A 51482-nucleotide genomic window follows, 5' to 3' on the forward strand; every position below is an offset into this window, starting at 1 on the left:
CCGGTGTGCAGCTCGCGGCGGGTGACCGGGGTGACGGGGCGGCTGAACAACTCGGCGTGGGCCCAGGTGAGGTGGTCGAGCCCGGCGCCGGCGAGGCGGTCCACGGCGACGTACGAGCAGTGCAGCTTGGCGGCGAGCGGCACCTCGCGGTGGAGCCTGCGGTGCAGCGCCTTCAGCCGCCCGCGGACGGCGGGGTCGGCGGCGGCGTCCTCGCGGACGACGGCGATGAGGTCGAGGTCGCTGCGGTACGGGCGGTAGTCGCCGAGGGCGAGCGAGCCGTGCGCCCACAGCGCCTCCAGCGGCGCCGCGGCGCGCAGGGCGGCGAGAAACCGGTCGAGGAGCGGCCGGGCGGCGTCGCGTGCGGTCACGTCAGGCGGCCAGCAGCTCGTCGAGGCCGTCGCGGGCCAGCTCCGCCAGCTCGTCGAGCGCCGCGCGGGCGCGGGCGGCCGTCGCGGGGTCCCGCTCGGGCAGGCCGCTGGCGACGAACTCGTCCTCGTCGAGCCTGAGGACCGTCTGCCGGTCGCCGGAGAGCCAGAGGTCCAGCTCCAGGTCGTGCACGGTGACCCGGTCCTGCTCGACGCGGGCGGGCCGGGCCACGTCGCAGTACCAGCCCTTGAGGCGGCCGTCGGCGGCGTGGATCTCCTTGACCGAATACCAGCGGTCGCGCCAGAAGTGCTCGGTCCACACGTCGCCCCGCTCGAACCGCACGTAGCCGGCGTCGCGCTCCTTCGGGCCGGCCCAGGGGGCGCGCACCACCGCGTGGTCGCCGTCGTCGCGGAGGACGACCGCCGCGTAGCTCAGGCCCGGTCGGTGCTGCTTGACCAGCGTGACCTCGACCTCGTGGCCCGGTGTCAGCATGCCCTTCCTCCCGTACGCCTCCCCCGGGACGGCGCCGGGGCGGGCCGGGCGCCGCGGCAATTGGTGAGGCCCCGCGACGGGGGAGCGCGGGGCCTCATACCGTCAAACGGCAGACGTGGGCTCCGGGTTCCCCGCAGGACGAAAAAGTTTCTGCTACGAGGCATGGTGGGCTCAGGCGATCCCCCGCATCGCCCGAGCCCACCTGTGTACCTCGAATGGAGCACCACTCCCCCACCATTCACCAGGCAAAAGACCGGGTTGCTACGGAGGTTCGCCGGATTCCGCGGGATTCCCCAGTCAAGATCATCCCCCAACTGCCCCCCCAATCGCGCCCACACGAAGGCCCCGCCTGCCAGTGGATCTGCGGCGCGGCAGGCGGGGCCAGTCGAGAGCCCCGCTCGCCACCGGGGGTGCGGACGAGCGGGGCCGTCCGGGGGTCAGCGGCGGGGTGTCTCTTCGGGGGCGCGGAGGAGGTCGGGCTGGAGGGCGACCCATTCGCCCTTGGGGTGGCCGCCGCCGCGGATGGTGTAGTCGCCGGCCCGGGAGATGTCAGTGAGGATGCCGGTGCGGTTCTCGACGGGGTCATGGACCTCGTCACCGATGCTCCACGCTGCCGCTGCCGCCGGCCTGTCGTTAGCCTGTGTCATGGCTCCTGCTCCGCTCAGAGAGTCCACGCCCCCGGGCCGTTACCGCGGCCGCGGGGGTTCTTGCTGCTCAGACGGTACCGCTACATGCCGCCCCATGTCGCCCCATGGGGCCATCTGCGGATGCTGGGTGTGACATGCCGCTCTAGCGTGCGGATCATGGATGACGAGATCGGCTACGTGTACATGCAGGTGGCCGACACGATCGAAGCGGAGATCCGGTCGGGCCGGCTGCCGGTGGGTGCGCGGCTGCCGAACGAGCGGGACATGGCCCGCGAGCGTGGGATCGCGCCGGGCACGGTCCGCCGGGTGGTGCGCGAGCTGCGGGACCGCGGGCTGGTGAGGACGCTGCCGAACAAGGGGACCTACGTCGTCACGCCCCCGCCGGCTGACACTGCCTCGCCGTAGCCTGTCTGTCATGCTTTCGCCACCCGCCCCGCCGCGCCCTGCTGCCCATGTGCAGGCGGACATCGCCGCCTGGCTGAAGCTGCCGGTGGCGTTTCGGGTGCGGTTGGATCCGCGGCGTGAGGTGCTGCCGGGGCTGTGGGCGGAGTGGCTGGCGGCGGACCGCGCCGAGGTCGTGAAGGCGGCGTGAGTCGCGACGCCGTCGAAGTCCCGCCCTGGCGCCCCGAGATGGGCCCGCGGCCGCGGGTCACCGTCTACCCGGCCCGCAATCCGCCCCGGCTGCGGGTGCGCGTGGACGGCGATTGGCGCGACGCCGAGGTGATGGCGCGGCATGACTGGCCGTCCGGGGTGATCGCGGTGCAGGTGACGATCCGGCTGCCTGCGGAGGATCTCGGCGGCGGGCTTCAGACGTTCGGGCGGACGTACCTGTGGGACTCGGGCGCGATGCACGTGCTCGACGAGCAGTGGGGCGGCCCGGCGACGAACCCCTAGGCCGGTACAGCTTGACGCTGTACAGCGTGAGGCTGTATTTTGGTGGTGTCGAGAGGGGCACCCATGAACACCACCGACGCAGCCGCCCAGGCCGGAGTCACCACCCCCACCATCCGCCTGTGGTGCCGCATCGGCGCCCTCGCCGCCGTCAAGCACGCCGGCCGCTGGATCATCAACACCGCCTCCCTCGCCGCACGAATCGCCATCGGGCACATAAAGGGGAAGGCCATGACCACCACCGGGACGCTCGTCGAGATCCCCGGCCAGTACTACGGAGTCCGCGGCGACACCGACACGCTCGCCGCCGCCTACCAGAACGGGGCCGCGGTCACCGTGGACAGCGGCCCCTACGCCGGTGACCGGGTCTACCTCGGCCTCACCCGCTGGACCCTCGGCGGCTACGGCCGAACCCAGGAGATCCTCGGCCTCGCCTACACCAAGGACGACGGTCAGGCCGTCTACTACCTGGACACCAACCGCCTCGCCGAAGCGCCCGCCATCGCCGCCGCGTTCCAGCGCTTCGACGACGAGGTCGCCGCGGCCGACGCGAAGACGCGCGCCCAGGATGACGCCTACCTCAACGACCCCTACGAGTGAGGACACCCCTGATGCCGACCATCAAGCTGTGGCTGCGCACCGACGCCGTCCGAGTCGACGACGAGACGGGCGAGGACGTGCCCATCCCCCGCTACGCCGACGCCATCGACCTTGACAGCCTCAGCCCCCGCGCCCGCGCGCTCGCCGAGGCCGTCGCCCAGATGCGGGTCACCCCGACGAGGGACGGAGACAAGAGAAACGGCCTCGTGCTGTGCCAGCACACCACCCGCACCGTAGGCGACGTCACCCCCGGCGCGGAGGGATGGATGTCCCCCGAGAGGGCCGCCCAGCCCGACACGATGACGTGGAAGGACTGGGACCGCTTCCCCGCCGACCGGGAGATGCCCGGGGAGGAGTACCTGGAACGGCAGGCCCGCAAGATCCCGCACGACTACGCCATCGTTGGCGGCGTGCGCTCCTCCCTGGACTGGGCGCGACAGCGGCCCGACCCGGTGCCGTCCAGCGCCGCAAGCGGCGAGGACCGCCACCTCACCCGGGACCAGGTGCTTAACTACATGCGTGAGCGGGGCCGGGCCATCAGCGCCTCGACGTGGAGCAGCTACACCGCCCGCGGTCAGGCCCCTCGGCCGGACCGCCACATCAGCCGTACCCCGCTGTGGGCCGTCGAGACCATCGACGCCTACCTCGACGGAAGCTGGAAGGCGCCCGCCTGACCCCCGCACAGCACGACACCCCCGCCCTGGCGTGTTATCGAGGGTGCAGGCCACAGGCGACACCATGCGGAGGAAGGTATGGCACCCCTCACATTGACATCCTATGGTGGGGGTGCCATAGTGAAGGTGTCGGCGGGGAACGGCCCCCCGCCCCACCAGAGGGGGAACCCCAATGCGACCCATCACCGCCACCGACATCATCGAGTTCCACAACTCCGGCGCGGAGCTGCTGGTTCTCGACTCCACCACAGGGGAGTTCGAGTTCATCGAGGCGCCGTGGCCGCTTTCCCGCCCCGAGGCCAGCGCCTACGACTTCATCACCCTAAAGGACGTGTTCGGGACCTCGGAGGGCGACCTCATCACCGAGAACGAGCGGGAGGTCCAGATCCTCATCGCCACGCCCGACGGCGGCGAGTGGCACGAGAACATCGTCGACGACGCCCTCGACGAGTCGGGCAACCTCCGCGCCTCCGTCGCCGACGAGATGGCCGACATCATCAACGCCGACGGCATCCTCCCCAGCCGCGTCCTTGGCGCCCGCCACGCCGAGGAGCAGTGGAAGGCTGCCGCCGCCGAAGCCGACCGGAAGGCCGGAGCCCGCGCCCACCGGGTCGCCACCGTCGTGGCGTTCTGCGGCGGCAACCAGTCCGAGGCCGCCCGCCAACTCGGAGTCGACCAGTCCACGGTCAACAAGCTGGTCAAGAAGTCCGCCATGCGCACCGTCGCACTCGTCTCCGCCGCCCCCGGCGACCGGGTCCCCGGGCGTGAGCTGGGCGACCCCGAGTGCCCCGAGATCCCCGGCCTGATGGAGCGCCCCGAGGTGAAGTCGTTCTTCGCCGAGCACGACTACGACGCGGACCACGACGACGAGTTGATGTACCTCGTGACCGCTGGCGAGATCGACATGATCCCCGACGACTTCCCGTACCTGATCGTCCGGTACTGACCCCCGCACAGCACGACGCCCCCTCCCGCGAGCGGCAGGGGCGTTGCGCGTCTCCGGGGGCCTCTGCCCCGCCACCACGGCGGGAGGGATGCGGTCACCCGCGCCCAGCTTGTCCCGGCAGACGAGACCGCCCGCCTTGAGCCGGAAGACCGGGTGTCACGGCGTCCCGTGACAGGCGGGCGGATTCGGTGCGACGTGGTGGGGATTCGAACCCCACATCTCTGCGTCACCGCTGCCTCTGCCGTTGGGCCACACGCCGCACCACCAGCGTAGCCGCCGCCACCGACAGCGGGCACACGAAAACCCCGCCGCCCGGGAAGGGCGGCGGGGCTCAGCTACTAGGTTGGGAACAACTGGTAGATCATTGGGAGTTCGTGCCCGCCCCCTACGAGTACTGCCGTCGTTGCGGGTCGAGTGCCGCGGCGAGCGGGCCGTTCCCGTTCCCTGGGTTGTCGTCGGGGGGTGGCCCGTCGGCCGCGCACGCGTACTGCGTCGACCCGTCCGCGGTCGGCGTGCAGGTGTAGGTGACGCCGCCGTACACGAACTTCCACGACGAGGGCGGCGGTCCGGCGGGCCCGCGCTCGCCCTGCGGTCCCTGCTCGCCCTGGGGTCCGGCCGGCCCGGGTTCACCCTGCGGCCCCACGGGTCCGGCTTCTCCAGCCGCGCCGGGCTGGCCGTCGGCGCCGGGGCTGCCTGGTGCTCCTTCGGCGCCGGGGGTTCCTGGCGGGCCCGACGGTCCGGGGCTGCCGTCGTCACCCGACTGGCCCTTCTCGCCGTTCCCCCCGCGGGGCCCACGGTCGCCGCTCTCCCCGGGCTGCCCGGTGGGTCCCGGACTGCCGGGCACACCGCGCGCCCCCGCCTTACCGGGGTCTCCGGCGACGGGATCGCCACCGAGGCGCTGCACCTGCGCGGCGAGCGCGTCGCGGGCTTCGTTGGACTCCCGCAGGTCGCGGTTGAGGCCCTGGAGCGCGAGGACAACCCACGCGACTGCGCTGCCGAGGGCGACGGCGAGGAGCACGGTCCACAGGTCGCCGCGCCTCCAGCGGCGGGCATCGTCTCTCATCTGCGACCGCGTCACGTACCCGCCCCCCGAGTCAGCAGGATGATCACCGGCAGGAGGATCCCGATCAACGGCACGATCACCGCACCGACCAGCCACCGGCGGGTCGCGACGATCCGCTCCGCGTCCTTCTCCCTCAGCGTCTCCAGCGCCTGCACCCGTGCCGTCAGCGCGTCGTGCCGCAGCGTGTACACGTCCGTCGACACCTTGGAGTCGAGCCGGTGGCCGATCTGCTGGATGTCGTCCCGCACGTCGGCGAACCGGTCCTCGAAGCGCCTCGCGAGTTCGCCCAGCGTCGGTTCATCGGCCACAGATCACCGCCCAGGTCAGACGCCGCGAACGGGGGTCTTGTCTACCGGCGACACCTGGCCGCGGGTCAGCAACCCCAGCACGGCGAGGACGGCGGCGTTCAGCGCGCCCACCGTCTCCGCGGACACCGCCAGCCCGTAGGCCGCCAGCAGCGCCACCGCGGCGGCGACGACACCGGTGAACGCGGCCGGTGCGATCGGCCGGGTGACGGCGGCGGTCGCCGCAGCGAACGCGGCGGAGATGACGGCGACGATCGCCGCGGCCTGCTCTGCGTCCAGCCCGAACTGGAAGCTGACGAGGAGGGACAGGCCGGCCGATACAGCGGCGAGAACGAGCGCGGGCTCATAGCCGAAGATCTTCATGGGTGACGCCTTTCACTTGCCGCGCAGGAGCGCGAGCACCTGATCGAGCTTGGAGTCCGCGGACTCGGAGGCCCTGCGGGCGCCGCGTGCGGCGCGGGTCTGGGTGGCCACGTGGCTCTTCCACGTCCAGAAGCGGTTCGTCTTGTACGACTCGGCGTCCTCCGGCGCCTCGAACACGCCGTCGGTGCTGATCAGCTTCTTGAACACCGCGTCGGCGATGCGCTCGATGTCGTCGTTCGTCACTTCGTCCTCCTCGGGTCGCGGGGCGCCCTTCTGCACCCACGCGTAGAGCACCGGTCCCGGGCACGAGGTGGCGTAGCCGTCGCGGTGGCCCTTGATTTCGGAGCCCGCCGGCCCCTCGCTGCGGCAGTACTCGATGGCGTCCCGCAGCCCGTGCAGCTGCGCGTCCGGGGGTGTCGTCACGCCCGAGGTGCCGACCAGCCCGAGCACCGCGTAGTGCGCCTCGTTCAGGCTGGTGGTGCCGTTCGCGCTGTTGCGGCGCCTCAGCCCGCGGCCCTCGTACACGTAGCCGTGGGTGCACACGACGTAGCTGTAGCCGATGTCGGACCAGCCGTTGGTGTCCATGTGCAGGCTCTGCACGGAGCGGACGTAGTCGTCGCAGCGGGAGTGCTCCCGGTCCGTGTAGGCGCCACCCAGGTAGTGGATCTTCACGCCGCGACGCGGGCCCGCATACTGGATCGCGCCGGACGGCAGTCGGTAGGCGCGGGCACCCCACGCCGAGCGGGAGACGAGCTTCATCGGGACTCCTGCCGCAGGTAGTAGTTCCGCGCCATCTGCTCCAGGCCCGGCTCATCGAACTCGGCGGTGTACCTGCCGCTGTTGGCAGCGGTGAGGTAGCCGCCCGACGGCGCGCACATCACCGGCCGCCGGCCCGCGCTGTTCCGCACGCACTCCCCGTCCTCGATGCGCCCGTCGCCGTCGCGGTCGTAGTTGACGTGCGCCAGGCCCATGATGTGGCCAAGTTCGTGCAGCACCCCGTTGGCCTGCTTCGCGGCGTTCGTCGTGTCGTTGCTGGAGAACCAGTTGTCGACCGTCCAGTACTGGCTATTCATGTACACGTTGCCGCCCCAGGCGCTGCCGTTGGCCGCTGCGTGGCACGGGTAGGAGATCGACGCCCACGACCCCTCCACCGGCCGGTGCTTGTAGTGGAAGCGAATCTCGTGCCGCGGCTGATCCGAGCACGACGACCGCGGACCCGGCACGATCGTCGAGGACACCGTGACCTGCACGCCCGTCACGTCGGTGATCTGAGCCGCGACCTTCTTCAGGTAGGGCGACAGCCGGTCCCGGCCCGCTTCGGACGCGAACACGATCGTGTACGGGTCGGGGCTGATCGAGTAGATGCCCTTGGCGGTGTACGCCTTCCAGCCGCGCCCGGAGTACACCGGGGATTCCGCGGCGGACGCGGGCGGGGCGGCCAGCGCCATGGCCGCCGCCACGGCGACAGCGGCAACGATCAGCATCCGGACGCGTTGGAACATCACGAGACTCCCAGGGGGTTGAAGAGGGTCAGGCTTCGGCGGGCGGCGGCTGCGGCGGCTCCGGAGACGGGACCGGCGGTTCGTCCATCACGCCGAGGTCCACCAGCGTCGGCACGTCGGCGTCCGTCATCCCAGGGCGCGGCGTCACCTGCACGGGTACCGGATCGGTCACGGCAGGCTCCTCACAGGCTGTAGAAGACGCCGTTGAACCCGATCCAGCCCGGCCTGTTAGTGGAGGCGTTGGTGCCGTAGATCTCCAGGTGGCCATCCGTCTTCGCGTCGAGCTTCAGCGTGATCCGGTCGGAGTTGACGTCGGAGCAGGGGATGACGACGGTCCGCAGACTCGCGGGCCGGGCGGCAGTCGGCAGCGGCGACGAGGTGAAGATCCCCGAGTTGGGGATGCTGCCGCCGCCGTAGGTGACCGACAGGGCGCCCTGCAGCTGCACGGAGATCTCCCCGAAGAGGTTGATCCGCCGGTACTGCACGGTGCCGTTCGAGTTGCCGTTGTGCGAGAAGCCGCTGACCAGGCTGATGGTGGTCCAGCTGGAGATGCTGGCACCCATCGTCACCCACGTGCCGGCGACCCGCGCGTCCAGCCGCTGTTCGGCCGCCAGGTAGGTGACCATCCCATCGGCCGGGGAGGTGAGCGTCGCGTTGCGGGCGGAGGCGGTCGCGAACCGCATCACCGACCGTTCGGTGATCGCGTTGGCGATGTCCTGGGCCAGCGTCGCCGCGTTCGGCGCGTCGGTCAGGGCGGCGATGCTCACGCCCTGCCCGTAGTCGTCGGTCGTCGGCATCAGATTTCCGTCTCGACCACACCGTGGTGGGTCGCGGACACGGATGCCACCTCAGGCGATGCCAGCATCGCCTGCCTGATCGCATCGGCGATGACCTGGTTGGTCACCCCGCCAGGCACACCGGACCCGCCGAGAATGGTGTACTCCACGGTGATGCGGTTCTCCGGGTCGACGCCGACTGCTCTGACGGCGGTGAACGGCAGGTCTCCGGTGGTGAGCGCCATGGGCTCCTCCTCAGGTGGCGGATTCGTAGGTGGCGGTGATTCGGAGCACGTCGCCGCTGCCGACGGCTTCCGGGGCGTTGATGGCCGGGTTCATCTGTGTCAGCCGGACGTCGGCGGCTCCGGAAGGGAAGAAGGGGGTGCCAGTCGTGCCCGCCGGGGCGATGACGAACTGACCGGCCCATCTGCTATTGCCGGCCCAGTGCGCGTGACCGATGTACGTGCAGCCCGCGTTGGCTGCCTGTACCGGCAGCGACAGGAAGCTGTTGCCCGTCCCGCCGGTGGTGGTCGTGCCGATCGACAGGTTGATCGTCATGTGCACTGTCCGGCCGACCTTGTGGTAGCGGCCGACGAGCACGCCGTTGCCCAGCGCCGGGGCGGTGCCGCTGGACGTCCAAGCTGCCGGGTAGCTGGGCCATGCGGTGTCGGCGGCGGTCGCGGTGCGGCCGTGGGCGACCCAGTTGCCCTGCCCTGAGCGGGAGATGACGGCGGTGTCGCCGACGGTGGGGTTGAGGTAGGAGTCCAGGCGGCGGGCGCGGATGTCGCCGCAGTCGACGGTTCCGGTGCCGACGGCGGTGACGGTGGCGGTCTGCCAGTCGGCACCGCGCACCGCCGGTGTGGTCCGGCCTTGCCGGACGGCTTCGCCTGCGATGGCGTCTGCGAGCGCCCGCGTGCTGGAGCCCATCAGCCGTCCTCCTTGCCGCCGATGAGCGCGAGGGCGAACGTGCCGCTGGGGCTGAGGTCGATCGAGAAGGACTGCACCTGGTGCAGGTCGCGGCGGCCGTTGCCGTACACCGCCCGGATCACGTCGCCGGGCTCCAGGCAGGGGTTCGGCAGGCTGGTGATGTCGGCGCTCGCCGCGGGCTTCACGCTGTCGCGCAGCAGCTTGTTCGCCGCGCCCGTCGCGATGCCGACGCTGGTCAGCGTCGGCGAGGAGTAGAAGCGCACCACCCGGCCGAACGGCCCCAGGTAGTACGTCGGGCTGGTCACGTCGTCGTCCATGGCCGTGCCGGTGGCTGACGTGTTGTCCTCGGAGTTCTCACCGCTCGCGACGACGATGTTGTACATGCCCTGCCGGGAGAACTCGCGGTTCGCCTCGATGAGCACGCCGCCGTCACCGGCCGCGACCTCCCATACGGGCTCGGTGGCGAGGATGTCCGGCAGTTCGGCGATGGTGAACACGCCGTCGGCGTTGCAGTACGCCTCCGCTCCGACGGCGGTAGCGATCTCCTGCACCGCGGCCCAGCGGTCGCCCTCCCGGTCCCAGGTGCGGGTGCCCAGCGCCGTGTTGTCGGCAGTGGAGGCGATGATCGCGTCCGGCAGCGTGTTCTGGATCAGCGCGGTGATGGAGGTGACCGCGGCGGTCGCCCCGCGGGTGGAGTAGGGGGCGGTGAACTTGTCGTCTGCGATGGTCGCTTCGAGCCCGGACGCGGTGATCGTGACCGGGCCTGTGTCGGGGTCGCCCGAGAGAGCATCGAGACGGCCGAAGAAGATCGGCACGGACTCGACCAGGCCGCCGGGGTAGACGATGCCGCGGCGGATCCGGATCCGCGCCCCGGAGATCGCCAGGTAGTCGGCGGCCGTCCACGGCAGCAGCGACAGGTCCGGGACCTCGACGGTTGCCGTGCGGCGCACGGCGGCGCCGCGGTCCACCGTCACCGACCCGCCGGTGTGCGGCAGTTCGTCGACATGCCCGTCCGGCCAGTGCAGCTCGACGGCGGACGCGAGGACATGGCTACCAGCGAGCGCGGACAGGAACCGGTCGGACGGCGGTGGATACACCACTCACCCCCCGATGGGACGGTTGAACAGCACGTCCTCCCAGGTGGCGAACCGGTCCAGTACGTCCTGCCAGGTGGTGTTCTCCGACAGGATGTCCTGCCAGGTGCGGCCGGCGGAGCCGCCCACCCCGACTGCCGTGGGCATGTCCGTCTGCGTCAGCGGCAGCGACCACGCCCGCCAGCCCTCCGGCGCATACGTCGTGATCCGCGCCTCGGTGGCCTCCCCGACGGACACGTACATGTCGTCGACGCCCATGCCGGGTGCGGCCTGCCACAGCAGCGTGTTGCCCGAGTCGAGCAGCCAGTGCAGCGCCGTCCGCTCGGCGTCATCCCGCGTCCACACCGCAAGTTCGCCCTCAAGGCCGCCACGCACATCCGAGATCGTCACGGTGTTGCGGCGCCCGCGGATCCGGTGCCCGGTCTGCTCGATCGGCCGCGTCCAGTCCGGGGCCCGCTCCACCAGCAGCCGCAGGTTGCGCTGCGGCAGCCCGGGGTCCTTCAGCCACGCGAGATTCGGGTCGCCGGGATCGACGGTGACCGTGTCGCTCTGCCTGAAGGACTCCAGTGCGTTATCGGAGGCGTCGTAGCACTCCGCGGCATACGACACCGGCACCCCGAGCGGCGCCTCGTAGTCCTCGAACACCATCAGGTCAGAAGTGATCGGAATGCGGTCGACGAGGCCGTCGGGGCCACGGACCAGCGTGCGGATGCCGTCGCTGCCGACACGCCACAGGGACAGCAGCTCGCCCGGCTCCAGTTCCCGCAGCGTGATCGTGACACTCCCCGTCCCGGGCTGCGCCGTAACGAGGAAGAACGGCAGGACTTGCCACAGCGCGACCCGGTCGATCGCGACCGCCGACGACACGGCGGTCGCCGTCAGTTCGAGTTCGATCTCCGCCCGCGCCGCCCCGGTCGGTGGGGTGAAGTCGTTCTGCAGCCACCACCAGTTCGGGGTCGGCACGGCTGTCGGCGACGAGGCGGTCGAGCTGATGAAACTGCTGCCGGCGTCGTACCAGCGCACCCTGAGGATGCTGTTCCACGATCCGGCGGTGACGTTCGTATACACCTCGATGCGGTGCGACAGGCCGCTGACGTCGCCGCCCAGGCTCCAGCGCGGGGAGCGGATCACCGAGGTGGTCGCCGTCGCACTGGAGACGATGAGGCTGTAGGAGCCCTCGTAGGCCACCGCGCCCCACGGTGTCGACCGGGGGGCGGTCGCCACCCCCGACGTCACGCTCCAGCCGGAGACGCCCTGCTCGAACGAGGCGTCGCTGTAGCGGACCACGCTGTCCGGCCGGAACTCCAGGTCGGTGCCGATGACGGCCTGCTCCACCCGCAGCACCTGGCCGAGGCTCGCCGAGTCGATCCCGACGGCCAGCGCGCACGTCACCGCGCCGGCCGGGGCGACCGCCGAGGCCCGCTGCCGGTACCAGCCCGTGCCCGGCGCGGCGAGTTCGCCGCGTGTCGCCTGCAGCTGGGTGTCCGCGGCGTCGTAGAAGCGGACCTCGACCCACGTGTCGGCGGCCGACGTCGGCGGGTTGAGGTAGCAGAACGCCAGATACTCCTGCCCCTCGGTGCAGGGCACCCGGGCCGTGCGCATCGCCTGGTCTCCGGCCGCGGTGGCGGTCATCGACACGACGTGCCCGCCGGTCGGGTAGTAGTCCACCGGCCACTGCACCACCGGCACAGTGCGGGCGATCGTGACGGAGCCGATTCCCGTCCACGACGTGGTGTCGATCTCCGGGGACTCCGCGTTCCACGGCAGCAGGTTGCCCATGATGTGCTGCGGCAGGCCGAGGTAGACGTTCTCGAAGAAGCTGATCACCGCAGCCGCGGCTGGCGTCGATGACAGCAGCACCTGCGCCCGTGCCGCGTCCGGCGGCGCCACCCCGCCGACGCTGATGCGGTGCCACGTCGCGGACGCCGCCGCCGTCGTCAGCGACCACGTCACGGAAATCTCTGTGTTCGCCGCCGTCAGCCAGCGGATACCGATGCGCTCCGGCACCGTCGCGCCCGAGGCGTCCGCGAACGCGTGGTACGTCTCGCCCGCCGCGATGGGGTAGGAGGAGACGGTGCGGGCCTGCATCTCTCCCGCGGCCACGCTCTTGACGATCAACGTTCCGGCGCCGTTCCGGCCGCCGGAACCCAGGCTGATCGTGCAGTTGAGCTTCTTCACCCAGCCCGACGTGTTCGGATCCACTGACTCCGTCGTGACGCTCAGCAGGTTCCCCGGGATCGCCACCGCTCACCTCCCCGTCCGGCCGGAGCGCAGCGCCGACGCCAGCTCTCGGTTCTCGTGCTGCACCACGCCACGGACCTGGCCCAGGAACTCACCGCTGTCGAGGTACAGATCGCCGGTGAAGTCGCCGCCGCCAGAGGCGGTGACGCCCGTCGACGCGGCGCCCTCCATCGCCTTGAACTGCTGCGGGGTGAGCACCGCCTCCGGCCGGCTGAGCCCGTTGAAGCCCAGGCCGCCGGGCGGCAACCAGCCGCCGTCGTCATACCAGCCGACGCGCTGGCTGTGTGCCCATGCCCCGGCCGGGTTGCCGTAGCGGCCGTCGATGTAGCCCAGGCCCCACTTGATCTGTGTGGCGGGGTTGGTGCGCCAGTCGGCGCCGGCCGACGCCATCTTCCAGGCGGGCAAGCTCTGCGGGATGCCGAAGGCCCCTGAGCTGGGGTTTCTTGCGTTCCAACGCCACCCGGACTCGCGGGTCCACAGCTTGTCCAGCGGGGGCCACTGGCGGTCGCCCCAGCCGAACTGCCCGAGCATCTCCCGCGCTGCCGACTTCGCCCCCGCGATGCCGGTGATGCTGCCGCCGCCGATCGACGGCGCGAAGCCATACACCGAACTGAACATGGGGTGGTTCGCGCCGCGGGCCCGGCCGCCGACGAGCACGCCGTCGCCGCCGCGGGACTCGACGTTGACACCGCCGAGGGTGCCCGCGGTGTGGCCGACTCCGCTGTGCGTAACGCCGATCTGGTACGGCGCCCTCAGGCCCCGCTTCCACCCGGGGGGTGCGGCGCCGCCCGCGAAAGCGTGCGTCGACCACCGGCGGTGCGGCTTCTGCCCGCGGATCACCGATTCGATCGCAGAGACGAAGCCGCTGCAGTCCCAGCTCGGGTTGCCGTTGCCGCCCCACTGGTAGGGCTTCCCGGCCTGTGTGCGGGCCCAGCGCAGCGCATCGGCGACCTTCGCGCCGCCGCCCGCCGCACCACTCACGAGCCCCTTCAGTCCGCTGATGATGGTCTTCGGCAGGGCGAGGACCATCTGACCCCAGCCCGTATCTCCGATCTTCCGCAACGGCTTCAGCAACGGGTCAAGCAGGCGGCCCAGATTCCCGACCGGGTCGGAGAGGAACTTCGCGCCCTTGGCGGTGCCGCTGGTCCCGATGCCGACGAGGCGGCCGAGCTTGCCGACGATGCCGCCGTCCTCCATCAGCTGACCGCCAGCCTGCTGCCACAAGCCCAGAGCACGCGAACGGTACTTCGGGTCCGTCGGGATGACGTACTCAGGGTGAGAACCCCGCCCCTCGCCGACGATCGCGGTGGGCCTGTTGAACACACCAGGCTGGGCGGGGATCGCACCGCCGCGCTCCAGCAGCGGCACAGTCTTCAGGTCGGGAAGACCGGGGATCCAGCCGCCGATCTTCTTCCAGACCTTGACGATGCCCTTGTTCCAGACGGTGTTCAGGACGAAGTTGATCGGCTTCTTCGTCAGACCCTTGATCTTGTCCCAGGCGCGGCCGATGGCGTCCTTCGCGGTCCGGAAGGCGTCGGCGACGCGGCCGATGGCGGTCTTCAGTGCGTTGAACGCCGGCCGGATGCCCTTCTCCCACACGCCCTTGATCACGGAGCGGATGCCGTTGAAGACGGGCGTGACGACCTTCCGCCACAGCCAGCGGAACACGTCGGCCAGGACGCGGATCGCGGCCCGGACCAGGCCGAAGTAGCGCTTCACGACCTGGGTCCACCACAGGCGGATGATCGTCGATATGGCCTTGAAGGCGAGCTGGAAGACCTTCCGCCAGAACCAGATGACGATCGCGCCGATGGTCTGGAAGTAGAACTTGACCAGCGAGAAGAACCGCTTGATGACCTGCTGGTACCAGAACTTGACGATCTTCCCGATGGCCTTGAAGACGGGCTCGAAGATCGTCTGCCACAGCCACAGCGCGATCCGGCCGAGGAGCCGGTAGTACGCGAAGACGAAGTCGAAGTACGGCTTAATGATCTTCGTCCACAGCCACATCACGATCGTGCCGATGGCCTCGAACACGGGCTTCAATGCCGCATTCCAGGCCGCCAGAGCAGCCGTCTTGATGCCCTCCCAGGCGGCCTGCACCCCGGCGCGGAACCAGCCGAACCTCTTGTACGCATAGACGACCGCGGCGACGAGGGCGACGATCGCGATGATGATCAGCGTGATGCCGCTGGCCGCGAACGCCGCGTTCAGCAGCCACTGCACGAGCGTCCACGCCTTCGTGGCGATGATCACCAGGTAGATGCCCTGGACCAGCCACGGCAGCGTCTCCGCGATAGAGGCGACGCCGCGTGCCAGCGCGCCGAGGGTCTCCAGCGCCGGCCCCGACAGCGGGGCCAGGCTCTTCGAGACCTCGTAGAACGCGCGGCCGATGTCACCCAGCCCGGCTGCGAGCACGGGCGCCATCCGCGACGAGTAGTCGAGGAACCCCTCGAACTCCGGACTGCCCTTCAGGCTGGTGCCCCAGTTCGCGAACCGCTCCGTGATCCCGACCATCCGATCGGAGATCGAGTCCATGTGAGGCAGGAACGCGGCGACGATGCCGCCCAGGCCCTTCGCGATGTTCCCGAGCGCGACGCCCAGCCCGACGATCGCCGGACGGACGGAGCCCGTGAGGTCCTTCTTGAACGTCTTCCAGCCCTTCGACTGGAAACCGCGGGCCGCCCGGTTCTGCAGTTCCCCGACCGCCTTCGCGGCCTCGATCACGAACGGCGTCAGTCCGGGCAGGGCCCGCCGCAGCCCGTTGATGCCGCGCGTGAACAGCGGCATGATCGTGGGCTGCAACTCCCTCGACCAGCCCTTGAACGCGGTCCGCAGCCGCACGAAGGCGTTGAAGGTGCCGCGCGCCGCGGGCGACATAGCCGCCAGCGCGGCCTGGTACTTCGCCTGCGCAACCGCCGCCTGATCCGCACCACCGGCCGCCGACAGTTGCGCCGAGCGGATCTGCCGCTGAGCACCCGCGATAGAGTCCGCCGCCGACTGCTGCGCTACTACGAGCTGCTCCTGCGCGCGGGCCACGGACCGGGCGCCGTCCTCCTGGACCCGCACAACGTTGCGCTGCGCCTCCGCGACCCGCTGCTGGGCGGCGGCGATGTCCTGCTGGGACTGCACCTGCTGCCGGGCGGCCTCCCGCTGCGCGTCCGCCAGATCCCTGGCGCGGTCGCGCACCGACTCCTGGGAGTCCGCCAGCCGCTGCTGCGCGGTGCGCACCTGCTCCGAGCCGACGACGCCCGCCCGGTCCGCAGCCTTCTTCTCCGCCGCGAGCCGGGTCGTCTCCAGCTTCTGTTCCTTGAGCCGCTGCACCGCCTGGTCGTAGGCGAGCTGCGCGCGCTGCTGCTCCAGCAGCGTCGCGTTGCTCCCGGCGGCCTTGACGGCGTTGAGACGGGCCATCGCCTCCTGCGCATCCAGGACGGCGTCCCGCTCGCTGAGTTGTGCGCCCGCGAGGCGGTTGCCGAGGTCGACCAACTCCTCGGCGGCCTCCCGCCGGGCGGCGGTGAGGTCGCGCTGCGCCTGCCGGGCGGTGCGCTGGGCGTCGGCGAGGGAGTCCTCGGCGTTCTCGACCTGTTCCGCCGCGGCACGCTGTCGGTCCGCGGCCTGCTCGACCGCGGATGCGAGGGAGGACTTGGCGTCTTGGACCTGCTGTGCGGCCTGCTCGCTGTTCTCCGCCGCCTGCCGCACCGCGTCGGACACGCCCTGCTCGGCCTGCCCGATCTGCCTCGCCGCGTTGCGGTGCGCCGTGGCCAGCGCCTGCTGCGCGCCTTCAAGCTGCGTCGCCTTCTGGGCGGCCTGTGCGGCGGTCTGGCCGCCCTTTGCCGTTGCGGTGGCCGCGGCATCGGACGCCGCCTTCTGCGCTTTCAGGGCGTTCGCGATGTCCATGACCGCCGGGACCGCCGCGGCGGCGAGCGCACCGACGCCGGCGCCCGCGGCGAGCGCAGCCGCCGTGATCGACCCGATGCCCGCGGCCAGTACCGGCACCGCGGGGATGGCGACGAGGCTGCCGATCGCGGCGGCCAGCACGAGCACCGCCATGCGAGCCTGGCGGGTGCTCACGTTGATGTCGATGTCGCGGCGGTCCAGTGCCGACATCATGGCCCCGACGGCGGCGAGTTCCGCCATCGCCTGCCCGGCGTCGACACGGACCTGCACGTCGGCATCGGACGCGGACAGGGCCTGCAGACGGGCACGGATGCGCTCGATCTCCGCCATCGCCGCACCCGAGCTGATGTCGACACCGATCTCCTGATCGGCCAGGCGTGCCAACTGTGCGCGAAGCCGCAGGATCTCGGCCTGCGCCGGAGTGGTGTCAGCGCCGATCTCGACGTCCGGCAGGTTCCGCATCGCGGCCTCGATACGAGCCCGGGCGGCGCGCGCGAACGCGCCGCCCGACTCGGAGCCCTGCCGGGTAGCGGCGGGCCGTCCGGCCCGGCCGCCGTTGTTGATGCCGTCGCGGATGCTGTCGCTGATCTCGGCGACGATGCGCTGCCCGATCTGGCGGCCGATGCGCTGTCCGATGACAGATGCCGACCCGCCCGCGGCGTCGGCCATCGCAGGGCCGAAGCGCCTGCCCGCGGCCTCACCGGCATCCTGGCCCGCGCGGCTCGCCTCGGGGACGAGTTGAGACCGCAGCCGCTGGTAGATGCCTCGCGTGTTCGGGACGACATCGACCTCGACGGAGCCAACGGTGATCGCCACAGGAGGACTCCCTCCTGCGTCAGGCGGCCCCGCCGTTGATCAGCCGGAACAGACGGTCGGCCCGCTCCTCGGTGAGGGGCGTGGTCTTCTTCCGCGGCGGACGTGAGCCGGGTCGGCGCACCGGCTCCGGAGGCTCGATGCCGCGCCGCGCCTTCTTGTCGCTGTTGGCGACATGGAAGGCGTACAGGGCTTGCCGCTGCACGTCGATGAGGATCGCGAGGAGCTGCTCCATCTGCGACCAGCGGCCCTTCTCCGGCTCCGCGGCCGCCGAGGCACGCTCAAGCTCTGCTTCGGGGGTGGCGTTGCGGATCGCGGTCATCGTCGCGGACTCCGGCGGCAGGTGCTGGATCAGCACCCGCAGCCGGCGCCACGACAACTCGCCGCGGTAGATGCCGAGGAGGTCGGTGCCCGGGTAGTAGCGGGCGAAGTCGGCCTCTATCGCCTCCGCGTGCGCCTGGAGCGTCCGGCGCGTCCACGCGATTTCCCCAGGCTCTCACCGGCCTGCCCTGCCGCGTCGGCGACGAACGCCTCGAACTCGTCGTTCGTGGGGTCGATATCGAAGTACGTGTCGAGGTCGTCGGGGTGCACCACGTGCTCGGCGAAGACGTTGAACTTGCCCTCGGCGAGGGCCGTCTGCCACGACTGCCGCCACGCGCCGGGCGGCACGATGCGGATCTCCTCGCCTGCCAGCAGCGCTGTGACGTAGTGGCCCTCGGCTTCGATCTCCTGCGCCTCGGCGGCGTCCGGGTAGTCGTCGTCGGTGTCCTCGGCAGGCTCGCTGCGGGGTATGGCCCGGGGGGCGGACGGCTTGCGGCTGGTGGCCTGTCGTGTGGTGGGCGGCATGCGCGGGCCCTTTCTCTCGTGGCGCGGGCAGGGGGTTGGAGGTGGCGGGCCGGGCCCGCGCCAGGTCGGCCCGCCACCCGTCAGGGGGTCAGGAACCCGTGTACGCCGGCGTCTCCGGCACCCGGTCCGCGTGATAGACCGTGTTGCCGGCAGCGTCCGGATAGGCGGTGATCGTCCACTGGAAGCCCGCAACTTCGTCCTGCTTGTGCGTAACGTCCGAGCGTTCGGTGATCTCCCCCTCGGGGACGTAGAAGCCGCGGTCGATCTCGCCGTCCAGGACGACGAACCAGAACACCCGTCGGTCCGGCAGCGGGCTCGCGGTCTCCGCGAACGTCGTCAGCCCGCTCACCGGGGCGAGGTCGGCGATGTCCTTGCGGTACTGCAACGACTGCACGACGACCCGACCGGTTTCCCACGCGGTGATCGAGAACGTCCGCAGGCTCTGGGTGATGCTGGTGCGGATCGGCGACGTGTAGCCCCAGGGGGTATGGCTCTGACTGTCCTCGTCGAAGCCTTGCACGAGGCCGTCCTCGCTCAACGCGCCGATCGGCAGATACGGGTCTTCCGGCTGTACCTCCGGGTCGCCGGGCGAGGCGGTGCCCAGCGGCGCCACCCACCCTCCGCCGTCTGCGCCGACCTCGATCAGGTCCGCCGCACGGGTGATCTCAACCATGGGGTCTCCCAACATGCGAAATCCCCGCGCGGCGGCGGGGGTCGGTGATTCAGGTCCGGCGCGGGCCCGAACCGGTCAGGAGACCGGGTGAAAGTAGATCGAATAGGTGGCGCCGATGCGGCGCAGGGCGGTGTTCTCATACGGCCGCCGGGCAGGCGCGGCCTCGGTGACGATCCGGCCGAAGACGGCGTTCTCGGTGACCGAGCCGCGCAGCTGCGTGTGCAGCAGGCCGCGGATCAGGTTGGCTAGGTCGGCGGCCTCGCTCTTCGTCGCCGCGTACACGTCGACGTCGACCAGGGCATGATCGAGGCGGATACCGTCATCGGCGCCTGCGGGCAGGCGTTCCACCTGCACTGTCGGCAGCTCGTTGAGGAGGGTGTTGTCGAGTTCGTCGCGGACCACGACATCCGGATCGAGGCGCGCGACCAGCCAGGCGATCAGCTCCACCTCGATGTCGACGGAGCCGACGGCGGCCATCAGTTCCGGCCCCCGATCTGCGCCGCGCGCAGCAGGATGTGCCGGCCGGGGTGGTTCTCGGTGCCGTACTCGACGAACTTCGCGTGCGGTGCAGTGTTGTAGACCGTGGCGGTCGCCCGGTCCTTCTTCCAGCCGCCGCGCCGCGACGACTTGACGTGCCACGACGCCTTGTACAGGCCGGGATGTGGATCCCGGGCGGCATCCCCCGTCGGGGAGGTCGCCACCGCCACACCCTTGATGGTGTGGCCGCGGCGCAGCATCTCCGTCTCGACCATCGGTGAGCGCAGGAGTTGCCCGACGCCCTTGCTGGACATGCGGAACTTCGCAGGCATGGCCGCCCCCTATCCCGTGACCCGGTCGGCGGCGAATTCGAGCGGGGCGCCAGTCCCGGTGAACGGGTTGCGGGCCCAGTCGCCCGGCTGGCCGGTGATCCCGCAGACCTCGCCGCGGATACGCACCTGGTCGGTCGTCTGCCAGTCCCTGCGCTGCGGGTCGTAGACGATGTAGCCGACGATGACCGTATCCCGGGCCTGCTGCAGCGTTCCGCCCGCGGACGGGGCCTCCGACCAGCCGGTCCGGGGAGCGACTACGCATCCCGGCATTTCCGTCTCGGTCAGCGGCCCCGGGATCGGCTGCCCCCGCGGATCCCGGCCCGGCGACGGCCCGCGGCGCAGCCGCACCACCGTCTCCCCGCGCCCGATCACAGCGCCCGCACCTGCGTGGTGCCGGCGGTGCGCCGGTGGCCGCCCGCAGTGAGAAGCGCGCGGTCATCGCCCGTCATCGTCACCCCGATGCCCGACCCGGAGCCGTCCGTGCGGTACGAGTACGGGCCCATCGTCTCGCTGGTGACGCCACCCGCGGCGGTCGGCGCCGTCAGGGTCCGCGTCACCATGCGGCACACGACCGCCACCACATCCGCCGGCGGGGTCGCAGTCCCGTGGGAGTACGTCACCTGGTAGGTGTCCGGGCCGTGCGCCCTCCACCATGTGGGGGTGTCGTCGCCGGCCGGGGTTGCGCACATGAGGTCGACCTTGTCGCGTCCGTCCCACATCCAGCCCGACAGGGCGATGTCCGGCTCGCCATCGCGGCCGACGGCATGCACGCTCGCGACGGCCGTGACCGGGCGCTGCGGCAGCCGCACCACGGTACCGACAGGGTGCAACACGATCGCGTCGTCCGTCACGACGGAGAACTGCTGCCTCGTCCAGGCCCGCACCAGCGCGCTGGCGTCGTCGACGAGAGCGACCGCCCGCGCGGCCTCATCGGACGTCAGCGACCGCCCGAGGCGCGCTTCCAGGGAGGCGACTGTCGCGAGAGGCTCCATGACCCACCTCCATTTCGCCGACCAGCGCCGCCATGGCGTCAGGGGTGCGGGCCGCACGGCGGTACCGCTCGTACAGTGCCCGCCCGGCTACCGAGCCCCAGCGGGAGGAGTCCCTCGGCTGCGTCGGGTGCCACAGGTGCCACAGCGGCCAGGTGCCGCGCCACGGCAGGCCCGCGAGGGTGCGCAGCGCCAGCGCCCACGCTTCGTCCTCCTGGCCCCAGCCGGTGAACCGCGGATCCAGCGGCACCCGTTCATAGAGCGCGCGGGGCAGGACCGTGATGCCGCCGCCGGCGTACCCGGTGTACGGGGGGCGGGTCAGCGGACCCTCGGGGGCGCCGCCGGCCAACATGATGGCGGTGGCCGTTTTGCTCAGGCGCCGCACCTGCCCGTGCGGGACCGCCCACGGCGCACCGCCCCGGACTGCGGCGACCGCGGCCTCGACGCCGTCCGTCCACACGTCCGCGTCCGCGATGACCAGCAGTTCGCCCGAGACGCCGGGCAACGCAGCGGCGACCGCAGCGGCTTTGCACCACGGCCCGGCCGGAGGCTCGCCCAGCGCGGGCGCGTATCCGGCGGCCTGCCACTGCTGCAGCACCCAGGTGAGCGCCGCCTCCCGGTGCGGGCAGCCGGCCCGCCATGGGACGACCACGGACACGGTCATGGCCGGCACTTCGTGACCGCCCGGCGGCTCCCGGCGCCGGTGTGCACGAACACCCCGGGCACCAGCTGTGCGACCCCGCGCAGGCCAGCTCCGTGCGCACGTCCCTGCGCCTCCCCCTCCCCGCCTGCCGGCCACACAGCCGCAATGTCCGCGGCCCGGGTCAAGTTGGGGTTGGTCGTCAGGTGCGCTTCCGGCGCGAACCGCCAGCCGTCCCGGGCCTTCCAGCGCAGCCGGGCCTTGGTGCGCATGTGCCAGGCCAGCACCTGCTCGCTGTCGTGCCGCAGCCGCACCTGATACACCTCAGGCTGCTGGTTGAGGATGGTCCGGGCCGCGTCGAGCCAGCCGGGATGGTCCGCCAGGGCCCGCCAGTCGTCCTCCAGGTGCAGCCAGTACGGCCGCCCGGTTGCCGCCGCTGCGGCGGCGAGGTGGGAGGTGGCTTCACCGATCGCCGCGCGGTCCGGCAGGTTCTCGCGGACGTCGAGCACGTCGGCGTACTCGTCGAGAACGGCGCCGCTGTCGGGGTCGGCCCCGTTGTCCAGGGCGATGACGTGCGCGCTCTCCAGCAGCCCCGGTGAGCTCTCGCGGAGCGCGGCGAGGGTGTCGGCCAGCAGTTCGGGCCGGTCGCCGGTCAGTAGTGTGAGGACCACCTCGGAGGCATCCACCCGCCCGGGGGCCCGGGCGCGCACCAGCGCCATCGGCTTCCCATCGGTGGACAGATGCTCCACCACCGCGCCGGATCGCTCCCACGCGGTGAGCGCGGCACGCTCCCCCGGCCGGCCGGCGTCGTCGAGGAGCAGCACGGCGTCCGCGGCCAGATGCGGGGAGAGGTTCGCCAGCGCCGCGGCCCGGCCGCCGTCGCCTTCCGGCGGCCCGTCGACGAGGGCGAGGCCGATACCGTCGGGCAGTGCCGTGTCGTACCAGGGGCCGGCGGGCGTGCGGCGCAGAGGAGCGAGCCGCAGATCCACATACCCGGCCAGTCCCCGGCCGGCCAGCAGCTTCGCTGTGGCGTCCCGGTGGCGGCGCTGGTGCTCCAGGGAGATGACCGTGGCGCCGCGGTCGCGGGCGTACTCGGCCAGCAGCACCGTGGACGAACCCGAACCTGCCTCGACGACCAGCTGCGGGGAGTGCTCGGCGAGCAGTTTGGCGACCGCCTGTGCGCCCGGCTGGTCCAGCGCCCACCCGGACCACAGGCCCGCGTCCTCCACGGCCGGGGGCTCAGATGCCGCAGAGGGGGTGGTGTCGCCGTCGAGGAGCGCGACGAGCCGGCCGGCGTCGGCGGCCACGTGCTCGCGGTCCTCGGCGGACACCGCAGCGGTGAGGACCGTGCGGACTGCGGCCTCGCCGTCGTCGGCGGCCTTCGTCATCGCCGGCCACGTCGAACGGAGCCGGGCGGTGGTCTCCTTCCGCAGCGGCGAGCGGACTCCGGTGGACGGCGCGTTCGTCAGTGAGCCGCGGCGCCGGTGCCGTTCGTACAGCGGATCGTCCAGCACCACGGCACGGCCCATCGCCAGCGCGGTCCCGGTCAGCATGGTGTCCCAGCCCACCCGGTAACCCGGGTGCGGACCGCCGAGCGCCGTCAGGAAGCTGGTGCGCCACAGGCCGGCCATGTGGGCGTGATGGCGGTAGGCGCCGTCCGCCCACGGCCGCACCTTCTCGGTGACTGTCTTCCCGTTGAGTTGGTGCACCGTCTGCGACGTCAGCACCACGTCCGCGCCGTCGACGGCGGCGAGCATGGTGGCCAGCCAGCCGGGTGCGGCCCGGTCGTCGGCGTCGTGGATTGTCCACCACTCGGTGCGGCACGCGGCGAGGGTCACGGCGTCGGCGAAGTACCGCCCCCGCTGGGCGGGAAGGTCCAGGCGCACCAGCCGCTCGTCGGTGATGTCGGCCAGCGCCGGCCACGGCGGCGCCGCGGTGTCGCCGTCGTTGACCACGACACACACCAGGTCGGTGTGCGTCTGGCCGAGGACCGCGTCCACGGCGCGCCGGACGGTGTCCGGGCAGCCGTGGTACGGCATGGAGACGGTAACGGTGGCCACAGGCACCTCCTGTGCATCGCAGACGGGGAAGGGGCGCGGCCCGCCGGCGGGGGGCGGGCCGCGCAGCGGTCAGGACCCGGCGCTGTCCGCGAGCCCGGTGATCTTGCCGTGGGCCTTCTGGTTGCCGTACTTCAGCCCGACCTCGCCGTAGATCTGGCTGCGCTCGGCCGCGCCGACCTTCGCCAGCGGCTCCACGAACAGGAACCCCTTGCCCGGGATGAGCAGGAACGCCGGGGCGCACTGCTCCAGCGACACGGCCGCGATGGTGTCCGTCGGCATGTACCGGTTGAGCATGACGTTGAGGCGGCCGAAGTCGGTCTCGATGGTCGACACCGAGACGCCGCCGACGCTCCGGGTCTGCTCCTGGTAGTTGTTATCCGTGATGAAGATCTTCGTGAGCCGGCGCTTCTGGTAGCCGTTGCACATCAGGGTCGCCGTGTCGGACTCCTGGATGCCGCCGTTCTCCCACGTCATCTGCAGGAGGTCGATGACGGTGTCGTCGTCGAGCTGAGCGCCGGCCGCGTCGATCGCGTTCGTGGTGATCGCCGGCAGCAGGCCCCGCGTCTTCCGCGGCGTGGAGTTGTTCGCCGGGTTCTGGAACGTGCCGCCGATGAACGTCTTCTCGATGTCGCGGGCGATCTGCACAAGGGCCTGGCGGATCTGCCAGTCGGCCTCATTCATCACCGGATTCGAGCCCTCGATGCCCACGCTGCCCGGGTGCGTCGAGCCCGTCGAGTTGAACTGCCCGGTGGCCGCCAGCTTGGTGTAGGAGACCTCGATGGCCTCCTGGTGGATCTCCACCACGTTCGTGACGTTGAACCGCGCGCGCTGCTCGGCGGTCGGCGCGTTGGCGCCTTCCAGCCGCTGCCGGTCGTCGGCGGCGTCCCGCAGGTCGTAGCCCTGCCACTGGAACAGGGTGGTGGCCGCGGCCTCGCCTCCCGTCAGCCCGCCGATCGCGGACAGGAACGGGGTGTCCTGCGGCGACTCCGCGAAGAGTTCCCCGACGTAGTTCGGCAGGTTGAACGTGGTCCCCTGCCCGGTGATCCCGGCCATTTCGGCCTTCCTTCCTGGCAGGGACTCCTGCCGTTAGGTCTGCTGTGTCATTTCGACCAGCTGCTGTGTCTTGAGCCGCCGCGCCGTGCCCCAGTCGTTGGCCTTCTCCGCGGCGGCGATCTGCTCCGGGAGCGTCGGGGGCTTCGGTGTCGGTAGGCCGCCCGGCCGGAGCCTCTCCGGCGGCGTCCGCTGCGCCGCAGGCTCGCCGTCCGGCGCAGGGTCGCGATCGGCGGCGGCGTCCGGCTCAGGCGTCCCGCTGGGGCCGAACACGGTCAGCAGGTCGTCCGCGTCCGCTTCCAGCTCCTCGCGGGTCGCACCCACGAGGCGCCTGGCCTGCGCTGCGGTCAGGCCCTTCTCGGCCGCGACCTCCGAGCGCAGCAGCCTCTGCTCCGCGTCGACGGCGCGCCGCTCCGCCGCAGTGAGCTTCTCGTTGAGCTTCTCCTCGGCGGACTTCCGCGCCTCACGCGCCTTCTCTGCCTCGGCCGCCAGCGGCTCCAGCTCCTTCAGGCGCGCTTCGGCCTCTCTGCGTAGCCGCGCCTCCTCCCGCCGGCCCTGGCGCTCCTCCGCGAGTGCCTTCTTCCCGGCGTCACCCAGATCGGCCGGCTGCGGGGTGGGCTCCGGCTCGTCGCCCGTCGCGGGCGTCTCCGGATTGTCGGTGATCTCTTCGTCAGCCATCGCGGCCAACTCCCTTTCCTTCGCCCCGCCCTCGCGGCGGGGAATCTCAAGCAGCGGCGCCCTGGCGGCGTTTGGCGTCCACATGGGCGCGCCACGCCCGCAGCGATGCGGCGCCCGACGTTCCGTGCGTCGCCTGCCGCCACTGCCGGTACAGGTCCTGCACCTCCGGCGGCTCGGCCTCGTGCCGGTACAGCGGCTCTGGTGTGCACGCGCACCAGTCGTGTGCCTGGAACGCCGCCGTCGCCTTGGAGTACACGGCGCCGCGGGAGACCAGCGCCAGGCAGAACGCGCAGGGCTCCGGCCGGCCGGCGACCCTTCGCCACCCCGCCGCGCCCCCCGAGTCCTGCACGGTGCGCAACACGGTGCCGCGGTGGCCCTCCAGGACCAGCCGGGTCGCCGAGCCCTCCAGCCGGTCGGCCATCGTCCGCACGCTCGCGTCCGGGCTGCCGCTGATCTGCATGTGCTCGCGGAACGCCACCGGGCCTGTTACGCGCAGGCTCGTAGCGACCTGCTCGGGTGACGGCTGCCAGTCCGCCGGGCGGCCCAGCCGGACACCCTCCAGCCGGGCATGCTCCACCACATAGCCGCGCGCCAGCCGGGCCAGCGCCGACTGCCCGGCCAGGATCTCGTCCTGCACGAGCGGCGCGATGCGCTGCCACCAGCCGTCGATATTCTCGGCGTCAGCGCGCAGTGCGACCGTCCGCAGGCGGCGGGCCAGCAGTTCAGCCAACCGCAGCACGGTCCGCTGGTGACGGCGCGTCAGCGCCTGCGCGGTCGGGTTCGGCATCATCCACCCCCGGGTCCTCGCCCCCGTCGGGCGGTGGCGAATCCAGCAGCGCCGCCATGTCCTCCATGCCGGCCCGTTCGTCCGCGCCCCGCTCCCACCGCTCCACGTCCTGCTGCGTCACCCCGGGAATCCGCTCCCACAACTCCCGCGGCGGGATCTCCAGTTGTGTCGCGAGCTTCCCCAGAGCGTCGGCGATCTGCGCCAGGGACCGCGGGGTGGTATCGCGCCACACCACTTGGGCGCTGGTGTCCTCCCACGCCGCCTCATCGCCCGCCGCGCGCCCGCACAGCCGCAGTAGCTGCTCGTTGGACTCCCCGAAGCTGGTCTTGTGCTCGGCGATGTCCTGCTGGTGCCCGGCCTCCAGCGCCGCCAGCGCCTCCGCAGACACGTTGGACACGGCGTTGCCGACGACCAGGGAGTGCGGCGGGATCTGCCGCGCGCTCGCGACGTACAGCAGCGTCTTGTCCCGCGAGTCGAGGTAGCCCGACAGGTTCGTCTCCGCGAAGTCCCCGAACTTCGTGTCCGGCGACTCGGCGTGCCACACCCTGTTGACCGCAGCGTTCCACGCCTCGACCGGGCTGCCGTCGTTGTCCTCGGGGATCGCCATGCCGGTGACCCAGCGCTGCCGGAAAGCGGTGTACAGCTCGGCCATCGATAGCCCGAACGTCGACTGGTTCAACTGCCGCTGCGCGGGCAGCATCGGCCACACCACGCCCTCCGGCCCGTCGTCCAGGTCGCCGAAGCTGTCGAGGTAGCGCACCACCGGGCACACGCCCTGATCATGCTCGCCGACCTTCACCTTCGCCGGGTCGATCGCCAGCCCTTCGAACGGCAGATACTCCGAGAACGCGCCGGACACCGCCGGAGTCACCAGCTCGGCCGGCAACTCGAAGGTGTACACGGCTTGATCGTCGTACACGGTGATGTCGGTGACCATCTGCGGCGTCTTCGCATCCAGCACCGGTCGGGGGATCCCCACGCTCACCGCATACCGCGGCCACTCGTCATTGATCGGATCCGCGTACAGCGCCGTCATCCGCCGCGGCGACCACGGAGTGATCACCGGATGCCCCTGGTCCGCATCCTCCGCGGCGGGCAGCACCGTGGCGTAGGAGTAGCCGTACCGCAGCGCCGACCGGTACAGCCCGGCCTGCCGCGCATCCATCCGGTTCGCCTGCCACACATCCCACGCCGAGGCGTTCTCGCTGAGCCCGGCGGGCCGGTAGCCATCGACGAACAGGTTCTGCGCGAGGCTCGACACCAGCAACGGCAGGATGTTGAACCGTGCCTGATCCACCAGCTTGCGGTACTCCGCCGTCGCCGACGCCGGCACGTAGATGTCCTGCATCTCGCCGCGGATCCACTGATGGATCAGCGACAGCCGCCCCGACTCCGCACGCCGCGCGGACAGCAGCCACGCCGAGATGTTCGTCAGCTCCGAATCGCTCATCGGCACGGTCCGCTCACCCCCACGCCACCACGCGCCCGGGGCGCTTCTTCGGACCGGCCTTGTACTTCGTCCACGCCGGCGACGCCAGCAGTTGCCTGCGCACCATCCGCGCGCCGATCGCACACACCGCCAGGTCGATCTTCCGCGGCGACTCGCGGCCCTCCTTCGAGATGCTCACGCCGAACTTGTTCGGGCGGCGGCGGGCGTTGAGGATGTGCCGCTGCAGCCGGGAGTCGCCGTCGTGCGTGACGTCCCGCTCCCGGATGTCGATCTCCATGCGTTCGCACGCCTCGGTGAACTCCTTCACCCGCGCCCGCATGTCCCACGCCACCGGGTGCGCGTACCGCCCCACCGTCGCTTGGATCAGCAGTTGCTCACCGAACTCCTCGCCCCAGGCGTCGATGTACGACTCGAACTCCGCCAAGTCCCCGAAGAACGCCAGGACGTTGCGGGCGCCGAGAGCCTGCCGGACCACGCGGTCGACGTCCGCCCGGTTCACCAGCCAGTCCTTGCCCTGCGGGCCCAACGGCTTCTCCCAGCAGCCCAGCGTCACCAAGTGCCCGGTCTCCACATCGCAGCCCACCAGGCCGGTCGCGTCATCGCTCTTGGAGCCGTCGAAAAACATCACCATCGGGTCCGAGTCGGCGACCACGATGTCCGGCCGCGCCCCGGCCGCCCACAGCGGCTTCGTCGTCCACGCGTCTCGGGCCGCCGTCGGCTGGTTGAAGAAGTACCGGCGGCTATCCTCCGGGTCCTTCTCGATGTTCCAGAACTCGTTCTCGATGATCCCGTCGAGGTCCAGCACATCAGCGAACGGGCCGTACACCTCCCGCAGCGCCGCCGTCAGCTGCTCCCCATCGGACAGATCCACCTCGGCCGGAGCTTCACGGTGATCAAACAGCAGGCGCGTCCCCCGCGTCTTGCCCTCCGCGATCAGCTTCGCCCGCTCGTGCGTCTTCTCCGCCACGCTGTTGTCGCCCGGCTGGTACATCGTTGTGGTCTGCAGCGCCCACGGCTGAGCGTCCTTGCGCTTACGGCAGTTCCGGTCGACCGTCGTGTACATCCGCCGCAGCTCAGGCGTGATGTACAGATGCGTCTCGTCGAAGATCGTGCACGTCTCCTTGCCGCCGTCCTTCGCAGACGACGACGCCGTGCTCGGCCGGATCTCCCCACCGCCGGGAATGAACGTCCGCGTGATCCCCGCCGCCCCCGACGGCAGATCCTCCCCGAGCGGGCCTTCCGTCAGGTTGAAGTGGATGTTGTCGTAGGTGTTGCCCGACTGCTCCTCTTCCGTGGCCAGGCACCGGACGAACGGGTACGTCACGAAGCGGCCCATCGGCTCACCCGGCTCGTACTCGTACCGCCAGCCATTCCACTCGAAGACCTCGCCACCCTCGGCCCAGCCAGCGAACCGGCACGGGCCGAACGCCTCGAACAAGCCGATGAACCCCGCCAGCTCGGACTTCGAACGCCCCTTGCCCCGCGAGATGACCGCCGAGTCGTACAACCGGCGCCCCTCCGGCCGCAGGGCATAGGCGTCTACCAGGAAGCCGCCGAACTCCCCGTCCAGCTCCACCGGATCGCCCTGCACGTCGCCAGGGCCATGGACGCACCACTTCTCCACCCACGCCCAGCACAGCAGCCCGAGCGACCGCTCACGGTCATGCCCGGGTGCGTGCAGCAGCTCACGAGGCATCGCTCATCCGCTTACGGCGAGCCGCCTTGATGTCCGCCACCCCCGCCGGCGCAGCCTCCGGGGTGGGCTTCGGGTGCTCCACCGTGATCCGGCCACGAAGCCGGTCCACATGCGTCGCACCCAGCAGCGACTCGTTCAGCCGGATCTCCGCGAGGAGCTTCGTCGACGGCTCCAGGTAGTACTCGTCGACCAGCGGGGCCAGCATGTGCAGGCGCTGCCAGTCCGTACCGACGAACGCCCCGGCCTGCGGCGCCCGCCGCCACGTCTCGTACCAGGCGCGCACCTGCGGCCCGTACAACTTCGCGTGCGGCAACTCCGGCCCATACAGCTCGCCGTCGGCGACAACCGTCACCGCCTGCTCCTCGAACTCGTCCTTGTTGCGCCGGCGTTTGTTCTCCGACGGCGGGGGGCCGTGTCCAGCCATCACCGGCACCCCCCTGCGTCAGGTCAGCGAGGCAACCACCTCGGACAGATCAGCCAGCCGTACCGGTGCGCCCTCGAACCTGCGGCCCGTCACCGCCACATAGCGGCCGTGCCCGTACACCTCGACCGCCGCACCGTCCCGGCGCAGCCGCCGGCCGTGGTCGACGCGGCCGTGCCCGAAGATGTGCAGCCCATCGCCGGACTGCGAGACCTCCACGAACGTCGGCGTGCAGCGGTTCAGGATCTCCCGCGCCCACGGCGCCAGCTCGCCGCCGTCGAGGCAGTGGTCCAGGTCCACCACGACCACGCCGTCACCCTCGGCCAGGACGTAGCCCATGCCCACGCCCACCGGCGAGGTGGCGGCGTCGGCGTGCTCCGCCCAGGTGCTCGGCGAGACCACCGAGGCGAAGCCGCCGTCCAGCGTCCGCGGCGCCTTCCGTGCATCGCGGCGCACCCAACGGCGGCGGCCAGTCAGCTCTTTCGGCAGCGCGGTCTCCGCCCGGCGGGCGCGATGCGCGGCGACGCGGCAGCGGCCCGAGCAGAAGCAGGCGTGCCGCCGGGCGAGGATCGGGAGGTCCCCGCCGCACTGCTCGCACACCGTGTTCGCCATGCCCCCAGTCTACCGGAGCATGTAACGCTTTCACAGCTCCGACCTGCGACTACTTCACGCAACGATGAGATTCCTTCGTGGCCGTCGGCGATACCCGCAGGTCACAGACCTGTACGCGCCGCGCCATGCTATGCAGCCCGATGGCGCCAACACATTCGATCTTGGGTCACCCCCCAGGTGGTCCCTGACCTGCGGAAACATGGATCACCCCTCGGGGTGCTCGCCCTGGTCGATGCGGGTGATGACGGCGCCGCTCATGGCGGAGAGGGCGATACACGGCCCCTGGTCGTCGGTGAACACAGCCCAGCCATGATCGACGGTGAGGGTGAGCGGGTCGTCCTGGGCGACGATGCTCTCGTCCTCGCCCTTGGGGTAGCGGATCAGGAAGGCGGGCACGGCTCGGGCCATTCGACTCGGGCGCCGACGAGGGGGTCGTTGGGGTTGAGGCCGGTGAAGAGACTGTGGAGGGATACGGCGATGATCCCGGGTGGGCCGGACTCTCCATGGCCGACGAAGATCAACCCGTCGGGGAACGTCTCGGTGGGCGGGAACTGGGCGCCGTGCCAGGTGCGGCCGTCGGCGAGGTGGAGGCGGAACGGGCGAGTCCAGTCTGTGGTGGCCATGGGCGCGGGCCTTCCTATCGAAGTCCGGGGTGCTGCTCACTCGGCCTTCGCCTACCGGGCTTGGCGCGCTGTGCAGCGTTGCCCTCAGCGGAGGACTTGTAGCGGTGGCAGTGGGGCGGCAAGCAGTCATGTGCCCAGTCGAGGTTCTCCGGGCTGTGGTCGTCGCCCGGGTTGATGTGGTCGAGGTAGTCGCCCCCGGGTTGCCCGCACAGGTGGCAGATGTGGTCGGGGTTGCGTGCGTGTGCGGCGGGGCGGATCTCGCTGCGCCAGTTGGGGGGCAGCCGCCTCCACCGCTGCGAACCGGACCATCCGCCACTCATGCGCGCCACACACCCCACGTCTTCTCGGCCGGGTCAGAAGGTGGTGTGGCGGCCCGCCCGTTGCCCGTGACCGGGCGGGCCGCGGCGCGCCGGCTTCGCCGGGGGGAAGTGGCGGTGGCGCGCGTCAGGGGGGTCAGGCGGTGGGCAGTTCGTACAGGTGCCAGACGAGCCCTTCGGGCGTGCGCGCGGTGGTGCCGCGCCACTGGGCTCCGTCCGGGAGGGCATGGCCGGTGCCAAGCACCTGGAACGTGCGGACGGTCCCGTCGGTCTCCAGGGAGCCTTCCGCCCAGAACTCGACGATGTGCTGGGCGTTGGGGCCGATGCCGAGGCGGCCGGCTGCCGCACGGACGACGGGGCCGCCGGTCTCGATCCGGGTCGGCTTGTCGTTGACGAGCAGCCAGTGCCGCAGCATGCGACGGGGCATGGTGACCTCCTCAGGCGGCGACCTTGGGCCGTCCGGGCTTGACGCGAGATGCGGCGGCGACGGTCGGCAGGTGGAACAGCTCCGGCCCGCCGTCGCCCATGTCCATGGGTTCGATCTTGCCTCGGCAGACCCAGACGCGGATCGTGCCGGGCTTCACACCTGCGGCCCGTGCGGCTTCCCAGATGTCGCCGAGGTCGTCGCGACTCTCGACGAATCGGGGCGGCGGGTTGGGGAAGGCGACCACGGCACCTCCCCGGGATGCACGAAACCCCCGCGGGAGGTGTCCTCTGCGGGGGTTCGTTGGGCTCTTGGGACGGATGTCTCACCGTCGAATTCTGAGATTACAGATCACGCATGGGTCTTGACAAGCACCACCATGCACAACGGGCCTCAACCGCTCGCACTCCACGCGAGATCCTTCTTCAGCTTGGCGATCTCGGGCCCGGTGTCCGCGTCGGGCATGGCCCACCGGTAGGCGGTTCCGGCGCCGTCCACGTAGGTGAGGGTCCCGCCGGCCCTCTGTGCCTCGGTGAGGTCGAAGACGACGCTGCCCCAGTCCCAGGTGCCGGGCTGGACTTCCCCGCCGCCGAGGAACGAGTTCGGCGAGACGCCTAGGCTGGCGTCGGTGTTGGCTTCCTCAATGGCCTGCCCGTCGGCGGCGATCCACTGCCATCCGCCGTTCTCCAGCATCGCCGACTCGGCTGCGGCGACGTCCCCCTTGTTGTGGTCCTTGATGACGACGACGGAGAAGACGTCGCCCTCCGGGGTCTCGTCGGTGCCGCTGGCGGCGTACACGACGGTCGACGGGGTGATGTCGAGCGTGCCTTCGGCGTAGGCGCCGGCGGTGTCCTTGGCGGTGGTGCCGAACTCCAGCGGCTTGTCGGCGTCCGCGGGCGCCCCGTCGAGGCACTTCTCGTTGTACTCGGCTTCGGTGATGTCCGGGTCGTCGCAGCCCGCGTACTTCCCGGCTGGCTTCGACTCCGCGGCTGGCGTGCCGTCATCGTCCGAGCCGCATGCGGTGAGCGGCAGGGCGAGTGCCGCGGCTGCGGCGGCGATGGTACGGATACGCATGATCCCCCCTGAAATGGTGCGCGCGCCCCGGGAGTGTACGGGGCGCTCGTCGTCGGGCGGATGGGCCGGACGGCCCTACGGCCGCCACTCCTCGCGGAACTCGGGGTGGTCGGCGTAAGGCCGGGCGAGGGTGCGCAGTGTCGGGCAGGGCCACGACAGTTCAGGGAACTGGTGGTCCGGCTCGCAGGAGCGGCATACGGTCGCCGTGGCGAAGTACTGCGCACCACCTCCGGAGCGCAGGGTTGCCCGCCCATGCAGCTTCAGCAACTCCCGCTTGGCGTCGATCTCGGCGAGCACCCGCGAGTTCGTCACCTCGACATCGCCCGGCTCGCACTCCGTGCACTTAACCAGGCCGTACAGCCCGCGCGCAGCGACTGACTTGCCGCAGCCGTCGCAGCGCCGGTCATGCCACTCCCACGCCGCGGCGGCCTCGTCGTCGTACCGCGCCCGCAGGAATGCCACCAGATCGTCCATGCCGTCCATCATCCTCCGTTGCTCGTGCTGTTGCGGCCCCACAGCCGGGCGTGGTTGTTCGTGATGTACGTGTCCCCGCCCCGCTTCTGTCCGCCAGCGGTGAGGCGCAGGGCGAGGAGCAGCGCGAGGGCGAGCGCGAGTCCCGTCGTGCCGGACGCCAGGACCGACAGCACCTGCGAGGTGCCCCAGCCGACCCCCGCGCCGAGCGCCCCGGCGCCGACCATGCGCTGCGCGATCGGGTCGATCAGCGGCCCGTGGGCCGGGGCCGGTTGCGGCTGGGCCGCCTGCACGATCGCTGCGCGGAACGCGGCCAGGTCTTCCTGCCGCACGGGCATGAACCCCGGGCCATACGGGTCGGACACGTAGGCGGCGGGCTGCGGGGTGTACGGCTCAACCTCGGCGGCCGGCGTCGGCCAGCCTTCCAGTGGGCGCCGCTGCCCCACCTCGGGGCGCGGCGTCTCGGGCAGCGGCGTGGGCATCGGTCAGTCCTCCTTGCGCTCGTCGCGCATGTCGAGCAGTGAGTTGATCGCTGTGTGCGTGTCGTCTTCCTTACGTTTCGGCCCGGTGCGCGAGTAGTTGGCCGCCTGCTTGCCGAGCATGCTGATCGCTGTGTCGAGGTCGGCGTTGGTCAGAGACCTGTCGTTGCTTCCGGTCATGGCGGTCAGACTCCCTCGGGCTTGGGCAGGGCGCGGCAGCGCTCGGCGTGGGACTGGGCGCGGCGGCGGATCCCGTACTCGCTTCTGTCGCTGATCTTCTCGGTGCAGCCGCCGCACTCCATCTCGTAGCGCCACACCGACGAGTGGCCCTCGCCCTTGTCGATGACGTCTACGACCGCCTCGCCGACGGTCAGGTAACGAGCCAGGACGCCCCCAGGCCAGCCGGGGGCTTTGGGCTCGGGGGCTGGCCAGTTCCACGACGTGTCGGCTCTGGTGCCCTCGGAGGGCACGCTTCGGTACGCGTCGGCTGAGTGACCGAACGCCGCGGTCTCCTTCCGGTCCATGTCGACCTCCTCTCCTCGCCGGCTGTTCCGGCTCCCTGTCCCACCCGGCGGTGCCGGGCAGGACAGGCAGCCGTCAGCCCTGGCGGTCGCGGGGGTCGCGGTAGCGGTCGGGCAGGTGCGGGTCGTCCTCGGCGTCGGCGACCGCCCGGTTCCGCCGGCTGAACTCGCCGGTCTCCTCCATGACTCCGGCGGCCTCCTCCCGCCGTGTGTTCGCGGCGAGCCGCGCGTCGGCGACCTTGAAGCGGGCGATGGCCACGGCGGTCTTGATGGGTCGCATGTCGTTCTCCTCTCGTGTGGGTGCCAGCCGGCGCTGACAACTCCCCTTGCCGCCGGTACGGGACCGGCGACGCGGGCAGCCGGTCAGCCGCGGTCCAACTCCGCCTGCTCCCGCTGGTCGTTGATCCGCGCCACGGCCCCGGACAGATCGAGGCTGACGACCAGCCGGGCAGGCGTCTCGCGCCGGGCGCCCAGGCGCTCCATCGAGCCCGACGGGGCGAGGGTGCTGACGTGCGCGTCGATCAGGTCGGCGGCGGCGCGGAGGATGTTCCCCGCTTCCTCGATCGTCGTGGCCGTCCACTCGTAGCGCGGCGGGTTGAAGGTCATCTCGATCACGTCTCCTTGGTGAAGTTTGTTGTGGTTTGTTCTCGGTGTCAGCGTTGGGGGTGCCAGCGGGGTGTCAGAAGGGGGTGTCAGCTCGCGTGCGCGCACGCATTGACCTAGGTAGACGGGGGTGTCAGGACGGCTGACACCCCCCGCTGACACCTTGATCGGGTGTCAGCGGGTGTCATTGCTGGTCAGGCGGGTGTCAACTCGGGGTACAGCAGCCGGTACGTGCCCGGCTCGGCGTCCTCGACGTCCTCCAGGTGCACGCCCTCGTCGGCGAGGTTGTTGAGCTGATCGGAGAGCCATCCCCGAGACCTGCCATAGCGCCCCTTGGCGCCGTGCGGCTTGAAGTGCCGGGGGCCGACAAACTCGTGCCCAGCCTCCCGGAGTTCGTCCAGCAGCGCGTGCAGCCGCGCCACGGCTTCCTCCGTCGTCGGCTTCGTCGCCGGCTCCGGCTCCGGCTCGGCGAACACCCAGCGCTGCCCGGCGGGCACCGGCGGGATCTCCCGGTCCGGGTCGACGCCTTGCAGATCGGCGATGTCGCCGTCGTCGCCGAGGCGGGCCGCGATGTCCCGCTCGACCTGCCGGGCCAGCAGCGTGTCCTCGTCGGCCTGGCGCTGCTCGTCGTGCTGCTCCTTGGTCATCGTGACCCCCTCGGTCTGCTGCTGCTCGTCGTCGGGCAGGTAGATCGCACGGTTGGCATACGCCTCACCTGCGGCGTTGGCGGTCGTCGGGCCGGCGTCCACCGGGGGTGCAGCGGCGAGCACTTCCACGATCATCTGGTCGCTCGGCGGGGTGAAGGTCCGGGCCTTCATCGCGTACCGCTCCTCGTCCACGCCCGGCGCGACGAGGTAGTTGTAGCCGCGCTTCCGGCCCTCCCACGCCTCCGGGCGGGCGCCCGCATCCCGCACGTCGTCCGGCAGCGCCATGTCGGCGGTCGTGGCGCCCTTGACGCCGAAGCACATCACCCCACCGAGCTGTTCGCGCACGTCGGTGGGCATGCTGGACGCGGACGGCCGCTGCAAGCTGATGATGACGGAGATCCCGGCGGAGCGGGCCTCCATGACCAGCCCTTCCATCTCGGTGCCATTGCGGAAGAACCGGCCAGCCTCTTCGATCCACACGATCATGTACGGCATGCCCAGCTTGGCGTGCGCGGCGGGCGTCCAGTTCTTGAATCCGTGACGGCCCAGCTCGTTGGCGCGAGCGGTGATGACCTGCGACAGGGCGTCGATCATTGCCTCGCCGCCGGCCTCCGACATCTCCACCCAGTCCAGCCACGGCAGCAGAGGACCGAAGGTCTGCTGGCCCTTCGCGGGGTCGGCGGCCCACACGATGACATCGGTCCTGGTCAGGGCCTCCACGATGGCGGTGGTGATGCCAGCGGACTTGCCGGAGCCGTTCATGCCGAACGCGCCGAAGTGGGTGGCGTTGCGGTCGCCGTCCTCGTCGGCGGGGAACCAGAACTGCTCCGGGTCGCCGTCCTCGTAGATGCCGACGACCACCGCATCGGTGATGGAGCCGCCGAACGCCGAGGGGCCCGGCCACGGCGTCCCCTCGGTCAGCATGTCCTTCGGGACGAACACCATCTCGCCTTGGGCGGCGTTCTCCGGGTCGGCCATGATGCGGATCGAGTTCGGCGAAATGCCCAGCTCGGAGGCGATCTGGTTGACCCGTGAGGAGAGGTCCGCGTTGGTCATCTCCCCGGGGGCGAGTTGGTAGGGGGCGGTGACCTTGTTGGGCTCCACGGTCGGCTCGCCGCGCAGCTTGGCCTTGGCCTTTCCGAGGCTCTTGACCAGCACCCCGGTTTCCCCGGCCTGCTGCTCGCCCTGCTGCTTGTCGGGGTTGGTGCGCAGCGTCTTGCGGACGTTCCAGGAGGCGGCGAGCGTTGCGCCGCCGATGGCCAGCCACGACAACTGCGTGCCGCCGAGCGGGTCGGAGTAGGTGGCGACGGTGAAATACCCGGTGGCCACCGCGGTGGTGGCGGTGGCGTGCAGGCGCCGCTGAGCGCTGGTGTCCCTCCCCGCCCACCAGGTGGCGCCGGTCAGCGCCATGGAGGCGACGGTGATACCGACGGCGGCGAGCGGGCTGCCGCCCCATGCCTGGTTCGCCGCGAACGTCGCCGGCACCTGGCTGGCGACCGCGATCCACGGTCGGGCGTGCGGGCTCTTCGCGCCCTTCCATGCGTCGTTCCTGAGGGTGTCAGCCACGGTGTCAGCTCCAGTGTCAGCGAGATGTCAGTGCAGGTCAGATGGGTGTCAGCCGCGGATCTGGGCGGCGACGAGGATGTAGGCGAAGAACAGCCCGGCGGCGATCATCAGGCCGTCGTGGATCAGGACGTAGAACTCCAGCCGGAGCCACGCCGCGAACAGCAGCGCGGCCCCAGCGGCGATGTAGATGTCGGGCACGCCGTCACCGCTTGAAGGCGAAGCGCGGGTGCGGCTGCTGCTGGGCACGCCCGCGGCCGATCCTCGACAGCGGGCCCTCGTACTCGCGCTCGAACGCGGCATACGTCGCCGTGTACCACTTCGCGATCAGCTTCTCTGCCTGGGCGATGCGCTTCAGCCAGCGGGTTACGCGGCGGGCCCTGGCTCGCGAGCCGGCCATGCTGCCGAACTCGTCGGGGATGTGCCGCAGCCTGGTCTCCAGTTCTTCTGCGTCCATCCCCCTCGTCGTCGACCGCTGCCGAGCTTCCTTCCGGCCGCGCTCACAGAAGGCGCGGATGCCTTCGTTCGAGCCGAGGTCGTCTTCCTGGAGGGCCGCGGCACCGTTGCGGCCGGCAGCCGGGGCGGTGGGCGCCCCGCCCTCGATCTTGGTGATGTTGATCATCGGGTTGAACGACGTGTTGAACCCGCCGCCGTACTTGGCCTTCGGCACGGAGGGTTTCGGCGGCCGGGCGAACGGCTGGGCTGCCTGCGCCTGCCGGAAGTTGTCGACCTGCTGCGCCGCCGACGGCGGGCGCTGCGGTCGGGTAGGGCCGGTTCCGTTAGCCACCAAGGGCTCCTCTCAGAGTGGGGATCACGCGGATTCGCGGTAGGTCTCACGGGCCGCCTTGAGGCGGCGGGCGGCGGTCGCTTCGGAGTCGCTGGCGACGAGGCGTTGAGCGTCTGAGAGCTTCACCGCGTCGGCGTCGCCGCGCTTTCGCATGAGAGCGACGAGGGCGTCGATCTCGCGTTCGCGGTCGCCTATGGCCGACACTGTCTGCTTGCTCTCGCGTGCACGGCGGCGGGGCTTCGGCTTGCTCTCACTCGGCGGGGACGGGGGGGCGCTCTCACCACTCGCATCGGGGCTCTCAGTGGGAGCACTCTCACGCGGACTCTCATCCACGCGCGGCGCCTCACTCGCACTCTCATCCACGGAGGGCGCAGTGCTCTCAACCGGAGCACTCGCACTCGGCTTGGGTGCGCCCTCGCGCGGCCGGCCGATGCGGTGGATGCGCCACATGACGACCGGCGCGATAGCGGCCACGCCGACGATCAGCCACCACTCCGGGCGGTCCTTCGCGGCCATGCCGAACTCGGTCCGGTCCGCAAGGTGGTAGATGGCGTTCGCGGCGATCATCAGTAGCAGGGCGGGCAGCACGTCGCGGTGACGGCGGAACGTCTGCACGACGTACACGTCGATCGCGACCGGCAGCAGCCACGCCAGGGAGCCGGAACAGCCGGCGAGCTTCGCGAGCGCGTACTCGCCGGAGGCGGTCAGGCCGATCGTCGCGGCTAGCGCCAGACGCAGCGACCACTTGTCGAACTTCTCCGCGCGGTCCGGCTTCACCGCGGGGGCGGGCTCCGGCTTCGGCGAGGGGCGCTCCTCGCGCTGCTTCCGCAGCCCGTCGATCCGAGCCTCCAGTTCCTTGATGCGCCGTGCGTGGTGGTCGATCGCGGCCTGCTGCGCCGGGTCCGGCTCGGGCTGGAGCGGCAGCAGCGGGCGGAAGCCCTCGAACGACCCGACGGGCGTGCCGTTCGTCGGCGGGGTGGTCACGGCCCTTCCTCTCGGTTGAGGGCGTCGAGGAGGCGCCCGAGGCTGACGAGCAGTGCGCCGAACGCTTCGGCGACTGCGCGGTGGTCGCTGACGTTGGTGAACCGGTAGCGGTCGACCATTTCGCGGGCGGTGTCGCGCGCATCGGGCAGCGACGGAACGGTGGGGATGTCGCTGGTCATCACGCCCACCTCCCGCGCGGCCGGCCCAGCGACGTGGCGCCCAGCCACAGCACCGTCGCCGCGAGCGCGACCCCGAGGAGGGCGGCACCCAGCTCGGTGGTGAGGAGGAAGTGAAGCGTCGCCAGCGCGGCGTTGGCGACGGTCGCGAACGCCTGCGGGGCGGCGAGGAACAGGGCGATGGCGAGGAGCTGCGCCAGGACGACGGCCGGGCGGGTGCGCATCTCACGCCACCGCCTTCGCGGTGGCGTTCAGCAGCAGCTCGTGGGCGGCGAGGGACCGGGCCCGCACGTCGGACAGCTCGGCTTCGCTGGCGTCACCGAGGGCGAACGTGGCGTTGATCGCCGCCTCGGCGAGGGCGAGCAGCCGCCTGTCGTCGGTGACGATGCGGAGCGTGGTCATGGCCTGCGTCACGGCGGAACGCGCCTCGTAGCGGGCCTCACGTGCCTCCGGCGCGTCGACGATCCCGTCACGCCGGGCGGCGATCTTCAGGTACTGGTGGCGGCGGTGGTCGACCAGCCGGCCGATCAGCGCGACGGCCGCCTCGGCGAGTTCCTGCCGGCGCCGCTCGGCACGCTCGGCATCCTCGCGGCGCACCGCCGACACGTGCTGCATGAGGCCCGCGGCAATACCACCCGCGAGGGTGCCGATCACGGCGATGACCGCGGCGCCCATCAGGCAGCCGCCTCTCGCGCCGAGCCGACGATCGCCCGCACCTCGTCCATGAGCCGAGGCTCGCCCGGGTGGCGCCGGTCCTCCTCGAACGCAATCAGCTCGATGTCGAGGACCCTGCCCCAGCGGCCGTCCGCGACCGCGGCGCGCAGCTCGGCGAGGAGCGCGGCACGGGTCTGCGGCGGGAGGGGGCGGACGTAGCTCGCCTTGTCGTGGGCGGCGGCGTCGGCCGCCGACATCGGGGTGGGGGTGTAGGTGGTCAGGAAGGTCTTCACGAGTTCTCGTCCCTCGTCTTCCGTCCGGCTTGGTTGACTCCTATAGTTGCAACATGATGAAGCGTTCGCAAGCCCTCCGGAGGGTCGACCTGACGACCCGACACCTTGCATCTGGCGATTGCAGCCTGATGTGGGACGATGCACCCATGACGGAGGAGGAGAAGGAGCGCGAGGAAGCAGCGCTCAGGGAACTCGACAAGCTGACCGCGGCCTACGAGGCTGCCGTTCGTGTAGTCGACCAGCGGCGCGAGGCCCTCCACTCCGCGATCATCAAGCACCTGCGCGAGCGCAACGCCCGCCCCGGCCAGGTCGCCGATCACAGCCCCTACGACCGCAATCACGTGGGCCGGATCGCCAAGGCGGCTGGTGTGCCGCCGCGCCGTGAACCCACGGTGCGCAGCATCAAGAGCGACGGGTAGCGCGGCAGGCCGGCCAGGGGTCACCATGCCTTCGAGTCAACGCGTCATGGCGTTGCCTCGCGATGAGGCTTCAGTGCAGAAGCAGCGCAGCACCAAGGCATCGTTAGTGCACATCGCTGCTGACCGACCCTCGGAGCGCCGATAGTGGACGTCGTAGACGCATGGACGGGGCAGGCTGCCTGCGCACTTCAGGCAGCACTCCGCGAGAGCAACGAGGGCTTTGCTGACCGATTGGGGGTCGCAGTGCGCACGGTTGCTTCGTGGCACGCCAACCCGGACATCGTCCCGCGCCCCGAGATCCAGCAGGCCCTCGACACCACCTACGAGAAGGCGAGCCCGTCCGTGCGGAGACGCTTCGACCGTCTAACCCGGCCGCCGGCCGCGGTCACGGCCCAAGCGCTCCGCGTGGCCATCGCCGTCGTGGTCCGCGGAAGCGACGTGCTCCTCGTCTGCCGGCGCGGCGACGCCTCGATCTCGTGGCAGTTCCCCGCGGGCGTCGTGAAGCCCGGCGCCGCCCCGGAGGCCGTGACCGTGCAGGAGGCTCACGCGGAGACCGGCGTGCACTGCGCGGTGCGCCAGCACCTCGGCGGCCGGCTCCATCCCGTCACCGGCGTCATGGCCGAGTACTACCTCTGCGATCACCTCACCGGCGAGGCGAGCAACCTCGACGTGGTCGAGAACGCCGCCGTCCAGTGGGTGCCGATACGTGAGGTGCCGCGCTTCATCCCGCCCGACCGGATCTATCCGCCCGTCCTGCACGCCCTGGAGGAAACCGCATGACCGACCAGACCACCGACCAGCCCGGCATTTCCGCTGCGATCGTCGTTCAGGATGGCCGGGTGCTGATGGTGCGTCGCCGCGTCCGGGAGGGCGAGCTGATGTGGCAGTTCCCGGCCGGCGCGATCGAGTCGGGCGAGTCCGCGGAGGCGGCGGCCGTCCGGGAGACGCAGGAGGAGACCGGGCTGACGGTCGAGGCGGTGAAGCTCCTCGGCGAGCGGGTGCACCCGAAGACGGGCCGGCTCATGTCGTACACGGCGTGCGACCCGACCTCGGGCACCGCGCGCGTCGCCGACGCCGACGAGCTGGACGCCGTTGCGTGGGTGACTCTCGGCGAGATCCCCGAGTACGTGCCCTACGGACTCTTCGAGCCGGTGCAGGCGTACCTGGACGAGGTGATGCCCTCCTGAACGACATAGCGCCCGGGCCACCGAGACCCCCGGGAGCGTGCGGTGATCTCGCCGCTGCCGGAAAGATCCGTGATCGTTTTGTCGCTGGCGGCAAAGTCTGCCGTGCGGGCAGAAGGGAGCTCGGGAAGCGTCTAGAGTCCCGATCAGCGCCCGACACAAGGAGCACCCGATGGCTACACGACAGGCTGGCAGGACAGGCACCGCGTCGGTTTCCGGCCATCCTCCGCACTGCCCGTGACCCGTGGTAACTGTGAGGTCTCCGGAGTGGGGAGGAGAACTTCGCGCCCTTTCACGCCTGTTGACGACCTTTCACGACCCTCACCCCGGCGGCTTCCGGTCGGTGAACCGAAAGCCACGATCGAGTGACGTCTAAAGTCTCGAACAGCACAGCGGCCAGGCACTCGTAGAGCACCCGGCCACTGAGCGATCAATGCGGGTTCGCGGCCCGCTGATCAAGAAACCCCTACTCGCGCAAGAGAGGAAGTTCCATGACCGACAGCTTAGTGCAACAGGTTGTGCATACAACTCGGTTGCACTATCCCCCCGCGGACCTGGCCGCGATCGTCGCGCAGCCCCCGCCGCCCCTGTCCCTCGCCGACCGCCTGGCGGACTTGGCGGCGATCCGCACGCTGTTCCCGGCCCTGTCGCCGCTGTGTGACGAGCTGGAGGCGCTGCTGCGCCGGGAGGTGGTCGCGTGAGCGGCCCCGAGGTTCTGTCGCGCCTGTTCGCGGCCGCCCCGCTGGAGTCGCTGCTGATGGCGACGGGCGCCGAGCTGGTGGAGTGCCCGATCGAGGATGACGAGTTCCTCGGCGGTGTCGTGGAGCGGAAGGACGGCCGCGTATTCCTGGCGATGCCGCCGGGCCGGCCGGCGGTGGAGCGGGAGACCATGGCCCGGGATCTGCTGGCGCGGATCGTCGGCGTGGAGCGCCGGGCGGCCTGAGCACGACAGAGCGACGCCCCCGACCCGGCTGGCGGATTCTTGGGGTCCTCGCAACACCTGATGGCTTATGCGGCCGTCAGTAGATCACGCAGGCGCTCGGCTGGGGTTCTCCAGCCGAGCGTTTTGCGTGGTCGGCCGTTGAGTTGCTGGGCGACGTGTTCGAGGTCTGCGGGACTGTGCGCGGACAGGTCGGTGCCTTTGGGGAAGTACTGCCGCAGCAGGCCGTTGGTGTTCTCGTTCGATCCGCGCTGCCAGGGTGAGTGCGGGTCGCAGAAGTAGACGGGGACTCCCGTGGCCACGGTGAACTGTTTGTGCGCGGCCATTTCGCAGCCCTGGTCCCAGGTCAGCGAGCCGCGCAGGTGCCCGGGCAGGGCCTGGATCAGGGGCACTAGGACGTCGCGGACCTCCTCGGCGGTGTGCCCGCCGGGCAGATGCCCGAGCATGACGTAGCGGGTGGAGCGCTCGACCAGGGTGACGATCGCGCTGTCGCTGCGGGGGCCGACGATCAAGTCGCCTTCCCAGTGGCCAGGCACCGCCCGGTCCTCGGCCTCGGCCGGGCGTTCGGAGATCATCACCATCTCGTCGACGAAACGGGACGTTCGCTGCTCCGCACTGCGGTGCGGCTTGCGGCGGGTGCGGCCGGTGCGCAGCGCCAGGGCGACCTCGCGACGCAGTCCGCCACGGGCCTGGACGTAGACCGCCTGGTAGATCGTCTCCGGACTCACGCGCATGCTCTCATCGTCGGGGAACTCGATGAGCAGAGCGTGGCAGATCTGCTCGGGCGACCAGCGTTCCTGGAGCCTGGCCGCAACGAAGTCGCGCAACGCTCCTTCCCGGGCCAGCTTGGAGTCCTTGGGACGCGACCGGCTCTTCGCCCATGCCCGCTGGGCTTGGTGCGGCCGGTAGACGCCGTCGACCGCACGGGCGTCAATCTCACGCTTGACGGTGGAAGCCGGCCGGCCGAGTGCCCGTCCGATCGCGCGCAGCGAGCGGCCCTCACGGCGCATGTCGGCGATCAGCTCCCGCTCGGCCACGGTGAGGAAACGGGGGTGCAGCCCGGCCTCGACCGCGGCAACGGACGGCTCCGACGCGCCGGCAACGATAGTGATCACACCGGTCGTATAGTCGATCAGACGGCCGTCTGCATGCAGGCGCGAGTGGCCGATCTGCCGGATCCCTTGGTCCCAGTCCCGAGCGGTGCGCTCGTGGACGCCGACCTGCGCGGCGGCACCGCGGCGATGGACTCCGGCCGCACGCAGCCGCTCGTACTCCGCCCGACCGGGATGCCCGGATGTGCCGGGCTTGCCGCGACCTCGGACACCAGCCTTCCGGGCCCATCCGAATGCCGTATTGCGGTTCACTCCCACTGCGCGAGCGGCAACAGTGATGCCACCGTCCTCCCGATCCAGCGCCTCGAAGAACCTCGCCTTCAGCACCTCAAAACCCACGATCCCCGCAACTCCCTAAACTCCAGGGTGTTGCGGGGATCAGTAGAACCCGCCTCTGGGTCGGGGGCGTCGCTGTGCTCAGGGCCAGAAGAGCTTGACGTCCTCCGGCGACCGCCGCGGGTGCGGTGTCTTGGGCTCTTCGACCTGGTAGCCGAGTAAGCGCAGGGCCTCCGCGGCGGCTTCGGGTGCGTCCCGCACGGCGGACTTGACCTGCACAAGTCGCCATTCGCGTAGCCGCTCCTCAAGGATCGTCCGCCACCCTGGCTGCGTGTCGATGTCGAACTCGCGCTTCAGGAAGAGGAGCACGTCTTCGAGAGCCGGCCGCATGCGGTGGCCACCGACGGGGAGGTGCATCTCCGCGAGCTTGGGGAGCTTCCTCCTGTTGAGCCCTCGCTTCGGCCGGCCCGATTCGGAGAGCCGCAGCAGGTAGGCCATCTCGTCTCGGTGGGCGTGGATCTGGATGTGGGCGCCTGGTGGCTCCTGCCAGCCGCGTTCGTACTCGAAGCGCATCAGCGGGTCGGGGACGTCTTCGAAGAACAGGTGGATCTGCGTCTTGTCGACGGCGAGGAACGTGCCGGCTCCGTCGAAGCAGCAGTAGTTGATGACCGCAAGCCTGAGGGTGGGCTCGCCGTTGATGCTGACGGGGATGCGGCAGATGATCTCATCATCCCGTATGGGGGCAACGCGCACCTTATCGCCGGTGTTGACGGCGTGAAAAGGCGGGGAGCCCTCTCCAAGGACTCCCCGCGTCAACGTGGTCAGCTTGTCGGCAAACTCTCTTGCCAGCGCGTCGAGTGATGACGCCTCGTCAGCAGTCACCTTTGAGAAGGTAGTCGATGCCCTGGATGGTGTACCACACGTCCAGCTCTTCCGTGCTGAGGCTGTATGTCTCGGCGCGGTCGCGAAGCTCTTCGTAGCTCATGTGGACGCTGCCGAGCATCTGCTTGCGCTGCTTGAGTAGTTGCTCGCGCGTCCTGTGGATCACCGTGGGTCGAGTCGCTGTCCCCATACTGCGCTCCCCTTCGTCGATGCGATCCAGTAGAGCAGGTCGCACTGACAAGTCTCCTGCAACGCAACGATGTTGTCACCCGAGCGGGCTACGTAAACGGGGGCGCGAAGCTGTCGTCGTCGGTCACGCTGCGGCGCTCCGTTCGGCGAGGTCGATGAGTTCCTGCCAGGAGTACGAGGTCTGGCAGCCTGGGCAGCGGAGGGTGTCGAGGCCCATGGTGACGTGGAGGGTCTTGCCGCAGGGGCAGGGGACGCGGGCGGAGGCTTCGCGGCGCCCTTCGGTGATGGTCTTGGCGCGGCCGTACCAGCGCTTGATCTCGTCGTGGTAGGGCTGGACGCCGGTGAAGCTGGAGTAGATCCAGGGGGCGTTGTTGGCGAGGAACGTGACGGCGCCGGCGAGGGTCTGGTCGTAGTCGCCGCGGAAAGTGGCCCGGCTGTAGCGGATCTCTTCGCGGATGGCCGTCTCCCACTGGGTGAGGACGGTGACGAGCCCGCCGGGGCCGCGCATGACGAGCACTTCGCCGCCGGGGAGGGGTGCGCCCTTGCTGCCCGAGATCCGGCCGCCGCCGGATCGCACGCCGGGCTGCAGGTGGTCTTCCAGCGCGGCGTGGAGGCTGGGGAGTGCCCGCAGCATCTCGGTGCCGTGTTCCTCGCAGAGTCGGCAGGCGAGTCGGCGGATGGGCTGGAGTTCGTCGTCCCACAGTGCGCGTCCGCAGGCGGTGCAGCGGGGCGTGTCCGTGTCCATGGTCGTGCCTTTCGTGCGGGTGTGCGGGCGGGCGGGCGGGCCGTAGGGGCTCTACCAGGCAGGCCAGTCGGTGGGGCGGGAGGGGTACCGCGGGGCGAGCGGGAAGTCATCAGGTTCGGCGAGCTGAGCGGGCGGTTCGTCGTCGGGCGCCGCCCCGCTGCGCATGGCGTCGGGTCCGACGCTGCTGTCGCGGATGGCGGCGTCGATCTGGTTGAGGATGTCGTCGGTACTGGTCACGGTCGGTTCTCCTTCGGGGTGTGGCGACGGAGGACGATGACGGTGGCGTCGTCGCGGTATCCGCCGTCGTCCTCGGGCGCGGCTGCGGTGAGGGCGTCGGCGAGGGCCTGCGGGTCGCCCTCGTGCTCGGTGGCCAGGCGTTCCATCTCGCCGTGGGGGATCTGGTCGTGAATGCCGTCGGTGGTGAGGAGCACGAGGCCGGTCTCCGCGGGGATGGCTCCCTCCATGACGGTGGCACTCGTCGCCTGCCATAGCCCGAGGCGGAACCAGTTGTCGTGTCGGCGGGCGATGTCCTCGGGTACGCCGCCGTTGAGTCGGAGGAACTCCCCCAGGGTCTGGTCGGTGGTGTGCTGGGCGAGCCGCTGACCGTCCCAGCCGTAGGCGCGGCAGTCGCCGATCCAGTACAGCCAGGTGCGGCCATCGGGCGCCATGCGCGCGGTGACGGCGCTGACGTGCGGTGGTGTGTCGTAGGCGTGCGCCATCTGCCCAGCCGTGATCATCGCGGCGAGGCCGCCGACGACGGCCGAGGTGTGGGTGATCACGGCGGGGGCGAGGTTCGCGTAGGCGACGGTGTCGGGGGCGTGGCCGGCCCCGTCACAGACGGCGGCGTAGACGTATCCGTCGTGGCGCTGGATGTGCGCGCCGTCGGCGCACGGCGGTTCGGTGCCAGCCCTCTGCCCGACGGCGGCCTGCACTTCGGTGTCCATTTGTCCTCCCGATTGGTGTGGGTCAGAGGTTGGCGCGGCCTGCCGAGGGGCGGGCGCCGCGATCTGAGAAATTTCTGAGCCCGCTCTGAGATCGCTGGTCAGCTCTCCTCGGTGGTGTCGGTGTGGGGGCCGGTGATGGTGGCGGTGCAGGTCGGGTCGGTCATGGGCTCGGTCTCCTCCGGGGTGAGGATCTTGTCGAGTGCGTCGGCGATATAGCGGGCGCCGGTGACGCCGCGGAGGTCGTCGGCGAGGCCGCGGACGGAGGCGAGTTGCTGCTCCGCCGCTTCCCGCTTCTGCACCTCGGCGGCGAGGGCCGCGCGGAGCTGGCGTTCGGTGTCGGCGTGGAGGGCGGAGACGCGGCGCAGTTCGGCTTCGGCGGTCTCGGCGCGCTTGGCGGTGGAGGGCACGACGTCGGGATCGTCGGCGAGGGCGTAGATCAGCCAGTCACGGACGCTGCCGCGCGCTTCGTCGGCCACCGCGCGCACCCGGGCCCGGAGCTTCCGGTACTGCGCGGTGTGCTGCTCGATGACCGGCAGCATGGCGCGCAGGGCGTTGCGGTCGGACGTCCTCCCGGCAGCCCAGATCGCACGCTCCAGCTCACCCCAGAGGGGGTGCCCGGGGCCGTGAGCGATGGGGCTGGCGCAGGACCCGTCGGGTGAGTCCTCGCACGGGCTGCCGTGCCCTGCGTGCTGCTCCGGCGACCACTCCGCCTCGGCGATCGCGTCGCGCAGCGCGGCGGGCGGGGCAGCCACCAGCTCGGGGTGCGCCTTGAGGTGGGCGCGGTACGCCTCGACGGCGAACGCGCGGGCCCCGGCCGGCTCAGGCCACATGCCGACGCCGCTGTGCCCGTTCTCGACGTGCCAGCCGCCGGTGTCCTTGTGGTGGACGACGCGGGAGGGGTTGCCCCACTTGGTGCCGCGGCCGACGTACACGGCGCCGGGCGGCATGCCGGGCTGCCCCCGGCGGCGGGTGCGCTGCACACGGGTGGGCATCAGCGGGTCTCCTTCAGACAGGCGGGGCAGGTGATCGCCTCGTCGTCGTGCTGGGCCCGGTCGACGGCGCGGAGCCGACGGCTGCCGCATGCGGTACGGGCGATGCCGTTCTCGTCGCGGATGACGGCGTGGACGACGCGGCCACCTCGGACGATCACGCGGGTCATGGGCTGGATGTACTCGGACATCAGGTCTCCTGTCGGTTGCAGCGGCGGGTGTGGTCGGTCGCGTCGCGGTGCGCGTCGGGCAGCGCCCAGTACCGGCCGGGTGCGGCGGTCACCCCGGGGCGGCAGCCGTGCGTCCACGCCCACGGCGGTCCGGGGGCGCCGGGGACACGGAACACGCGGGCGCGGGTGGTCATCGGGTCTCGCCTCCGATCGCCCGCGCCACCGCGAGGGTCTCCTCGCCGCCGATGCGGTGCAGCAAGTCCGGGTCCATGTCGACCATCCGCGCCCACACCTCGAACACCGCGGCGAGCGCCAGCGCCACGCCCGGGTGCATCACGGCGATGTACGCCAGGTCGGCCCGCTCGGCGGGATGGTCAGTTCCGCTGCGATCGACGACGACCATGCGGTCTGCGCAGCGGACGAGGTTCCAATCGGGATCGACGACCCACGGCGCAGGCGACGCCCTGTGCGCGTCCTCGGCCAACTCCCGCAGCCGCTCGGCCGCGGCGCGCAGTTCGGCCGCCGCGCTCACCGCGACACCCCCGGGTCGACCGCGGGGTGCGTGAACCGCACCGGCTTGCCCAGCGACCGGGCGTAGGCGATCTCCGCGCGGGTCGAGTCGCCCACGTAATCCCCGACGACCAGCACCTCATCCGCCAGCCGGATCTTCGCCCGGTGCAGACGGTCCAACTCGACCTTCAGCCGCTCGGCGTCCACCGGATCCGCCCACAGCGCGTGCGGGGTCTTCATGTCGCAGCCCGGCTTGACGACGATCATTCCGGCCGCAGTCAACTGCCGGTCCATCTCCGCCATCGCATCCATGAACCGGGTGGAGCCGCAGATCACCACGATCGTCGGCACGCACAGGTCACGCTTCGCCTCCGCCAGCTTCTCGCCTGGCGTCAGCAGCTTCGGGTAGCTCATCAGGATTCCTCCGAGGTCGTAGCGAGCAGATCGATCAGCCGGAGGTCACCAGGGCTCACGGCGACAGCGCCCAGGACGGCGAGCCACTGCACCCACACGGGCTCGACACCGGGGCGGGCCGTGAACTCGGATGCAGCGACCCGGCCGTGGGCGTGGGCGAGAGTGCGCTCCGCGAGCGCCTGAAGGTCCGACGCCGGGATCCAGCGGACATTGCGGGTTTCACGGACACTCGGCGACAGGCTGCCGATCACCGACGCCCGGAAGACCGTCCAGTCGTGGCCGACGCCACGGGCGCCGGGCTGCCTGCGGCAGCGGTTGGGCCGCCACCAGCCGGTGACGTGGGTGAGCCGCTCGACGGTGAGGCCGAGTTCCTCCTCGGTCTCGGCACGGGCTGCGTCCTCGGCGGTGCCGTGGCCGTCGATGTGCCCGGCGCAGGGGGCGATGCCCGGCGGAAACGTGGCGCGGTCGAACATCAGGTAGTCGCCTGCGGCGTTGGTGATGACGACGCCGACGGACAAGTTGTCGCAGACCTTCACGACCGGCTCTCCTTCAAGGGCGGGATGATCTTGGTCATGTGCTGCTCCCATCGCGGGTTGAGGTTCCGTGCGGCACCGTTGCCGCGGGTCAGGTGCGGGGCGGTCACGCGGCGGCGGCGTCGGGCACGGGGCGCAGCGGGGACTCGCCGATCGCGGCGGCCAGCGCGGCGTAGTGCCGGTCGGCGTCCTGGCGGGTGACTGGCGGTGGGGGCTCGCCGCGGCTGCGGTCGTTGGGCCGCGGGCCGCCGAACGTGCCGGTCGGCAACTCCTCGGCGAACAGCCGTTCCAGCGGCGTCACGTCGTCACCTCGGCGGGCGGCTTGTGCACGGTCCACGTGCGGTCCGGGTGGCGGACGACCCAGTCGCCGTAGCGGGCGACGATGCGAGCCTCACCGGTGCCGATGCGGAGGCCGACGCAGACGGTCTTGCCGTTGTCGGAGTCCCACTCGAAGTAGCCCTTGGCGTAGATCCCGTCACGGTCGACGGTGTCGTCGACGGCACCGATGTTGCGCCGGGTCAGCCACCAGGCGCGGCAGCCGGTCATCTCCAGAGCGACGATCGGCGCGCAGAACGGGCACTCGCCGCGGACGTCGGTGAGGTTGCCCCGGTCGTCGACGTCGCGGTTGTCGACGTCGCCGAGCTTCCGGCCGCAGCCGTTGCAGCAGCGCTTCATGGTGATCGTCGTGGAGCCGTCGGGGTTGGTGCGATCGGGTGTGTTGATGCGCGGGTTCATGTCGTCTCCTGGGCTTCGGTTTCGCGGGCCGGGTGGACGGCGCCCTGCGGCAGCGGGCGGCCGTCGAGGTGGCATTCGACGCCGGGCTCGACCTGGCACAGCGGGCAGCACGCCACACCGCGCACCCACGCGGAGATCCGCGCCGGATGCGGCAGCGGCAACTGCCGCTGGTTGGTCTTCATCACGCACGGCCGGTGCTCCGCAGCCGCACACCACGGGCAGGCGACCGCGCGGGCCGGATGCTGGCCGGCGCGCAGCAGGTGGCGGAGGCTGTCGGGCATCGGGGTCGAGTAGCGATGGCGGGTCATGTCGTGGCCTCCTCGCGGGCGGCGCGTTCGGCGAGCTTGCGGGCGAACACCTGACGGCGGTGCTCGATCTCCTCGGGCGAGTCGGGTTCGACGGCCTGACCGCGGGCGGCGGAGGTCGCGTCGAAGATCTGCGCGCGCAGGCTCGTGGCCTGCTGCGGGGCCCGGTGCAGATCGAAGATGGCGTTCCGCAACTCCTGGATGGTGGCGTCGAGTTCGGCGACGACGCCCTCGATACGGGCGGTCGCCCGGCCGTGGTCGAGGAGGGGGGTGACGCCCTGGAGGGTCAGCCCGGCGGCGAAGACGCGCTGGATGACCATGTCGTGCAGGTCGCGGGCGATGCGCTCGCGGTCGGCCATCACCTCCCGCTCGGCGCGGGCGGCGGCCAGCTCGGACTGCAGCGCCAGGCGGCGGCCGATGTCCTGGCCCACGATGGAGTAGCCGATGACGGCGCCGTCGGCGTCCCGCATCGCGGAGACGGTGACGGAGACGTCGACGAGGCCGCCGTCGGCGCGGCGCCAGCGGGTCTCCACCGGCTCGGCGTGCTGCCCCGAGCCCGTACGGGCCAGCGCGTCCTCGAACGCCGGGCGCGCACCGTCGGGGAGGAGTTCGTCGACGGAGGTGCCCACCCTCGCGTCGGGGTCGCGGCCGAGGAGGTGCGCGGCGGCGGGATTCCAGGTCTGGATCACGCGCTGGGGGCTGATGGAGATCATGGCGTCGCCGGAGGACGTGACCACGGCGGCGAGCCGGGCGGCGGCGCCGCGCGCCGCCTCCAGTTCGGCGTGCAGGGCGATCAGGCCCTGGTCCGCGTCGCTCAGTTCGTGGCTCAGCTCGGTTATCTGGCGTCTGCCGTCGGCCAGTTCGGCCTCCCGCAGCCGCAGCAGTTCCGCCGCCTCGGCGAGCGTACGCGGTGGCTGCGCGCTGTTCACGTCGCCTCTCCCGGGCCCGTCGTGGTCGTCACCCCTCATCACGGCACCTCGGTGACGACGAGGACCGTGGCGTCGTCGGCCGGCCGGCCGTGGTCGCGGTGGAGCACGGCGGCGGCGACGGCCGGGTCGTGCCGCAGCAGGCCGCGGTACGCGGTCAGGTCCCAGCCGCTGCGGATCCCGTCGGAGGTCAGCACCAGGGTGGCGCCGGGCGCCCAGGGCACCCGCTCCACGGGGGTGTTCGGCGGGGACAGCCGGGTGCCGAGGGTGCCGGGCCGGCCGAGG

General features: G+C 71.1%; 78 protein-coding genes, 1 tRNA gene and 1 pseudogene. 11 read left to right on the forward strand and 69 right to left on the reverse strand.

From position 1 onward, the window contains the following. The 3 genes from H5J30_RS00005 to H5J30_RS00015 all read right to left on the reverse strand — a co-directional run. Nucleotides 1–368 (reverse strand): nucleotidyltransferase domain-containing protein (locus H5J30_RS00005; protein WP_181785049.1); only part of this gene is annotated, 368 nt, incomplete at its 3' end. A gap of 1 nt (nt 369) precedes the next feature. Continuing rightward, the gene (locus H5J30_RS00010) at nt 370–858 is read right to left on the reverse strand and encodes a ribonuclease FAU-1 family protein (RefSeq protein ID WP_181785050.1); all 489 of its coding nucleotides are present in this window, start codon (nt 856–858) and stop codon (nt 370–372) included. A gap of 437 nt (nt 859–1295) precedes the next feature. Then, the gene (locus H5J30_RS00015) at nt 1296–1505 is read right to left on the reverse strand and encodes a hypothetical protein (protein WP_181785051.1); all 210 of its coding nucleotides are present in this window, start codon (nt 1503–1505) and stop codon (nt 1296–1298) included. Nucleotides 1506–1661: 156 nt separating this feature from the next. Between H5J30_RS00015 and H5J30_RS00020 the strand changes: the two genes are divergently transcribed. The 6 genes from H5J30_RS00020 (at nt 1662) to H5J30_RS00045 (ending at nt 4616) form a co-directional block, all read left to right on the forward strand. Beyond that, entirely contained in the window at nt 1662–1910 is a 249-nt protein-coding gene (locus H5J30_RS00020) for a GntR family transcriptional regulator (protein ID WP_181785052.1), read from the forward strand. 10 nt (nt 1911–1920) lie between these two features. Then, a complete protein-coding gene (locus H5J30_RS00025) occupies nt 1921–2097 on the forward strand; it encodes a hypothetical protein (protein WP_181785053.1) in 177 nt (58 codons plus the stop codon). After that, nucleotides 2094–2399 (forward strand): hypothetical protein, encoded by a 306-nt coding sequence (locus tag H5J30_RS00030; RefSeq protein ID WP_181785054.1) that lies wholly within the window; start codon nt 2094–2096, stop codon nt 2397–2399. Before H5J30_RS00025 ends, H5J30_RS00030 begins: the two co-directional genes overlap by 4 nt. 63 nt (nt 2400–2462) lie before the next feature. Further along, entirely contained in the window at nt 2463–2996 is a 534-nt protein-coding gene (locus H5J30_RS00035) for a helix-turn-helix domain-containing protein (RefSeq protein ID WP_181785055.1), read from the forward strand. An 11-nt stretch (nt 2997–3007) separates the two neighbouring features. After that, nucleotides 3008–3670, forward strand: a complete 663-nt coding sequence (locus H5J30_RS00040) for a hypothetical protein (RefSeq protein WP_181785124.1) — start codon at nt 3008–3010, stop codon at nt 3668–3670. Between the two features lie 172 nt (nt 3671–3842). After that, on the forward strand, nt 3843–4616 hold the full coding sequence (locus tag H5J30_RS00045; protein ID WP_181785056.1) for a hypothetical protein: 774 nt from the start codon (nt 3843–3845) through the stop codon (nt 4614–4616). Between the two features lie 189 nt (nt 4617–4805). On the opposite strand, the gene H5J30_RS00050 is transcribed toward H5J30_RS00045, so the two are convergent. The 49 genes from H5J30_RS00050 to H5J30_RS00290 form a co-directional block, all read right to left on the reverse strand. Then, a tRNA-OTHER gene (locus H5J30_RS00050) sits at nt 4806–4876 on the reverse strand. Between the two features lie 125 nt (nt 4877–5001). Next, nucleotides 5002–5679 carry a collagen-like domain-containing protein gene (locus H5J30_RS37300; protein WP_181785057.1) on the reverse strand — a complete coding sequence of 226 codons (678 nt, stop codon included), beginning with the start codon at nt 5677–5679 and terminating at the stop codon, nt 5002–5004. Between the two features lie 11 nt (nt 5680–5690). After that, entirely contained in the window at nt 5691–5987 is a 297-nt protein-coding gene (locus H5J30_RS00060) for a hypothetical protein (protein WP_181785058.1), read from the reverse strand. 15 nt (nt 5988–6002) lie between these two features. Continuing rightward, on the reverse strand, nt 6003–6347 hold the full coding sequence (locus H5J30_RS00065) for a hypothetical protein (RefSeq protein WP_181785059.1): 345 nt from the start codon (nt 6345–6347) through the stop codon (nt 6003–6005). A gap of 12 nt (nt 6348–6359) precedes the next feature. Next, nucleotides 6360–7106 carry a peptidoglycan recognition protein family protein gene (locus tag H5J30_RS00070; protein ID WP_181785060.1) on the reverse strand — a complete coding sequence of 249 codons (747 nt, stop codon included), beginning with the start codon at nt 7104–7106 and terminating at the stop codon, nt 6360–6362. Further along, nucleotides 7103–7849 (reverse strand): M12 family metallo-peptidase, encoded by a 747-nt coding sequence (locus tag H5J30_RS00075; protein WP_181785061.1) that lies wholly within the window; start codon nt 7847–7849, stop codon nt 7103–7105. Before H5J30_RS00075 ends, H5J30_RS00070 begins: the two co-directional genes overlap by 4 nt. 28 nt (nt 7850–7877) lie before the next feature. Continuing rightward, nucleotides 7878–8021 carry a hypothetical protein gene (locus H5J30_RS00080; RefSeq protein ID WP_181785062.1) on the reverse strand — a complete coding sequence of 48 codons (144 nt, stop codon included), beginning with the start codon at nt 8019–8021 and terminating at the stop codon, nt 7878–7880. A 10-nt stretch (nt 8022–8031) separates the two neighbouring features. Next, a complete protein-coding gene (locus tag H5J30_RS00085; RefSeq protein WP_181785063.1) occupies nt 8032–8646 on the reverse strand; it encodes a hypothetical protein in 615 nt (204 codons plus the stop codon). Beyond that, nucleotides 8646–8870 (reverse strand): hypothetical protein, encoded by a 225-nt coding sequence (locus tag H5J30_RS00090; RefSeq protein ID WP_181785064.1) that lies wholly within the window; start codon nt 8868–8870, stop codon nt 8646–8648. Before H5J30_RS00090 ends, H5J30_RS00085 begins: the two co-directional genes overlap by 1 nt. A 10-nt stretch (nt 8871–8880) precedes the next feature. Further along, nucleotides 8881–9552: a hypothetical protein gene (locus H5J30_RS00095; RefSeq protein ID WP_181785065.1), complete on the reverse strand. Its 672-nt coding sequence runs from the start codon at nt 9550–9552 to the stop codon at nt 8881–8883. After that, on the reverse strand, nt 9552–10652 hold the full coding sequence (locus H5J30_RS00100; protein ID WP_309505370.1) for a DUF5047 domain-containing protein: 1101 nt from the start codon (nt 10650–10652) through the stop codon (nt 9552–9554). The genes H5J30_RS00095 and H5J30_RS00100 overlap by 1 nt, the downstream gene beginning before the upstream one ends. Then, nucleotides 10653–12890 (reverse strand): hypothetical protein, encoded by a 2238-nt coding sequence (locus tag H5J30_RS00105; RefSeq protein WP_181785066.1) that lies wholly within the window; start codon nt 12888–12890, stop codon nt 10653–10655. A 3-nt stretch (nt 12891–12893) separates the two neighbouring features. Next, the gene (locus H5J30_RS00110; protein ID WP_181785067.1) at nt 12894–17600 is read right to left on the reverse strand and encodes an aggregation-promoting factor C-terminal-like domain-containing protein; all 4707 of its coding nucleotides are present in this window, start codon (nt 17598–17600) and stop codon (nt 12894–12896) included. A gap of 19 nt (nt 17601–17619) precedes the next feature. Then, nucleotides 17620–17976 carry a hypothetical protein gene (locus H5J30_RS00115; protein WP_181785068.1) on the reverse strand — a complete coding sequence of 119 codons (357 nt, stop codon included), beginning with the start codon at nt 17974–17976 and terminating at the stop codon, nt 17620–17622. A gap of 59 nt (nt 17977–18035) precedes the next feature. Continuing rightward, entirely contained in the window at nt 18036–18443 is a 408-nt protein-coding gene (locus tag H5J30_RS00120) for a hypothetical protein (protein ID WP_181785069.1), read from the reverse strand. 88 nt (nt 18444–18531) lie between these two features. Further along, a complete protein-coding gene (locus H5J30_RS00125; protein WP_181785070.1) occupies nt 18532–19116 on the reverse strand; it encodes a phage tail tube protein in 585 nt (194 codons plus the stop codon). A 75-nt stretch (nt 19117–19191) separates the two neighbouring features. After that, nucleotides 19192–19593 (reverse strand): hypothetical protein, encoded by a 402-nt coding sequence (locus H5J30_RS00130; RefSeq protein ID WP_181785071.1) that lies wholly within the window; start codon nt 19591–19593, stop codon nt 19192–19194. Beyond that, nucleotides 19593–19925, reverse strand: coding sequence for an HK97 gp10 family phage protein (locus tag H5J30_RS00135; RefSeq protein ID WP_181785072.1), 333 nt, complete (start codon nt 19923–19925; stop codon nt 19593–19595). Before H5J30_RS00135 ends, H5J30_RS00130 begins: the two co-directional genes overlap by 1 nt. 9 nt (nt 19926–19934) lie before the next feature. Continuing rightward, nucleotides 19935–20297 (reverse strand): hypothetical protein, encoded by a 363-nt coding sequence (locus tag H5J30_RS00140; protein ID WP_181785073.1) that lies wholly within the window; start codon nt 20295–20297, stop codon nt 19935–19937. Then, a complete protein-coding gene (locus tag H5J30_RS00145) occupies nt 20294–20917 on the reverse strand; it encodes a hypothetical protein (protein WP_181785074.1) in 624 nt (207 codons plus the stop codon). The genes H5J30_RS00140 and H5J30_RS00145 overlap by 4 nt, the downstream gene beginning before the upstream one ends. Next, nucleotides 20853–21578 (reverse strand): glycosyltransferase family protein, encoded by a 726-nt coding sequence (locus H5J30_RS00150; protein ID WP_181785075.1) that lies wholly within the window; start codon nt 21576–21578, stop codon nt 20853–20855. Before H5J30_RS00150 ends, H5J30_RS00145 begins: the two co-directional genes overlap by 65 nt. After that, the gene (locus H5J30_RS00155) at nt 21575–23614 is read right to left on the reverse strand and encodes a glycosyltransferase (protein ID WP_181785076.1); all 2040 of its coding nucleotides are present in this window, start codon (nt 23612–23614) and stop codon (nt 21575–21577) included. Before H5J30_RS00155 ends, H5J30_RS00150 begins: the two co-directional genes overlap by 4 nt. Nucleotides 23615–23683: 69 nt before the next feature. Then, a complete protein-coding gene (locus H5J30_RS00160) occupies nt 23684–24667 on the reverse strand; it encodes an SU10 major capsid protein (RefSeq protein WP_181785077.1) in 984 nt (327 codons plus the stop codon). A 33-nt stretch (nt 24668–24700) separates the two neighbouring features. After that, a complete protein-coding gene (locus H5J30_RS00165; protein ID WP_181785078.1) occupies nt 24701–25342 on the reverse strand; it encodes a hypothetical protein in 642 nt (213 codons plus the stop codon). A gap of 46 nt (nt 25343–25388) precedes the next feature. After that, complete coding sequence (locus tag H5J30_RS00170; protein WP_220188364.1) at nt 25389–26072, reverse strand: VG15 protein; 684 nt, start codon at nt 26070–26072, stop codon at nt 25389–25391. Next, nucleotides 26065–27579 (reverse strand): phage portal protein, encoded by a 1515-nt coding sequence (locus H5J30_RS00175; protein WP_181785080.1) that lies wholly within the window; start codon nt 27577–27579, stop codon nt 26065–26067. The genes H5J30_RS00170 and H5J30_RS00175 overlap by 8 nt, the downstream gene beginning before the upstream one ends. 13 nt (nt 27580–27592) lie before the next feature. Further along, a complete protein-coding gene (locus H5J30_RS00180; RefSeq protein WP_181785081.1) occupies nt 27593–29275 on the reverse strand; it encodes a terminase large subunit domain-containing protein in 1683 nt (560 codons plus the stop codon). Further along, complete coding sequence (locus H5J30_RS00185) at nt 29265–29699, reverse strand: phage terminase small subunit (protein WP_181785082.1); 435 nt, start codon at nt 29697–29699, stop codon at nt 29265–29267. The genes H5J30_RS00180 and H5J30_RS00185 overlap by 11 nt, the downstream gene beginning before the upstream one ends. An 18-nt stretch (nt 29700–29717) precedes the next feature. Then, nucleotides 29718–30308, reverse strand: coding sequence for a DNA primase (locus H5J30_RS00190; protein WP_181785083.1), 591 nt, complete (start codon nt 30306–30308; stop codon nt 29718–29720). Nucleotides 30309–30512: 204 nt separating this feature from the next. Continuing rightward, complete coding sequence (locus tag H5J30_RS00195) at nt 30513–30704, reverse strand: hypothetical protein (RefSeq protein WP_181785084.1); 192 nt, start codon at nt 30702–30704, stop codon at nt 30513–30515. Beyond that, entirely contained in the window at nt 30689–30931 is a 243-nt protein-coding gene (locus H5J30_RS00200) for a hypothetical protein (protein WP_181785085.1), read from the reverse strand. Before H5J30_RS00200 ends, H5J30_RS00195 begins: the two co-directional genes overlap by 16 nt. A 14-nt stretch (nt 30932–30945) precedes the next feature. Beyond that, nucleotides 30946–31251, reverse strand: a complete 306-nt coding sequence (locus H5J30_RS00205) for an HNH endonuclease (RefSeq protein WP_181785086.1) — start codon at nt 31249–31251, stop codon at nt 30946–30948. A gap of 133 nt (nt 31252–31384) precedes the next feature. After that, nucleotides 31385–31675 carry a DUF7352 domain-containing protein gene (locus H5J30_RS00210; RefSeq protein WP_181785087.1) on the reverse strand — a complete coding sequence of 97 codons (291 nt, stop codon included), beginning with the start codon at nt 31673–31675 and terminating at the stop codon, nt 31385–31387. 10 nt (nt 31676–31685) lie between these two features. Beyond that, on the reverse strand, nt 31686–31919 hold the full coding sequence (locus H5J30_RS00215) for a MerR family transcriptional regulator (RefSeq protein ID WP_181785088.1): 234 nt from the start codon (nt 31917–31919) through the stop codon (nt 31686–31688). A gap of 146 nt (nt 31920–32065) precedes the next feature. After that, nucleotides 32066–32746 carry a hypothetical protein gene (locus H5J30_RS00220; protein ID WP_181785089.1) on the reverse strand — a complete coding sequence of 227 codons (681 nt, stop codon included), beginning with the start codon at nt 32744–32746 and terminating at the stop codon, nt 32066–32068. A gap of 75 nt (nt 32747–32821) precedes the next feature. After that, nucleotides 32822–33220, reverse strand: coding sequence for a DUF6221 family protein (locus H5J30_RS00225; RefSeq protein WP_181785090.1), 399 nt, complete (start codon nt 33218–33220; stop codon nt 32822–32824). An 8-nt stretch (nt 33221–33228) separates the two neighbouring features. Next, nucleotides 33229–33699, reverse strand: coding sequence for a hypothetical protein (locus H5J30_RS00230; RefSeq protein ID WP_181785091.1), 471 nt, complete (start codon nt 33697–33699; stop codon nt 33229–33231). 3 nt (nt 33700–33702) lie between these two features. Further along, entirely contained in the window at nt 33703–33876 is a 174-nt protein-coding gene (locus H5J30_RS00235) for a hypothetical protein (RefSeq protein WP_181785092.1), read from the reverse strand. 5 nt (nt 33877–33881) lie between these two features. Then, entirely contained in the window at nt 33882–34220 is a 339-nt protein-coding gene (locus tag H5J30_RS36190; RefSeq protein WP_258562956.1) for a hypothetical protein, read from the reverse strand. A 73-nt stretch (nt 34221–34293) separates the two neighbouring features. Continuing rightward, a complete protein-coding gene (locus H5J30_RS00245; protein WP_181785093.1) occupies nt 34294–34497 on the reverse strand; it encodes a hypothetical protein in 204 nt (67 codons plus the stop codon). 83 nt (nt 34498–34580) lie between these two features. Continuing rightward, the gene (locus H5J30_RS00250) at nt 34581–34832 is read right to left on the reverse strand and encodes a hypothetical protein (protein ID WP_181785094.1); all 252 of its coding nucleotides are present in this window, start codon (nt 34830–34832) and stop codon (nt 34581–34583) included. Between the two features lie 182 nt (nt 34833–35014). Next, nucleotides 35015–37033, reverse strand: coding sequence for a plasmid transfer protein TraB (gene traB, locus H5J30_RS00255; protein ID WP_181785095.1), 2019 nt, complete (start codon nt 37031–37033; stop codon nt 35015–35017). Between the two features lie 48 nt (nt 37034–37081). Next, nucleotides 37082–37231 (reverse strand): hypothetical protein, encoded by a 150-nt coding sequence (locus tag H5J30_RS00260; protein WP_181785096.1) that lies wholly within the window; start codon nt 37229–37231, stop codon nt 37082–37084. A gap of 4 nt (nt 37232–37235) precedes the next feature. Beyond that, the gene (traA, locus tag H5J30_RS00265; protein ID WP_181785097.1) at nt 37236–37817 is read right to left on the reverse strand and encodes a plasmid transfer protein TraA; all 582 of its coding nucleotides are present in this window, start codon (nt 37815–37817) and stop codon (nt 37236–37238) included. A 24-nt stretch (nt 37818–37841) separates the two neighbouring features. After that, nucleotides 37842–38801 (reverse strand): hypothetical protein, encoded by a 960-nt coding sequence (locus H5J30_RS00270; protein WP_181785098.1) that lies wholly within the window; start codon nt 38799–38801, stop codon nt 37842–37844. Next, on the reverse strand, nt 38798–38980 hold the full coding sequence (locus H5J30_RS00275) for a hypothetical protein (RefSeq protein ID WP_181785099.1): 183 nt from the start codon (nt 38978–38980) through the stop codon (nt 38798–38800). The genes H5J30_RS00270 and H5J30_RS00275 overlap by 4 nt, the downstream gene beginning before the upstream one ends. Beyond that, nucleotides 38980–39201, reverse strand: coding sequence for a hypothetical protein (locus H5J30_RS00280; RefSeq protein ID WP_181785100.1), 222 nt, complete (start codon nt 39199–39201; stop codon nt 38980–38982). Before H5J30_RS00280 ends, H5J30_RS00275 begins: the two co-directional genes overlap by 1 nt. Nucleotide 39202: 1 nt before the next feature. Then, on the reverse strand, nt 39203–39652 hold the full coding sequence (kilB, locus tag H5J30_RS00285; RefSeq protein WP_181785101.1) for a plasmid transfer protein KilB: 450 nt from the start codon (nt 39650–39652) through the stop codon (nt 39203–39205). Further along, a complete protein-coding gene (locus H5J30_RS00290; RefSeq protein WP_181785102.1) occupies nt 39652–39924 on the reverse strand; it encodes a hypothetical protein in 273 nt (90 codons plus the stop codon). Before H5J30_RS00290 ends, kilB begins: the two co-directional genes overlap by 1 nt. A 146-nt stretch (nt 39925–40070) precedes the next feature. Here H5J30_RS00290 and H5J30_RS00295 point away from each other — a divergent pair, with 146 nt between their 5' ends. From H5J30_RS00295 to H5J30_RS00315, 5 genes are all read left to right on the forward strand, one after another. After that, complete coding sequence (locus tag H5J30_RS00295) at nt 40071–40343, forward strand: hypothetical protein (RefSeq protein ID WP_181785103.1); 273 nt, start codon at nt 40071–40073, stop codon at nt 40341–40343. Between the two features lie 144 nt (nt 40344–40487). Continuing rightward, the gene (locus H5J30_RS00300) at nt 40488–41123 is read left to right on the forward strand and encodes an NUDIX hydrolase (protein WP_181785104.1); all 636 of its coding nucleotides are present in this window, start codon (nt 40488–40490) and stop codon (nt 41121–41123) included. Beyond that, nucleotides 41120–41530 (forward strand): NUDIX hydrolase, encoded by a 411-nt coding sequence (locus H5J30_RS00305; RefSeq protein ID WP_181785105.1) that lies wholly within the window; start codon nt 41120–41122, stop codon nt 41528–41530. The genes H5J30_RS00300 and H5J30_RS00305 overlap by 4 nt, the downstream gene beginning before the upstream one ends. Before the next feature lie 530 nt (nt 41531–42060). After that, complete coding sequence (locus H5J30_RS00310) at nt 42061–42228, forward strand: hypothetical protein (protein WP_181785106.1); 168 nt, start codon at nt 42061–42063, stop codon at nt 42226–42228. Further along, nucleotides 42225–42470, forward strand: coding sequence for a hypothetical protein (locus H5J30_RS00315; RefSeq protein ID WP_181785107.1), 246 nt, complete (start codon nt 42225–42227; stop codon nt 42468–42470). Before H5J30_RS00310 ends, H5J30_RS00315 begins: the two co-directional genes overlap by 4 nt. 65 nt (nt 42471–42535) lie before the next feature. Here H5J30_RS00315 and H5J30_RS00320 read toward each other — a convergent pair whose 3' ends face one another. From H5J30_RS00320 to H5J30_RS00400, 17 genes and pseudogenes are all read right to left on the reverse strand, one after another. Beyond that, on the reverse strand, nt 42536–43729 hold the full coding sequence (locus H5J30_RS00320) for an IS30 family transposase (RefSeq protein WP_181785123.1): 1194 nt from the start codon (nt 43727–43729) through the stop codon (nt 42536–42538). 267 nt (nt 43730–43996) lie between these two features. Continuing rightward, a complete protein-coding gene (locus H5J30_RS00325) occupies nt 43997–44737 on the reverse strand; it encodes a hypothetical protein (protein WP_181785108.1) in 741 nt (246 codons plus the stop codon). Continuing rightward, nucleotides 44727–44903 carry a hypothetical protein gene (locus H5J30_RS00330; protein WP_309505371.1) on the reverse strand — a complete coding sequence of 59 codons (177 nt, stop codon included), beginning with the start codon at nt 44901–44903 and terminating at the stop codon, nt 44727–44729. Before H5J30_RS00330 ends, H5J30_RS00325 begins: the two co-directional genes overlap by 11 nt. Nucleotides 44904–45050: 147 nt before the next feature. Further along, a complete protein-coding gene (locus tag H5J30_RS00335; RefSeq protein ID WP_181785110.1) occupies nt 45051–45671 on the reverse strand; it encodes a hypothetical protein in 621 nt (206 codons plus the stop codon). Between the two features lie 51 nt (nt 45672–45722). Next, a complete protein-coding gene (locus H5J30_RS00340; RefSeq protein ID WP_181785111.1) occupies nt 45723–45908 on the reverse strand; it encodes a hypothetical protein in 186 nt (61 codons plus the stop codon). Further along, the gene (locus tag H5J30_RS00345) at nt 45905–46615 is read right to left on the reverse strand and encodes a SpoIIE family protein phosphatase (protein WP_181785112.1); all 711 of its coding nucleotides are present in this window, start codon (nt 46613–46615) and stop codon (nt 45905–45907) included. The genes H5J30_RS00340 and H5J30_RS00345 overlap by 4 nt, the downstream gene beginning before the upstream one ends. 98 nt (nt 46616–46713) lie before the next feature. Next, on the reverse strand, nt 46714–47607 hold the full coding sequence (locus H5J30_RS36195) for a DUF4326 domain-containing protein (protein WP_258562957.1): 894 nt from the start codon (nt 47605–47607) through the stop codon (nt 46714–46716). After that, a complete protein-coding gene (locus H5J30_RS00355) occupies nt 47607–47795 on the reverse strand; it encodes a hypothetical protein (protein ID WP_181785113.1) in 189 nt (62 codons plus the stop codon). The genes H5J30_RS36195 and H5J30_RS00355 overlap by 1 nt, the downstream gene beginning before the upstream one ends. After that, nucleotides 47795–47968, reverse strand: coding sequence for a hypothetical protein (locus tag H5J30_RS00360; RefSeq protein ID WP_181785114.1), 174 nt, complete (start codon nt 47966–47968; stop codon nt 47795–47797). Before H5J30_RS00360 ends, H5J30_RS00355 begins: the two co-directional genes overlap by 1 nt. Further along, a complete protein-coding gene (locus H5J30_RS00365; protein ID WP_181785115.1) occupies nt 47965–48306 on the reverse strand; it encodes a hypothetical protein in 342 nt (113 codons plus the stop codon). The genes H5J30_RS00360 and H5J30_RS00365 overlap by 4 nt, the downstream gene beginning before the upstream one ends. Beyond that, nucleotides 48303–48698 (reverse strand): hypothetical protein, encoded by a 396-nt coding sequence (locus H5J30_RS00370; protein WP_181785116.1) that lies wholly within the window; start codon nt 48696–48698, stop codon nt 48303–48305. The genes H5J30_RS00365 and H5J30_RS00370 overlap by 4 nt, the downstream gene beginning before the upstream one ends. Beyond that, the gene (locus H5J30_RS00375) at nt 48698–49234 is read right to left on the reverse strand and encodes an NUDIX hydrolase (RefSeq protein ID WP_309505372.1); all 537 of its coding nucleotides are present in this window, start codon (nt 49232–49234) and stop codon (nt 48698–48700) included. Before H5J30_RS00375 ends, H5J30_RS00370 begins: the two co-directional genes overlap by 1 nt. A gap of 103 nt (nt 49235–49337) precedes the next feature. Beyond that, entirely contained in the window at nt 49338–49532 is a 195-nt protein-coding gene (locus H5J30_RS00380; protein WP_181785118.1) for a hypothetical protein, read from the reverse strand. Next, nucleotides 49529–49966: a hypothetical protein gene (locus H5J30_RS00385; RefSeq protein ID WP_181785119.1), complete on the reverse strand. Its 438-nt coding sequence runs from the start codon at nt 49964–49966 to the stop codon at nt 49529–49531. The genes H5J30_RS00380 and H5J30_RS00385 overlap by 4 nt, the downstream gene beginning before the upstream one ends. Next, nucleotides 49963–50274, reverse strand: a complete 312-nt coding sequence (locus tag H5J30_RS00390; RefSeq protein ID WP_181785120.1) for a zinc finger domain-containing protein — start codon at nt 50272–50274, stop codon at nt 49963–49965. The genes H5J30_RS00385 and H5J30_RS00390 overlap by 4 nt, the downstream gene beginning before the upstream one ends. Beyond that, nucleotides 50271–51239 carry a PAS domain-containing protein gene (locus tag H5J30_RS00395; protein ID WP_258562958.1) on the reverse strand — a complete coding sequence of 323 codons (969 nt, stop codon included), beginning with the start codon at nt 51237–51239 and terminating at the stop codon, nt 50271–50273. Before H5J30_RS00395 ends, H5J30_RS00390 begins: the two co-directional genes overlap by 4 nt. Next, nucleotides 51239–51482 (reverse strand): annotated as a pseudogene (locus H5J30_RS00400) (SpoIIE family protein phosphatase); the annotation flags it as partial. The pseudogene H5J30_RS00400 and the gene H5J30_RS00395, both read right to left, overlap by 1 nt.

Origin of the sequence: Streptomyces phytophilus, from assembly GCF_013870535.1 — a bacterium.
GTDB lineage: Bacteria > Actinomycetota > Actinomycetes > Streptomycetales > Streptomycetaceae > Streptomyces > Streptomyces phytophilus.

What these genes read in the sequence shown, in the direction of transcription:
- H5J30_RS00305 (WP_181785105.1), top strand. Translation starts at nt 41,120, where the DNA reads ATGACCGACCAGACCACCGACCAGCCCGGCATTTCCGCTGCGATCGTC.
- H5J30_RS00295 (WP_181785103.1), top strand. Translation starts at nt 40,071, where the DNA reads ATGACGGAGGAGGAGAAGGAGCGCGAGGAAGCAGCGCTCAGGGAACTC.
- H5J30_RS00190 (WP_181785083.1), bottom strand. Translation starts at nt 30,308, where the DNA reads ATGGCGAACACGGTGTGCGAGCAGTGCGGCGGGGACCTCCCGATCCTC.
- H5J30_RS00205 (WP_181785086.1), bottom strand. Translation starts at nt 31,251, where the DNA reads ATGAGTGGCGGATGGTCCGGTTCGCAGCGGTGGAGGCGGCTGCCCCCC.
- H5J30_RS00095 (WP_181785065.1), bottom strand. Translation starts at nt 9,552, where the DNA reads ATGGGCTCCAGCACGCGGGCGCTCGCAGACGCCATCGCAGGCGAAGCC.
- H5J30_RS00280 (WP_181785100.1), bottom strand. Translation starts at nt 39,201, where the DNA reads ATGCGCACCCGCCCGGCCGTCGTCCTGGCGCAGCTCCTCGCCATCGCC.
- H5J30_RS00135 (WP_181785072.1), bottom strand. Translation starts at nt 19,925, where the DNA reads ATGCCTGCGAAGTTCCGCATGTCCAGCAAGGGCGTCGGGCAACTCCTG.
- H5J30_RS00180 (WP_181785081.1), bottom strand. Translation starts at nt 29,275, where the DNA reads ATGCCTCGTGAGCTGCTGCACGCACCCGGGCATGACCGTGAGCGGTCG.
- H5J30_RS00390 (WP_181785120.1), bottom strand. Translation starts at nt 50,274, where the DNA reads ATGACCCGCCATCGCTACTCGACCCCGATGCCCGACAGCCTCCGCCAC.
- H5J30_RS00130 (WP_181785071.1), bottom strand. Translation starts at nt 19,593, where the DNA reads ATGGCCGCCGTCGGCTCCGTCGACATCGAGGTGGAGCTGATCGCCTGG.
- H5J30_RS00360 (WP_181785114.1), bottom strand. Translation starts at nt 47,968, where the DNA reads ATGACCACCCGCGCCCGCGTGTTCCGTGTCCCCGGCGCCCCCGGACCG.
- H5J30_RS00040 (WP_181785124.1), top strand. Translation starts at nt 3,008, where the DNA reads ATGCCGACCATCAAGCTGTGGCTGCGCACCGACGCCGTCCGAGTCGAC.
- H5J30_RS00235 (WP_181785092.1), bottom strand. Translation starts at nt 33,876, where the DNA reads ATGACCGGAAGCAACGACAGGTCTCTGACCAACGCCGACCTCGACACA.
- H5J30_RS00385 (WP_181785119.1), bottom strand. Translation starts at nt 49,966, where the DNA reads ATGAACCCGCGCATCAACACACCCGATCGCACCAACCCCGACGGCTCC.
- H5J30_RS00025 (WP_181785053.1), top strand. Translation starts at nt 1,921, where the DNA reads ATGCTTTCGCCACCCGCCCCGCCGCGCCCTGCTGCCCATGTGCAGGCG.
- H5J30_RS00225 (WP_181785090.1), bottom strand. Translation starts at nt 33,220, where the DNA reads ATGGACGATCTGGTGGCATTCCTGCGGGCGCGGTACGACGACGAGGCC.
- H5J30_RS00010 (WP_181785050.1), bottom strand. Translation starts at nt 858, where the DNA reads ATGCTGACACCGGGCCACGAGGTCGAGGTCACGCTGGTCAAGCAGCAC.
- H5J30_RS00015 (WP_181785051.1), bottom strand. Translation starts at nt 1,505, where the DNA reads ATGACACAGGCTAACGACAGGCCGGCGGCAGCGGCAGCGTGGAGCATC.
- H5J30_RS00275 (WP_181785099.1), bottom strand. Translation starts at nt 38,980, where the DNA reads ATGACCAGCGACATCCCCACCGTTCCGTCGCTGCCCGATGCGCGCGAC.
- H5J30_RS00200 (WP_181785085.1), bottom strand. Translation starts at nt 30,931, where the DNA reads ATGGCCACCACAGACTGGACTCGCCCGTTCCGCCTCCACCTCGCCGAC.
- H5J30_RS00175 (WP_181785080.1), bottom strand. Translation starts at nt 27,579, where the DNA reads ATGAGCGATTCGGAGCTGACGAACATCTCGGCGTGGCTGCTGTCCGCG.
- H5J30_RS00120 (WP_181785069.1), bottom strand. Translation starts at nt 18,443, where the DNA reads ATGCCGCCCACCACACGACAGGCCACCAGCCGCAAGCCGTCCGCCCCC.
- H5J30_RS00085 (WP_181785063.1), bottom strand. Translation starts at nt 8,646, where the DNA reads ATGCCGACGACCGACGACTACGGGCAGGGCGTGAGCATCGCCGCCCTG.
- H5J30_RS00220 (WP_181785089.1), bottom strand. Translation starts at nt 32,746, where the DNA reads ATGCGTATCCGTACCATCGCCGCCGCAGCCGCGGCACTCGCCCTGCCG.
- H5J30_RS00065 (WP_181785059.1), bottom strand. Translation starts at nt 6,347, where the DNA reads ATGAAGATCTTCGGCTATGAGCCCGCGCTCGTTCTCGCCGCTGTATCG.
- H5J30_RS00230 (WP_181785091.1), bottom strand. Translation starts at nt 33,699, where the DNA reads ATGCCCACGCCGCTGCCCGAGACGCCGCGCCCCGAGGTGGGGCAGCGG.
- H5J30_RS00185 (WP_181785082.1), bottom strand. Translation starts at nt 29,699, where the DNA reads ATGGCTGGACACGGCCCCCCGCCGTCGGAGAACAAACGCCGGCGCAAC.
- H5J30_RS00165 (WP_181785078.1), bottom strand. Translation starts at nt 25,342, where the DNA reads ATGGCTGACGAAGAGATCACCGACAATCCGGAGACGCCCGCGACGGGC.
- H5J30_RS00090 (WP_181785064.1), bottom strand. Translation starts at nt 8,870, where the DNA reads ATGGCGCTCACCACCGGAGACCTGCCGTTCACCGCCGTCAGAGCAGTC.
- H5J30_RS36195 (WP_258562957.1), bottom strand. Translation starts at nt 47,607, where the DNA reads ATGCCCACCCGTGTGCAGCGCACCCGCCGCCGGGGGCAGCCCGGCATG.
- H5J30_RS00370 (WP_181785116.1), bottom strand. Translation starts at nt 48,698, where the DNA reads ATGAGCTACCCGAAGCTGCTGACGCCAGGCGAGAAGCTGGCGGAGGCG.
- H5J30_RS36190 (WP_258562956.1), bottom strand. Translation starts at nt 34,220, where the DNA reads ATGGACCGGAAGGAGACCGCGGCGTTCGGTCACTCAGCCGACGCGTAC.
- H5J30_RS00150 (WP_181785075.1), bottom strand. Translation starts at nt 21,578, where the DNA reads ATGACCGTGTCCGTGGTCGTCCCATGGCGGGCCGGCTGCCCGCACCGG.
- kilB (WP_181785101.1), bottom strand. Translation starts at nt 39,652, where the DNA reads ATGGGCGCCGCGGTCATCGCCGTGATCGGCACCCTCGCGGGTGGTATT.
- H5J30_RS00020 (WP_181785052.1), top strand. Translation starts at nt 1,662, where the DNA reads ATGGATGACGAGATCGGCTACGTGTACATGCAGGTGGCCGACACGATC.
- H5J30_RS00125 (WP_181785070.1), bottom strand. Translation starts at nt 19,116, where the DNA reads ATGGTTGAGATCACCCGTGCGGCGGACCTGATCGAGGTCGGCGCAGAC.
- H5J30_RS00245 (WP_181785093.1), bottom strand. Translation starts at nt 34,497, where the DNA reads ATGCGACCCATCAAGACCGCCGTGGCCATCGCCCGCTTCAAGGTCGCC.
- H5J30_RS00035 (WP_181785055.1), top strand. Translation starts at nt 2,463, where the DNA reads ATGAACACCACCGACGCAGCCGCCCAGGCCGGAGTCACCACCCCCACC.
- H5J30_RS00335 (WP_181785110.1), bottom strand. Translation starts at nt 45,671, where the DNA reads ATGGACACGGACACGCCCCGCTGCACCGCCTGCGGACGCGCACTGTGG.
- H5J30_RS00210 (WP_181785087.1), bottom strand. Translation starts at nt 31,675, where the DNA reads ATGCCCCGTCGCATGCTGCGGCACTGGCTGCTCGTCAACGACAAGCCG.
- H5J30_RS00345 (WP_181785112.1), bottom strand. Translation starts at nt 46,615, where the DNA reads ATGGACACCGAAGTGCAGGCCGCCGTCGGGCAGAGGGCTGGCACCGAA.
- H5J30_RS00160 (WP_181785077.1), bottom strand. Translation starts at nt 24,667, where the DNA reads ATGGCCGGGATCACCGGGCAGGGGACCACGTTCAACCTGCCGAACTAC.
- H5J30_RS00045 (WP_181785056.1), top strand. Translation starts at nt 3,843, where the DNA reads ATGCGACCCATCACCGCCACCGACATCATCGAGTTCCACAACTCCGGC.
- H5J30_RS00395 (WP_258562958.1), bottom strand. Translation starts at nt 51,239, where the DNA reads ATGAGGGGTGACGACCACGACGGGCCCGGGAGAGGCGACGTGAACAGC.
- H5J30_RS37300 (WP_181785057.1), bottom strand. Translation starts at nt 5,679, where the DNA reads ATGAGAGACGATGCCCGCCGCTGGAGGCGCGGCGACCTGTGGACCGTG.
- H5J30_RS00355 (WP_181785113.1), bottom strand. Translation starts at nt 47,795, where the DNA reads ATGTCCGAGTACATCCAGCCCATGACCCGCGTGATCGTCCGAGGTGGC.
- H5J30_RS00070 (WP_181785060.1), bottom strand. Translation starts at nt 7,106, where the DNA reads ATGAAGCTCGTCTCCCGCTCGGCGTGGGGTGCCCGCGCCTACCGACTG.
- H5J30_RS00145 (WP_181785074.1), bottom strand. Translation starts at nt 20,917, where the DNA reads ATGGAGCCTCTCGCGACAGTCGCCTCCCTGGAAGCGCGCCTCGGGCGG.
- H5J30_RS00075 (WP_181785061.1), bottom strand. Translation starts at nt 7,849, where the DNA reads ATGTTCCAACGCGTCCGGATGCTGATCGTTGCCGCTGTCGCCGTGGCG.